At 72.7% G+C, this 57,671-nt stretch carries 42 protein-coding genes and 2 tRNA genes (1 of these 44 cut by a window edge); 17 read left to right on the top strand and 27 right to left on the bottom strand.

Translation table 11 applies throughout. The features are described from left to right. Positions 1-2,504, bottom strand: the 5' portion of a protein-coding gene (locus ACIQCJ_RS30700) for a S8 family peptidase (protein WP_402713159.1). The gene continues 1,243 nt to the left of window position 1, outside the view; 2,504 of the gene's 3,747 nt are visible here — the first part of the coding sequence; its start codon is at positions 2,502-2,504; its stop codon lies off the left edge, out of view. A gap of 127 nt (positions 2,505-2,631) precedes the next feature. On the opposite strand from ACIQCJ_RS30700, the gene ACIQCJ_RS30695 reads away from it, so the two are divergent. After that, a tRNA-Lys gene (locus ACIQCJ_RS30695) sits at positions 2,632-2,705 on the top strand. Between the two features lie 98 nt (positions 2,706-2,803). On the opposite strand, the gene ACIQCJ_RS30690 is transcribed toward ACIQCJ_RS30695, so the two are convergent. Next, positions 2,804-3,559 (bottom strand): IclR family transcriptional regulator C-terminal domain-containing protein, encoded by a 756-nt coding sequence (locus ACIQCJ_RS30690; RefSeq protein WP_355343212.1) that lies wholly within the window; start codon positions 3,557-3,559, stop codon positions 2,804-2,806. Between the two features lie 299 nt (positions 3,560-3,858). Between ACIQCJ_RS30690 and ACIQCJ_RS30685 the strand changes: the two genes are divergently transcribed. Next, positions 3,859-5,142, top strand: a complete 1,284-nt coding sequence (locus ACIQCJ_RS30685) for an LLM class flavin-dependent oxidoreductase (RefSeq protein WP_402713158.1) — start codon at positions 3,859-3,861, stop codon at positions 5,140-5,142. A 270-nt stretch (positions 5,143-5,412) separates the two neighbouring features. Then, positions 5,413-7,161 (top strand): glycosyl hydrolase family 18 protein, encoded by a 1,749-nt coding sequence (locus ACIQCJ_RS30680; protein WP_355343298.1) that lies wholly within the window; start codon positions 5,413-5,415, stop codon positions 7,159-7,161. Between the two features lie 124 nt (positions 7,162-7,285). On the opposite strand, the gene ACIQCJ_RS30675 is transcribed toward ACIQCJ_RS30680, so the two are convergent. After that, on the bottom strand, positions 7,286-9,109 hold the full coding sequence (locus tag ACIQCJ_RS30675) for an EAL domain-containing protein (RefSeq protein ID WP_355343218.1): 1,824 nt from the start codon (positions 9,107-9,109) through the stop codon (positions 7,286-7,288). Between the two features lie 252 nt (positions 9,110-9,361). Between ACIQCJ_RS30675 and ACIQCJ_RS30670 the strand changes: the two genes are divergently transcribed. Beyond that, positions 9,362-10,705, top strand: a complete 1,344-nt coding sequence (locus ACIQCJ_RS30670) for a M6 family metalloprotease domain-containing protein (protein ID WP_401724077.1) — start codon at positions 9,362-9,364, stop codon at positions 10,703-10,705. A gap of 4 nt (positions 10,706-10,709) precedes the next feature. Further along, positions 10,710-12,008, top strand: a complete 1,299-nt coding sequence (locus tag ACIQCJ_RS30665; RefSeq protein ID WP_402713157.1) for a M6 family metalloprotease domain-containing protein — start codon at positions 10,710-10,712, stop codon at positions 12,006-12,008. Between the two features lie 20 nt (positions 12,009-12,028). On the opposite strand, the gene ACIQCJ_RS30660 is transcribed toward ACIQCJ_RS30665, so the two are convergent. From ACIQCJ_RS30660 to ACIQCJ_RS30610, 11 genes are all read right to left on the bottom strand, one after another. After that, the gene (locus ACIQCJ_RS30660; RefSeq protein ID WP_355343227.1) at positions 12,029-12,457 is read right to left on the bottom strand and encodes an OsmC family protein; all 429 of its coding nucleotides are present in this window, start codon (positions 12,455-12,457) and stop codon (positions 12,029-12,031) included. 70 nt (positions 12,458-12,527) lie between these two features. Then, positions 12,528-13,580: a polysaccharide deacetylase family protein gene (locus ACIQCJ_RS30655; RefSeq protein WP_402713156.1), complete on the bottom strand. Its 1,053-nt coding sequence runs from the start codon at positions 13,578-13,580 to the stop codon at positions 12,528-12,530. Between the two features lie 129 nt (positions 13,581-13,709). Further along, positions 13,710-17,003, bottom strand: coding sequence for a bifunctional lysylphosphatidylglycerol synthetase/lysine--tRNA ligase LysX (gene lysX, locus ACIQCJ_RS30650; RefSeq protein WP_402713155.1), 3,294 nt, complete (start codon positions 17,001-17,003; stop codon positions 13,710-13,712). A gap of 86 nt (positions 17,004-17,089) precedes the next feature. Further along, a complete protein-coding gene (locus ACIQCJ_RS30645) occupies positions 17,090-19,633 on the bottom strand; it encodes a phosphatidylglycerol lysyltransferase domain-containing protein (protein ID WP_402713154.1) in 2,544 nt (847 codons plus the stop codon). 113 nt (positions 19,634-19,746) lie between these two features. Beyond that, positions 19,747-19,820 (bottom strand) — tRNA-Lys (locus ACIQCJ_RS30640). Positions 19,821-19,875: 55 nt separating this feature from the next. Beyond that, a complete protein-coding gene (locus tag ACIQCJ_RS30635; protein ID WP_391047021.1) occupies positions 19,876-20,484 on the bottom strand; it encodes a bifunctional DNA primase/polymerase in 609 nt (202 codons plus the stop codon). A gap of 246 nt (positions 20,485-20,730) precedes the next feature. Next, positions 20,731-21,108 (bottom strand): hypothetical protein, encoded by a 378-nt coding sequence (locus ACIQCJ_RS30630; protein WP_355343241.1) that lies wholly within the window; start codon positions 21,106-21,108, stop codon positions 20,731-20,733. Between the two features lie 81 nt (positions 21,109-21,189). Continuing rightward, positions 21,190-22,470: an AAA domain-containing protein gene (locus tag ACIQCJ_RS30625; protein ID WP_402713197.1), complete on the bottom strand. Its 1,281-nt coding sequence runs from the start codon at positions 22,468-22,470 to the stop codon at positions 21,190-21,192. Positions 22,471-22,580: 110 nt separating this feature from the next. Then, entirely contained in the window at positions 22,581-24,239 is a 1,659-nt protein-coding gene (locus ACIQCJ_RS30620; RefSeq protein ID WP_402713153.1) for a hypothetical protein, read from the bottom strand. Further along, on the bottom strand, positions 24,230-25,432 hold the full coding sequence (locus ACIQCJ_RS30615) for a hypothetical protein (RefSeq protein WP_401304852.1): 1,203 nt from the start codon (positions 25,430-25,432) through the stop codon (positions 24,230-24,232). Before ACIQCJ_RS30615 ends, ACIQCJ_RS30620 begins: the two co-directional genes overlap by 10 nt. 21 nt (positions 25,433-25,453) lie before the next feature. Continuing rightward, positions 25,454-26,536: a phosphatase PAP2 family protein gene (locus ACIQCJ_RS30610; RefSeq protein WP_402713152.1), complete on the bottom strand. Its 1,083-nt coding sequence runs from the start codon at positions 26,534-26,536 to the stop codon at positions 25,454-25,456. Between the two features lie 325 nt (positions 26,537-26,861). Between ACIQCJ_RS30610 and ACIQCJ_RS30605 the strand changes: the two genes are divergently transcribed. Both ACIQCJ_RS30605 and ACIQCJ_RS30600 read left to right on the top strand, forming a co-directional pair. Continuing rightward, positions 26,862-27,551 carry a TetR/AcrR family transcriptional regulator gene (locus ACIQCJ_RS30605; protein WP_355343253.1) on the top strand — a complete coding sequence of 230 codons (690 nt, stop codon included), beginning with the start codon at positions 26,862-26,864 and terminating at the stop codon, positions 27,549-27,551. Positions 27,552-27,614: 63 nt separating this feature from the next. Next, positions 27,615-28,208, top strand: a complete 594-nt coding sequence (locus ACIQCJ_RS30600) for a histidine phosphatase family protein (protein WP_391047011.1) — start codon at positions 27,615-27,617, stop codon at positions 28,206-28,208. Between the two features lie 64 nt (positions 28,209-28,272). On the opposite strand, the gene ACIQCJ_RS30595 is transcribed toward ACIQCJ_RS30600, so the two are convergent. From ACIQCJ_RS30595 to ACIQCJ_RS30580, 4 genes are all read right to left on the bottom strand, one after another. Then, positions 28,273-29,556, bottom strand: coding sequence for an alpha/beta fold hydrolase (locus ACIQCJ_RS30595; protein ID WP_391163922.1), 1,284 nt, complete (start codon positions 29,554-29,556; stop codon positions 28,273-28,275). Positions 29,557-29,781: 225 nt separating this feature from the next. Further along, positions 29,782-30,426 (bottom strand): response regulator, encoded by a 645-nt coding sequence (locus ACIQCJ_RS30590; protein WP_391163921.1) that lies wholly within the window; start codon positions 30,424-30,426, stop codon positions 29,782-29,784. Next, a complete protein-coding gene (locus ACIQCJ_RS30585; RefSeq protein ID WP_402713151.1) occupies positions 30,423-32,408 on the bottom strand; it encodes a histidine kinase in 1,986 nt (661 codons plus the stop codon). Before ACIQCJ_RS30585 ends, ACIQCJ_RS30590 begins: the two co-directional genes overlap by 4 nt. A gap of 935 nt (positions 32,409-33,343) precedes the next feature. Continuing rightward, the gene (locus ACIQCJ_RS30580) at positions 33,344-34,708 is read right to left on the bottom strand and encodes a tetratricopeptide repeat protein (RefSeq protein ID WP_402713150.1); all 1,365 of its coding nucleotides are present in this window, start codon (positions 34,706-34,708) and stop codon (positions 33,344-33,346) included. Between the two features lie 219 nt (positions 34,709-34,927). On the opposite strand from ACIQCJ_RS30580, the gene ACIQCJ_RS30575 reads away from it, so the two are divergent. Continuing rightward, a complete protein-coding gene (locus tag ACIQCJ_RS30575) occupies positions 34,928-35,395 on the top strand; it encodes a hypothetical protein (RefSeq protein WP_391117175.1) in 468 nt (155 codons plus the stop codon). A gap of 94 nt (positions 35,396-35,489) precedes the next feature. Next, on the top strand, positions 35,490-36,359 hold the full coding sequence (locus tag ACIQCJ_RS30570) for a fused MFS/spermidine synthase (RefSeq protein WP_391117173.1): 870 nt from the start codon (positions 35,490-35,492) through the stop codon (positions 36,357-36,359). A 34-nt stretch (positions 36,360-36,393) separates the two neighbouring features. Here ACIQCJ_RS30570 and ACIQCJ_RS30565 read toward each other — a convergent pair whose 3' ends face one another. Next, positions 36,394-36,936 (bottom strand): hypothetical protein, encoded by a 543-nt coding sequence (locus ACIQCJ_RS30565; protein WP_355336930.1) that lies wholly within the window; start codon positions 36,934-36,936, stop codon positions 36,394-36,396. Positions 36,937-37,197: 261 nt separating this feature from the next. On the opposite strand from ACIQCJ_RS30565, the gene ACIQCJ_RS30560 reads away from it, so the two are divergent. The 3 genes from ACIQCJ_RS30560 to ACIQCJ_RS30550 all read left to right on the top strand — a co-directional run bounded on the left by ACIQCJ_RS30560 (position 37,198) and on the right by ACIQCJ_RS30550 (position 41,032). Continuing rightward, the gene (locus ACIQCJ_RS30560) at positions 37,198-37,935 is read left to right on the top strand and encodes a response regulator transcription factor (RefSeq protein WP_402713149.1); all 738 of its coding nucleotides are present in this window, start codon (positions 37,198-37,200) and stop codon (positions 37,933-37,935) included. Next, the gene (locus tag ACIQCJ_RS30555) at positions 37,932-39,299 is read left to right on the top strand and encodes a sensor histidine kinase (protein WP_402713148.1); all 1,368 of its coding nucleotides are present in this window, start codon (positions 37,932-37,934) and stop codon (positions 39,297-39,299) included. The genes ACIQCJ_RS30560 and ACIQCJ_RS30555 overlap by 4 nt, the downstream gene beginning before the upstream one ends. A gap of 257 nt (positions 39,300-39,556) precedes the next feature. Next, complete coding sequence (locus ACIQCJ_RS30550) at positions 39,557-41,032, top strand: cellulose binding domain-containing protein (protein ID WP_402713147.1); 1,476 nt, start codon at positions 39,557-39,559, stop codon at positions 41,030-41,032. A 117-nt stretch (positions 41,033-41,149) separates the two neighbouring features. On the opposite strand, the gene ACIQCJ_RS30545 is transcribed toward ACIQCJ_RS30550, so the two are convergent. The 4 genes from ACIQCJ_RS30545 to ACIQCJ_RS30530 all read right to left on the bottom strand — a co-directional run bounded on the left by ACIQCJ_RS30545 (position 41,150) and on the right by ACIQCJ_RS30530 (position 46,194). Continuing rightward, positions 41,150-42,631, bottom strand: coding sequence for a beta-glucosidase (locus tag ACIQCJ_RS30545; RefSeq protein WP_355336938.1), 1,482 nt, complete (start codon positions 42,629-42,631; stop codon positions 41,150-41,152). A 101-nt stretch (positions 42,632-42,732) separates the two neighbouring features. Further along, positions 42,733-43,668 (bottom strand): carbohydrate ABC transporter permease, encoded by a 936-nt coding sequence (locus tag ACIQCJ_RS30540; protein WP_188280271.1) that lies wholly within the window; start codon positions 43,666-43,668, stop codon positions 42,733-42,735. Positions 43,669-43,672: 4 nt separating this feature from the next. Then, on the bottom strand, positions 43,673-44,677 hold the full coding sequence (locus tag ACIQCJ_RS30535; protein WP_355336942.1) for a sugar ABC transporter permease: 1,005 nt from the start codon (positions 44,675-44,677) through the stop codon (positions 43,673-43,675). A gap of 170 nt (positions 44,678-44,847) precedes the next feature. Beyond that, complete coding sequence (locus ACIQCJ_RS30530) at positions 44,848-46,194, bottom strand: ABC transporter substrate-binding protein (protein ID WP_402713146.1); 1,347 nt, start codon at positions 46,192-46,194, stop codon at positions 44,848-44,850. Positions 46,195-46,491: 297 nt separating this feature from the next. On the opposite strand from ACIQCJ_RS30530, the gene ACIQCJ_RS30525 reads away from it, so the two are divergent. Together ACIQCJ_RS30525 and ACIQCJ_RS30520 are read left to right on the top strand one after the other, a co-directional pair. Beyond that, positions 46,492-47,538, top strand: coding sequence for a LacI family DNA-binding transcriptional regulator (locus tag ACIQCJ_RS30525; RefSeq protein WP_401715871.1), 1,047 nt, complete (start codon positions 46,492-46,494; stop codon positions 47,536-47,538). An 819-nt stretch (positions 47,539-48,357) separates the two neighbouring features. Next, entirely contained in the window at positions 48,358-49,197 is an 840-nt protein-coding gene (locus ACIQCJ_RS30520; RefSeq protein WP_402713145.1) for a protein kinase family protein, read from the top strand. On the opposite strand, the gene ACIQCJ_RS30515 is transcribed toward ACIQCJ_RS30520, so the two are convergent. The 3 genes from ACIQCJ_RS30515 to ACIQCJ_RS30505 form a co-directional block, all read right to left on the bottom strand. Further along, entirely contained in the window at positions 49,167-49,601 is a 435-nt protein-coding gene (locus tag ACIQCJ_RS30515) for a hypothetical protein (RefSeq protein ID WP_402713144.1), read from the bottom strand. The two genes, ACIQCJ_RS30520 and ACIQCJ_RS30515, sit on opposite strands and share 31 nt — an antisense overlap. Positions 49,602-49,693: 92 nt before the next feature. Further along, complete coding sequence (locus tag ACIQCJ_RS30510) at positions 49,694-49,957, bottom strand: hypothetical protein (RefSeq protein ID WP_402713143.1); 264 nt, start codon at positions 49,955-49,957, stop codon at positions 49,694-49,696. Positions 49,958-50,108: 151 nt separating this feature from the next. Continuing rightward, the gene (locus ACIQCJ_RS30505; protein WP_402713142.1) at positions 50,109-51,365 is read right to left on the bottom strand and encodes a class I SAM-dependent methyltransferase; all 1,257 of its coding nucleotides are present in this window, start codon (positions 51,363-51,365) and stop codon (positions 50,109-50,111) included. A 237-nt stretch (positions 51,366-51,602) separates the two neighbouring features. On the opposite strand from ACIQCJ_RS30505, the gene ACIQCJ_RS30500 reads away from it, so the two are divergent. Continuing rightward, on the top strand, positions 51,603-52,307 hold the full coding sequence (locus tag ACIQCJ_RS30500) for an alpha/beta hydrolase (RefSeq protein ID WP_355336952.1): 705 nt from the start codon (positions 51,603-51,605) through the stop codon (positions 52,305-52,307). A gap of 66 nt (positions 52,308-52,373) precedes the next feature. Here ACIQCJ_RS30500 and ACIQCJ_RS30495 read toward each other — a convergent pair whose 3' ends face one another. After that, on the bottom strand, positions 52,374-53,246 hold the full coding sequence (locus ACIQCJ_RS30495) for a TetR/AcrR family transcriptional regulator (protein ID WP_402713141.1): 873 nt from the start codon (positions 53,244-53,246) through the stop codon (positions 52,374-52,376). Positions 53,247-53,466: 220 nt separating this feature from the next. Here ACIQCJ_RS30495 and ACIQCJ_RS30490 point away from each other — a divergent pair, with 220 nt between their 5' ends. Both ACIQCJ_RS30490 and ACIQCJ_RS30485 read left to right on the top strand, forming a co-directional pair. Further along, positions 53,467-55,791 (top strand): MMPL family transporter, encoded by a 2,325-nt coding sequence (locus ACIQCJ_RS30490; RefSeq protein WP_402713140.1) that lies wholly within the window; start codon positions 53,467-53,469, stop codon positions 55,789-55,791. Positions 55,792-56,144: 353 nt separating this feature from the next. After that, a complete protein-coding gene (locus ACIQCJ_RS30485) occupies positions 56,145-57,545 on the top strand; it encodes a glycoside hydrolase family 16 protein (RefSeq protein WP_402713139.1) in 1,401 nt (466 codons plus the stop codon). Positions 57,546-57,671 lie beyond the last annotated feature (126 nt).

Below are 57,671 nucleotides of genomic sequence, written 5' to 3'. Positions count from 1 at the left end.
GCCGCCGCGGCACGCTGGACCGGCGTGACGGCGTCGGAGCGCTCGACCACCACGACCTTGCCCCTGGCGTCCAGACCCCGGTAGTCGGCCGCGCCGCCCTGCCCGGCGTAGACCGCGCGGAGCGTGCCCTTGCCGTCGGTGACGGTGGCGCCGGGCTGCGGGGTGGTGTCCAGGTCCTGCCCGCGCCCGGTGACGGCGACCTGCCGCTCGCCGAGCCGCCAGCGGGTCAGGAAGTCGAAGGTGCCGTTGCCTACCTTGGCCGTCGGCGACGCGTACAGCGTGTCGTACGTCAGCGGCAGGACCGCCGCGTCACGGACGACCTCGCCGTCGGCGAAGGTGCGGGCGATGTCCACGTGGAGCTGCCGCGTCTGGGTCCGCTGACCCGGCACGGCCGCGCTGACCTTGCGCGCCTTGCTCGCGTCGAGCGTGACGGTGGTGTCCTTGCTGAGCACCGTCTCCGGGTTGATCAGCACGGCCAGGCCCAGCGAGTCCGGCGCGTCGCCTGCCACGTCGATCTCCGCGTACGCCATGTACGTGCCGGGCGCCAGCCGCAGCGTGCGCTCGCCGTCGACCGCGACCGGCGACGGGTTGGGGTTGCCCTCCTGCGCCAGCACGACGGTGCCCGCGGCGGGCTTTCCGTCCCGGCCGCGCAGCTTGACCGTGTAGTCGTACAGCTCCTGTTCCTTCTCCAGCGCGAAGCCGGTGTGCGCGACGACGTGTCCGGTCGCCGCGTCGGTCGCCAGCACCTGGCCGGAGAAGGTGGTCGCCGACGGCACCCCGGCCGGGTCGAGCGTCAGCGTGACGTCCGCGCTGCCGCCCGCGGCCACGGTGACGGACGGCGCCGACAGCGTGTACGCCGGGTCCTTGGTGTCCGTCGCCAGATCCAGCGTGACCGGGGCCTTGCCGCTGTTGCGGTACGTGATCACGCGGGTGGCCGGGGCCGCGCCGTCGTGCGGCCAGGAGTAGACGGCCGTGTCGACCGAACCGGTGGCCTGGACCGGTGAGTCGACCGCGGCCAGTACGTCGACCCGGCCGGTGCCCTGCTCGAACGGCGTGTAGTCGGCGAGCACCTTGGACGTGCTCATCAGCGCGTCCTTGAGCCGCGCCGCGGTCCAGTCGGGGTGCCGCTGCTTGAGGATCGCGGCGGCGCCCGCCACGTGCGGGGTGGCCATCGACGTACCGGACATCGTCTGGTAGCCGCCGCCGGGCATCGCCGCGGTGATGTCGACGCCGGGCGCCGACAGGTCCGGCTTGAGACCGTAACCGCCGCTCAGCGGGCCCATGCTGGAGAAGTCGGCGCGCTGGTCGGACTTGTCGACGGCCGCCACGGTCAGCGCGTCGCGCGCCGAGCCGGGGGCGCCGATGGTGCCCGCGCCGTAGGAGTTGCCCGCGGCGATCACGTACAGCGGACCGCCGTTCGCCGACAGGGAGTTGACGGCCTGGGCCATCGGGTCGGTGCCGTCGTCGGGTATCGGGGAGCCGAGGCTCATGCTCACCACGTCGGCGCCCTGGGCCTTGGCCCACTCCATGCCCGCGATGATCCAGGAGTCCTGGCCCTCGCCCTCGTTCGAGAGCACCTTGCCGACCAGCAGCTTCGCGCCCGGCGCGACGCCCTTGTAACTGCCGTCGGAGGCCGCGCCACTGCCCGCGATGGTGGAGGCGACGTGCGTGCCGTGGCCGTTGCCGTCGGTGACGGCCTGGCCGGGCACGAAACTCTGCTCGGTGGCGATCCGGTCCTTCAGGTCGGGGTGGGTGTCGTCCACGCCGGTGTCCAGGACGGCGACCTTCTCGCCCGCGCCGTCGTAGCCCTCGGCCCACGCCTGCGGCGCGTTGATCTGCGGCACCGAGTCCTTGAGGTCGGCCGTCACCCGGCCGTCGAGCCACAGCTTGTCGATGCCGGTGGCGCCGTTGAGCGAACGGGCGTTGCCCGCCGGGCCCGCCAGGCCGGTCCAGAAGGCGCGGGACCGCTTCTTGTCGGCCTTCAGGGCCGCGCCGCCGATGCTCGGCAGCGTCCGTACGGTGCTCGCGCCGGCCGGAGCCGCGGGCTGCGACCGTGCCGTGCGGGCGGCGTCGGTCCAGGTGGCGATCAGCGGCAGTCCGGCGCTGTGCGCGTCGTCGTAGCCCATCGCGGCCAGGGCGGACACGTCGAACAGCCGCCGGTCCAGCTTCCCCGCGGCCAGCAGCGGCTCCGCCTCGTCGGGAATGACGTACGTGTCACCGCCGTACTGCTGGATCCGTACGATCCCCCGCGCTCCGGGCGCGCGGTCGACGGTGACGGTGTCCTGCTTGCCGGGGCCGTCGGCGATGTGCACGACATCGCCGGTGAGCAGGGTGACGGTGGTCGAGGTGGCGGAGGGGGTGGAGTTGGCTGACGAGGGCGCGGACCGCGGGGCCGCCGCGGGGGTCGCCGCGGCGGCGGGGCCCGTGGGCAGCAGGAGTGCGGTACCGAGGGCGAGCACGGTGGTGCCCGCCGGTACGGTGATCCGGCGTCGAGTCGAAGTCATGCACATGATCTACCGGCCGTACGCCCGCCACCGCACGGATCGGCGGTGGCGCGATTCCGCCTGGCGGCAATCCGCCGCCGCTTTGAGCCCGGCCCCGACCATCGGGTACGATCTCCCACGTCAGCAGGCGCCGCTAGCTCAGTTGGTTAGAGCAGCTGACTCTTAATCAGCGGGTCCGGGGTTCGAGTCCCTGGCGGCGCACTTGCCCACGAAGGCCCTCCGTACACACGGGGGGCCTTTGTCGTACCGAACGTTCGCCGTGCCGGGTCTTCGCCGTGCCGAGCCTGTGCCGTGGCGGATCAGATGCTGAAGGAGAGCAGGACCGGGGCCGCGCGGGTGTGGAGGGTGTCCACGGCGGGCTTGAGGCGGTGGGCCTGGGCGTACGGCATCGACAGCGCGAGGCAGGCGACCGTCTTGCCGATGGTGACCGGGATCGCGGCGCAGACGGTGCCGACCGCGTATTCCTGGAGGTCGAGCGTGGGCACCGAGGTCGGTTGCCGTTCGAGCTTGGTCAGCAGGACGCGGTCGTCCACGACGGTGCGCGAGGTCAGCCGGGCCGGGCGGTGCCGCGAGAGGTGTTCCATCCGGCCGTCGTGGTCGAGCTGCGAGAGCAGGCACTTGCCGACCGCGCTGGCGTGGGCGGAGGAGCGGAAGTCCACCCACTCGTTGACCTTCGGCGCGTTGGGGCCGTCGGCGAAGTCGATGACGTGCACCTCGCCGTCGTCGTACCGGCTGAAGTAGACGGCCGCGCCCACTTCGTCGCGCAGTTCGGCCAGGACCGTCTGGAGCTTCTCCGCGAGGGCGTGGTCGCGGTTGGCGGCGCCGAGGAGCACCATGGACTCGCCGATGACATATCCGCCGCCGGGCAGAAATCCGAGATAACGCTCGCGGCGCAGCATTGCCAGCAGATGGGAGAGATAGTCCAGCGGCACACCGATTTCGCGGGCCAACTGTTCGGCGGTGACGCCGTGCCGATGGGTGTCGACGGATTCGAGCACGCGCAGCGCGTACTGGACCGCGTACACCGGCTCGATCTGTCGGTGTTCAAGCGCCACGGTAGCCCCCTGCAGGTATGACCGTTTGCGTCCTGGCTGTCGCCGCCGGTCACGGACGGGTATCCGAGACGACCGGACCCGGCGGCTGGGCCGGTCTCCACGATAGCCCCAATCCCGTTTCAGGTAGAGGCGGTTGGCCGGTTATCCGGGGCTCTTCAAGCGTATATGCAGGAAGGGGCCACCCTGGCATATGCCGACGTCATTACCCGAAAAGGAAACGGCGGGGGAACCGTACAATCCGCGCCCGGGAATAACCGGACGCGGGCTCCGGTTGTCGGTCGAGCAGGGGTGGGGCAGACATGGGCACGGAGACGATCGAGGAGGCGCCCGCCGTGGGTGACGAACGACAGGGCGAACAGCAGGGCGAACGAACGGACGGGCGGTCCGCTACGGACGGCCGGTCCCGTACGGACGGCCGGGACGGCGACACCGGTACGCTCCGCGGCCGGGGCATCCGCGGCCCGGTCCGCGGCACCGCCCCCGTACCGCTGTCCGTACTGGATCTGGCCACCGTCGGCAGCGGCTTCACCGCCACCGACGCGCTGCGCACCAGCGTCGAGATCGCCAGGACCGCGGAGACCCGCGGCTACCACCGGATGTGGGTGGCCGAGCACCACTCGATGCCGGGCGTCGCCAGCTCCTCGCCCGCGGTGATCCTCGCCCACCTCGCCGCCCACACCCGCACGCTGCGGCTCGGCTCCGGCGGGGTGATGCTGCCCAACCACGCGCCGCTGGTGATCGCCGAGCAGTTCGGCACCCTGGAGGCGCTGGCCCCCGGCCGGATCGACCTCGGTCTCGGCCGCGCGCCCGGCACCGACGGCGCGACGGCCGCCGCGCTGCGCCGCACCGACCGGCTGCACGAGGGCGCGGACGAATTCCCGCAGCAGCTCGCGGAGTTGACCCGGTTCCTGGACGACGACTTCCCCGACGGGCACCGCTACGCGCGCATTCACGCCATTCCCGGCCCGGTGCAGGGCACGGCGCCCGGCGGCGTCCAGTCGGCGGGCCGCCCGAGCGTGTGGCTGCTGGGCTCTTCCGGCTTCAGCGCGCGACTGGCGGGCACGCTCGGCCTGCCGTTCTCCTTCGCGCACCACTTCTCGGCCGCCAACACCGTTCCCGCGCTGGCCCTTTACCGCGAGTCCTTCCGGCCCTCGGAGATCCTGGACCGCCCCTACGCCTCGATCGGCGTCGCCGCGCTGGCCGCCGACGACCCGGCCGAGGCGCGCCGCCAGGTGCTCTCCGGCGCGCTGAGCATGCTGCGGCTGCGCACCGGACGCCCCGGCCTGGTGCCGACGCCCGAGGAGGCCGAGGCGTACGAATTCAGCCCGGCGGAACGGGACTTCGTGGACTCGTGGCTGGTGAACATCATCCACGGCGACCCGGACACGGTGCGTACCGGACTCGACCAGGTCGTGGACCGCACCGGCGCCGACGAGTTGGTGATCACCGCCAACGCGCACACGCCGTCGGTCCGGCTGCGTTCCTACGACCTCATCGCGGACGCGTACGGCTTCCCGAAGGACATCGCGACGGCCTCCGCCGAGGCCCCGTCGGGTGTCTCCTCCGAGGTCGCCGCCGGTTAAAGACTCATTTCCGGCCGGTGCGTGGTCCAACGTCGCGCGACGGCCCCTGACCAGCCTTAAGTCAGCGTTAAAGCCGCTTGTCACCCGGTTGACGAGCGGCTTTGCCGTTGTCGCGGAACGCTACCGGCCGGTCGCCTTCCGCAGGATTGGTCTAGTCCAAGTCTGGTTCAGACCATTGACGTGCACTTGACGAGGGGTTATCCATTCACCAGCCCCCTGTTGTTCCTCCCTCTCCCCCCGGAGGTACTCGTGCAGTCCAGGAAGAGAGCGATCGTGGCAGCCGTCACGACCGCCGCCCTCACCGCCGGAGCGCTCACCGCGCTCGTCGCCGGAGTGGGCACAGCCCAGGCGGACACCACCGCCGCCGCCAAGCCCGCGGCCGCCGCCGCGAGCAGCGGCGGCGTGAAGATCGCCTATTACGACCAGTGGAGCGTGTACGGCAACGCCTACTACCCGAAGAACCTCGACACGTCGGGGGTGGCGGGCAAACTCGACATCCTCAACTACTCGTTCGAGAACATCGACCCCTCGAACCTGACCTGTTTCGAGGCCACCAAGGCGTCGGACTCCACGAACGAGTCCAACCCCAACGCCGGTGACGGCGCGGGCGACTCCTTCGCCGACTACCAGAAGTCGTTCGGCGCGGACATCAGCGTGGACGGTGTCGCCGACACCTGGAACCAGCCGATCGTCGGCAACTTCAACCAGCTCAAGAAGCTGAAGGCGAAGCACCCCAACCTGAAGATCGTCGCTTCGATCGGCGGCTGGACCTACTCCAAGTACTTCTCCGACGTGGCGGCCACGGACGCCAGCCGGAAGAAGTTCGTCAGCTCCTGCATCGACATGTTCATCAAGGGCAATCTGCCCGTGCAGGGCGGCTACGGCGGCCCCGGCAGCGGTGCCGGGATCTTCGACGGCTTCGACATCGACTGGGAGTACCCCGGCTCGCCCAACGGCCACGTGGGCAACCACTACAGCCCCAACGACAAGGCCAACTTCACCGCGCTGCTCGCGGAGTTCCGCACCGAGCTGAACGCGTACGGCACGGCCAACGGCAACAAGAAGATGCTGCTGACCGCCGCGCTCCCGGCCGGCCAGGACAAGATCGCGCAGATCGAGACCAACAAGGTCGGGCAGTACCTCGACTACGCGAACATCATGACGTACGACATGCACGGAGCCTGGGACGCGACCGGTCCGACCAACCTCCAGGACCCGCTGTACCAGTCGCCGACCGACCCGTCCACGGCGATCCCGCCGGGCACCGAGAAGTACAGCACCGATCACGCCATCAACGCGTGGATCAACGGCAATTCGGCCTACGGCATCGCGGGCGGCTTCCCGTCCACGAAGATCACCATGGGCTACCCGCTGTACTACCGCGGCTGGACCGGCGTACCCGCGGGCAGCAACCACGGCCTGTACCAGTCCGCTTCGGGCCCCGCCCCGGCGCGCGGCATCAGCCAGGTCGCGGGCACCGCGTACTACAAGGAGCTCACCGGGCTCGTGGACAACGCCTCCACGACGTTCTACGACCCGAGCACCCAGGCCAACTGGTTCTACAACGGGACCGAGTTCTGGACCGGCCTCGGCGCCCAGGCGATCCAGGCCAAGGCGGACTACGCGCACTGCCACAACCTGGCCGGCTCGATGATGTACTCGCTGCTCGACCTCGATCCCGCCGCCACCCTCTTCAACAAGATCGTGACGGCGACCAACGGGTCCGCGTCCGGCTGCGGCACGACCACCACGCCGCCGACCACCCCGCCGACCACGCCTCCCACCACCCCGCCGACGACGCCCCCCACGACGCCGCCGACGACCCCGCCCACCACGCCTCCGACCACCCCGCCGGGCGGCACCTGCACCCTGCCGTCCTGGTCCGCCTCCGCGGTCTACGTCGGTGGCAACCAGGTCTCCTGGAAGGGCCACAAGTGGAACGCCAAGTGGTGGACCACCAATGAGGAGCCCGGTACGACCGGGGAATGGGGCGTGTGGCAGGACCTCGGGGCCTGCTGACGCGGCTCACCTCCTGACCGCATGACCCGGGGCCCGCGTCCTTTCTCCCCCCAAGGACGCGGGCCCCTTCCGCGTGCCGCCGTCGCGCGGCGCGTACCGCCCCGGTCCCGCGGCGCGTGCCGCCTCAGTCCAGCAGCGCGGAGATCGCCGCCGCCGCCACGGGGCGCGAGTAGTGCCAGCCCTGGCCCGTGTCGCAGCCGATCCGCCGCAGGCGCTCCGCCTGCTCCGCGTTCTCTACGCACTCCGCCGTCACCGTAAGACCGAGCCGGTGGGCCAGTTCGACCAGCGCCTCGACGATCGTCTCGTCGGCCGGGTTGGGGTGTTCCGCGGAGCGGAAGCCCTGCACGAAGGAGCCGTCCAGCTTCAGGGCCGAGACCGGGAGGCGGCTCATGTAGGCGAGGTTGGAGTAACCGGTGCCGAAGTCGTCGATGGCGATCCGTACGCCCATCTCGTCCAGGGCGTGCAGCGCCTGGAGGGGACGGCCGGCGGAGCCCATCACGGCGGACTCGGTGAGTTCCAACTGGAGCAGCCGCGGCGGCAGACCGGTGTCGGCCAGGATCGCGGCGACGTCGGCGACCAGGTCGGAGTCCCAGACCTGGCGTACGGCCACGTTGACACTGACCACCAACGGCGCCTCGGGGTGGGCCAGTTGCCAGGCGCGGGCCTGGCGGCAGGACTCGGCGAGCACCCAGCGGCCGAGCTGGACGATGGAGCCGTCCTCCTCGGCGAGACCGATGAAGCGGTTGGGCGCCAGCCGCCCGAAGTGCGGGTGCTCCCAGCGCACCAGCGCCTCGACACCGCGCAGTTCGCCCGAGTCGAGGGCGACCAACGGCTGGTAGTCCAGGACGAATTCGCCGCGCTCGACGGCCTGCCGCAGCGTACGGGACAGGGCCTGACGGGTCATCCGGTGCTCGTTGCGCTCCGGGTCGAAGAGCGTCCAGCGCGCCTTGCCGTCGGCCTTGGCCCAGTACAGCGTGGTGTCGGCGGCCTGCATCAGACCGGTGGCCGACGTGCCCGCCGCCTCCCGTTCGACCACGCCGATGCTGGCGGAGACCGCGAGCCGGTGGCCGCCCACGTCGAACGGCGGCTGGAGCGCGGCCAGTACGGCCTCGGCCAGATCCGTCGCCTGCCCCGTACCGGTGGAGTCCCGTACCAGCAGGGCGAATTCGTCGCCGCCGAGCCGCGCCACCAGGTGCCCGCCGGGCTCGGCGCAGGCCAGCAGGCGGCGGCCCACGGCGGCCAGCAGTTCGTCGCCGACGCGGTGGCCGAGCGTGTCGTTGACCGCCTTGAAGCCGTCCAGGTCCAGATAGCACAGGCCGATCCGGCCGGTCCGGCTGCCGTGGTCGCCGACGGCGGCCGACAGCCGCTCGAAGAACAGCGCGCGGTTGGGCAGTCTGCTGACCGGGTCGTGCATGCGCAGGTGCCGCAGCTCCTCGCGCAGGGTGTCCCGTTCGCCGACGTCCTCGACGGACAGCAGCAGCGGGCGCGCGCCGGTGCGTGAGAGCGTGATCTCGGCGTGCACGGTGCTGCCGTCCGGGCGGGTGATGCCGCGCGTGCAGCGCAGCCGTTCGCGGCGGCCGGTGAGCACGTCGTGGAAGGCGGCGCGGGCGTGCCGGTCGCCGCTCAGGCCGAGGAGCGCGGCGGCGCCCGTGGCGCTCATCCGCTCGGGCGAGGCGCCCAGCAGCGCGCCGAGCGCGCCGTTGGCCTCCAGGACCGTGCCGTCGGGGGCGAGCAGCGCCATCGCGGTCTGGGCGATGGCGAAGGCGGCCCGGTAGTCGCGCAGGTCGGCGTCGCCCGGCCGCGCGGCCGTACTTCCCTGCCCCGCCGTCCGTCCGGCCGGCTGCGGTTCCGCGCCGCCGCCGGAGTGTGGGGCAGAGGTGTGACTGTGCGTGATGACTTGTGCTGTGCTTTCGGGCTCGACACCTGGGCCGCCCGAGGGTCCGCCCATGGCCCGCTCCCCGCTTCGCGCTCGTCTCGATCGCGATCATATGGGCTGGCGGAGTTGGTGTTCCAGCGCCCTGGTGGTGATTCTCCGCACGTGTGCTGACGGATCGACCGAACGTGTCCGAACGGATCGCTCATGTGATCGCATCCCCGGGGACATTACGCACCGTAGTGACCGCTGTGCGACGCCCGTACGCCTCCCGCACACCGCCCGGCTGGAGCAGTCGGACAGGACATATCGTCACATTCCATAGCAATGTGGGGGAGGTGTCCCGAACGGGTTCACGAATCCTCCCCGGAGGTCCATGTGCGGCGGTCAGCCAGCTCGTCAGGCTCCTCAGGCGTCTCGATAGGCGTACCGCCCCGCGCGCGGCGGCGTGTCCTGCGCTCCGCCGCGGCGGCGCTCAGCGTCTTCAGCGCCGTGGTCGCCTGGACGCTGACGACCGGCCCCGCCGCGTCCGCCGCCGTCGGCAGCGCCTGCCTCCTGCCGCGCACCGGCGCCCACCACTCCGAGGGCGTCGACACCTGGGAGAGCGGCTACGCCCGGCCGACCGGCCACATGAAGGCCCTCATGGTCTTCCTCGACTTCCCCGGCACCGCGCCCGACCTCACCACCCAGCAGGTCGCCGCCGACCACTTCCCGGCCACCACCCGCTTCTTCGACCGCGCCTCGTACGGCCGCTTCGACCTCGGCGTCCACCCCGTCACCCGCTGGCTGCGCATGCCGCGCCCGGCCACCGACTACGCGATCAGCCGCGACTGGAACGCCGCCGACCGCACCGCCTACCTGCGCGACGCCATCGCCGCCGCCGACCCGGTGGTCGACTTCCACGGCTACGACGTCGTCTACCTCGTCGCCGACCCCGACGCGCCCGGCGTCGACTCCGACGCCACCAAGGTCGTCAACCTCTCCACCCCGATCACCGTCGACGGCACCCCGCTGCGCCGGCTCGTCACCGTCTTCGAACGGCACCCGCCGGACCGCAACGTGCTCGCCCACGAGACCGGCCACGTCTTCGACCTGCCCGACCTGTACTACCGGCCGCCCGCGGGCAGCAACGCCGACTGGGACACCCACGTCGGCGACTGGGACCTGATGGGCAGCCAGTTCGGCCTCGCGCCCGACCCCTTCGCCTGGCACAAGTGGAAGCTCGGCTGGATCACCTCCGACCAGGTCGGCTGCGTCACCCGCGCGGGCACCACCTACCAGGACCTCAGCCCCGACGAGACCCCCGGCGGCACCAAGCTGATCGTCGTACGCACCGGGCCCGACACCGCCCTCGCCATCGAGGCGCGCACCGCCACCGGCAACGACCACGCCGCCTGCCGCCAGGGCGTCCTGCTCTACAAGGTGCGCTCCGACATCGAGTCGGGCGACGGACCCATCGCGGTGATCGACGGCCACCCGCACACCTCCGCGTGCCGGGCCACCTCCGTCTACCCGCCGCTGGCCGACGCGCCGCTGGGCGTGGGGGAGTCCTACGCCGTACCCGACGGCTCCACCCGCGTGACGGTCTCCGCCCACAATTCGGACGGCACCTGGACGGTCAAGATCGTCGAGGGGTCGCCCGTCGGCGACGACACCGGCCACAGGAGCTAACGCCATGGCCTCCACCAAGGGGTCTGGACCGCGCCGCCCGGCCACGACGGGGTCGGGGCCGCGCCGGCTGACCCGGACCGGACTGCGCTGCACCGCGCTCTTCGCGCTCGGGCTGCTCGCCGTCGGCAGCACCGTCTCCGCGGGCCCGCGCACCCCCGCGCTCAACGCCTCGCCGCCGCCCGCCGCCCGGCCCTGCGCCCTGCGGGCCGTCCCCGGCGTCGCCATGTCCGAGGGCTTCCCCGACAGCTCCAGCCGCGGCCCCAACGCCGAATTCGCCCCCTCCACCGGCACCCTGCACGCCCTGACCCTGCTGATCGACTTCCCCGACGCGCCCGCCCAGTACAGCGCCGCCGACCGGTACGGCGAGTTCTTCCCCGCCGTCAAGAAGTGGTACGCCGTCAGCTCGTACGGCCGCCTCGACTACGAGTCCACGCCGGTGCTGCGCTACATACGGATGCCGCGGCCCTTCAGCGCGTACGGGATCGGCCGCGGCTACGGCTGGGACGCCCACACCGAGATGATGCGCGACCTGCTCAAGGTCGCCGACCACTCCATCGACTTCCGCGGCTACGACCTGGTCAACATCCTCGTCACCCCCAACGCGGGCCCGCCCGCCGACGAGGCGGTGCTCTCGGTCACCTGGACCGGCGCGTCCGCCGCGACCACCGACGACGGCGCCCACCTCGACAAGGTCTCCCTCATCTACGGCCACGACCAGTCGGGCCCGCGCGTCCTCAGCCACGAGAACGGCCACGCGCTCGGCCTGCCCGACCTCTACGCCGCCGACGACTTCCCGCGCACCGACACGCTCGCCGGGCAGTGGGACAGCATGTCCCTCGACTGGGGACTGCAGGGCGACCTGTTCGCCTGGCACAAGTGGAAGCTCGGCTGGCTCGACGACAGCCAGATCGCCTGCGTCACCGGCCGCACCGACACGACCTACGAACTCGGCGCCGTCGAGATCCCCGGCGGACGCAAAGCCGTCGTGATCCCGTACAGCCGCACCGGGGTCTTCGTCCTGGAGGCCAGGCAGCAGCTCGGCAACGACAAGGACGCGTGCCGCGCGGGCGTGCTCGCCTACCGGGTCCGCACCGACGTCGACTCGGGCAAGGGCCCGGTGACCGTCGTGGACACCCATCCCCGCACCTCCGCCTGCGACTTCAGCAGCGGCGCCTTCAACTCCCTGAACGACGCGCCCTTCAGCGTCGGCGAGGGCTCCACCGACAAGGCGTCCGGGCTGACCTTCAAGGTGCTGGGAAGGACAGCGGCGGGCGCGTGGAAGATCCACATCACCCGCCGCTGATCAGGCGTCAGAGACCGTACTCAGTCCAGCAGTTCGGCGTTGAGCGTGATCGTCGTGCCCGCGAGCGCCTTGCTGACCGGGCAGTTCTCCTTGGCGCCCTGCGCCGCCGCCTCGAAGTCACCGGCGGAGATGCCGGGGACACGCGCCTTCACCGTCAAGACGATGCCGGTGATGCCCTCACCCGGCTGGAAGGTCACGTCGGCCTGCGTCTGCACCGACTCGGGCGGGGTGCCCGCGCCCGCCAGACCGTGCGAGAGCGCCATCGAGAAACAGGAGGAGTGGGCCGCGGCGATCAGCTCCTCGGGGCTGGTCTTGCCGTTCGCCTCCTCCGCGCGGGAGGCCCACGTCACGTCGTACGAGCCGACGCCCGAGGTGTCGAGCGAGACGGTCCCGGCGCCGCCCATCAGCGGGCCCTTCCACTGGGTCGTCGCGGTGCGGGTGGTTGCCATGGTGAAGCCTCCAAGAGGTACCGACGGATGGCGGGAACGCCTCCTGAACGCTACCTCGCGCGCGCCACGATCAGCGCGCGGGGAAGCTGTATGTCCAGCCCTGCGCGTCGAGCCTGTCCAGCAGCCGCGACAGCGCCCGCACCGTCTGGGCGCGGTCGCCGCCGCCGTCGTGCATCAGCACGATGGAGCCGGGGCGCAGTTGACGGTCGATGTTCGCCAGCACCTTGGCGGTGCCGGGCCGCTCCCAGTCGCGGGAGTCCACCGTCCAGCCCAGCGGGCGCAGCCCGTGGCCGGCGGCGATGTGACGGATCATCGGGGTGAAGTCGCCGCCGGGCGCCCGGTAGTACCAGAGCTTCGCGCCGGCGCCCGCGGCCTTGGTTATCTCGCGCTGCGCGTCGACTATCTCGTGCGTGTTGTACGCCGCGGACCTGCTGCTCTGCCGCTCGTTGTGGTGCACGGAGTGGTCGCACAGCCGGTGGCCCGCCGTGGTGATCTGCCGGACCAGGTCGGGGTGGGCGGCGGCGTTGGGGCCGATCTCGCAGAAGGTCGCCTTCGCGTGGTGCGCGGCCAGCAGCGCCAGGACCTGCGGGGTCCAGCGCGGGTCGGGGCCGTCGTCGAAGGTCAGCGCGACGGACCTGCCGCCGTCCTCGGTGGAGTGCTGGATCGACTCGCCGGCCGGGGCGCCGGTGGCGGGGCTCCCTGAGGGGTCGGCGGGACCGGCCGAGGGGTCCAGGGGCCCGGTCGGCTGCCCGGGGACCGTCTGCGACGGGACGGTCCCGGACGGATCGGTGGGCACGGGACCCGTCCGCGACGGACCGGTCGGTGCGGGACCGTTCTGCGCGGGATCCGGTCCGGACGGCTGCGAGCCGGACGGATCGCCCGGCGGAGAGGTCCGCTGGGACGGGATGCCCGCGGCCGGGCCGGACGCCTCACCCGACGCGGTCGACGACGGCGCGCGCGACGAGGCCCGCGCGTCGTCCGCCCCGCCGGCCGCTGCCCCGCCGTGCTGTGTGCCGCACGCCGCGAGCGCGGTCCCGGCGAGCGCCGCGGTGGCCACCGCGGCGGCGGTCCGCCGTACGGCCGTGCGGCTCAACATCCCAGATCGTCCGGTTTTGTACGTCATGCGGACCACCGTAAACATGCTCCGAACGGGTGATGCAAGGCCCCCCGCCCCGCGCCCGGCCCCGGGGAACCCGCCCCGCGCCCCCGCGAATCCGGCCGCGCACCCCCCGCGACCCGCCGCGCGGCACGGTCAGCGGCGACGTACCAACGGGAAAGGCAGCGTCTCACGGATCGTCCGCCCCGTGAGGAACATCACCAGCCGGTCCACCCCGATCCCCAGCCCGCCGGTCGGCGGCATCGCGTACTCCAGCGCCGTCAGGAAGTCCTCGTCCAGCTCCATCGCCTCCGGGTCGCCGCCCGCCGCCAGCAGCGACTGCCGGGTCAGCCGGGCCCGCTGCTCCACCGGATCGGTCAGCTCGGTGTACGCCGTGCCCAGCTCCGTGCCGTACGCCACCAGGTCCCAGCGCTCGGCCAGCCGCGGATCGGTGCGGTGCTGCCTGGTCAGCGGCGAGACCTCGGCCGGGAAGTCCTTGTAGAAGCACGGCGTGGTGGTGCGCTCCTCCACCAGCCGCTCGTACATCTCCAGCGCCACGTCGGCCGGCCCGTCCTCCGGGCCGTACGGCACCCCCGCCCGGTCGCACAGCGCGCGCAGCCGCGCCAGCGGCGTCCCCGCGTCGACCTCCTCGCCCAGCGCCAGCGAGATCGCCCCGAACACCGTCCGCACCGGCCACCGCCCCGACAGGTCGACCTCCGCGCCGTCCGGCCGCCGGGCCGTCTGCCCGCCGTTCGCCGCGACGGCCGCCGCCTGGATCAGCTCCCGCGCCAGATCGAGCATCACGTCGTAGTCCGCGAACGCCTGATACGCCTCCAGCATCGTGAACTCGGGGTTGTGCTTGTACGACACACCCTCGTTGCGGAAGGTCCTGCCCAGCTCGAAGACCCGCTCCACCCCGCCGACGCACAGCCGCTTCAGATACAGCTCGGGCGCGATCCGCAGATACAGGTCGAGGTCGTAGGCGTTGATGTGCGTGGTGAACGGGCGGGCGTTCGCGCCGCCGTGCACCGGCTGGAGCATCGGCGTCTCGACCTCCAGGAAGCCGCGGTCGGCCAGCGTCGTACGGACCGCGCCGACGGCCGCGCTGCGGGCGGTGAGCAGGGACCGCGCCTCGGGGGAGACCACCAGCGCCAGATAGCGCTGCCGCACCCGCGCCTCCGGGTCGGTCAGGCCGCGCCGCTTGTCCGGCAGCGGGTGCAGGCACTTGCCGGTCAGCGTCCAGGAGTACGCCTCCGCGGTCGGCTCACCGCTGCGGCTGACCGTCATCGCCCCCTCGACCCGGAGCAGGTCGCCGAGGTCCACGCCCGACTCGAACTCCCGCAGACCGTCCCGTCCGAGACGATCCCTGGTCAGCATGATCTGGAGGTCGCCCGACCAGTCCCGCAGCGTCACGAAGACGACCCCGCCGTGGTCGCGCACCCGCAGCACCCGGCCCGCGACCGCCACCGCGCTGCCCGCCCCCGCCGTACGCGCCACCGCCAGCGTGTGCGTCGGCCCCGCGCTCACCGGATACGGGTCGACGCCGTCGCGCCGCATTCCCTCGACCTTGGCCAGGCGCACACGGACCTGCTCGGCGGGGCCGTGCGGGTCCGCGGGGGCGTGACGGCCGCGCTCGGCCGCGGCGGCCGTCACGCTCGCCGTCGTCATCCCCGCCGCCGTACCGCCCACCACGCCCGCCGTCGCACCGGCCACCGCCGTACCGCCCACCGCGCCCGCTCCCGTACCGCCCGCCGCGGACCGGCGGCGGCGCCGGAAGCGCAGGCTCGGGAGTTCCACGAAACCCTCGGCGATGCCCGAGGCCAGGCCGATCCTGGCCATGTCCTTGCCGTCGGCGTAACACAGGTACCGCGGGTACCAGTGCGGCTGGTACTTCACGTTCGAGCGGTACATCGCCTCCAGCTGCCACCAGCGGGAGAAGAACAGCAACAGCCGCCGCCACATCCGCAGGACGGGCCCCGCGCCGATCCGGGCGCCCTCCTCGAAAGCGGACCTGAACACCGCGAAGTTCAGCGAGACCCGCCGGACACCCAGCGCGCCCGCGCCCGCGGCCAGCTCGGTGACCATGAACTCCATGATCCCGTTGGGCGCCGTACGGTCCCGCCGCATCACGTCGAGCGACACCCCGTCGTGCCCCCACGGCACGAACGACAGCAGAGCGGTCACCCGCCCCTTGTCGTCCAGCGCCTCCACCAGCAGGCACTCGCCGTCCGCCGGGTCGCCGAGCCGCCCCAGCGCCATCGAGAAGCCGCGCTCGGTGTCGGTGTCCCGCCAGGCGTCCGCCAGCCGTTCGACCTCCCGCAACTCCTCGGGCGACAGGTCGTGGTGCCGCCGGATACGGGTGGTCGCCCCGGTCCGCCGCACCCGGTGCACCGCCTGCCGGATACCGCGCATCTCGCGGCCCGCCAGGTCGAAGTCCGTCACGTCGAGAATCGCCTCGTCGCCCAGCTCCAGCGCGCCGAGCCCCGCCCGCGCGTACGCCTTCGCGCCCTCCTCGCCCGCGCCCATCACCGCCGGCACCCAGCCGTACGCCCCCGCGTGCGCCAGCCACGCGTCGATCGCCGGACCCCACGCCTCCGGGTCGCCCAGCGGATCACCGCTGGCCAGACAGACCCCCACCTCCACCCGGAACGTCACCGCGGACTTGCCGCTCGGCGAGAACACCACCGACTTGTCGCGCCGCGTCGCGAAGTAGCCCAACGAGTCCTTGTCCCCGTACCGCGCCAGCAGCGCCCGGATGCGGTCCTCGTCGTCCCCCCGCAGCGCCGCCTCCATCCGCTGCGACCTGAACAGCGCCGCCGCCGCGCACAGCAGGGCCGCCGCGCCGAACAGGCCGAGCCAGAAATTCGTCCAGTACGGCGGCCTGCCGATGTCCGGCAGGTCGTTCACCCCGCCGACCACCTTGTTGACCGCCCACCGCAGCCGGTTCCCGCCCTCCAGCGTCCCCGGGAACAGCGTCAGCAGCCCCCACCCCAGCAGCACCCCGATCGCCAGCCCGCACACCAGCACCAGCAGCGCCCGCCAGAACGCCCCCTTGCGCACCCGCGCCGAGAACTCGCCCCGCGCGGCGATCACCGCGCCCAGCACCGTGCCCGTGATCAGCAGCGCCGGGATCGCGCTCCAGTCGCGCACCGCGATCAGCACCAGATTCGCCACCACGGTCAGACCGAGGAAGACCGCCACGATCCAGTACGCCACCCGTTTGCGGGCCGCCATCGCGCCGCCCAGCAGCACCAGGAACGCCGCGTACGCCAGATTCGGCGACGCCGGCACCGTCAGGATCTCCACCCACCGGCGCACCGGGTCCAGCAGGGGCCGCAACGGGGAGACGACGGCCAGGGTGGCGCAGAACAGGGCCAGAATCCCGAAGAATTCTCCGAACCAGCCCGGAATCCTGGGCGCCACCCGCCCCCACGCCACCTTCCCGGGCATCGGCTCCGCCTCTCCTCCCACGCACCTGGCGCCTTCAGCTTTCCCCAACCCGGCGTGACGCGCCTCCCCAGGCGTACGGCTCCGGGCTAGGGAGCACCGTCCTCAGGGGTGAGGAGGGTGCCGCGGTGGCGGAGACGGGGTCCGGTGAGGAACCCCTCGGCGATGGCATTGGCGGCAGCCACCCGCGGAAGGTCGGCTCTCCGCTCGAAGAGCACATAGCGGGCCTGCCAGCGCGGCGCGAACGCCGCGTAGCCCCGCTCGCGGGCGGCGACCTGCCCGAGGCGGGCGAGAAGCCGCAGCGGGGCGCGGCGCAGCCGTGAGGACAGGGCGCCGCGGAAGGCGGTGAAGTTGAGGGACACGCGGGTGACCGCGCCCAGCGGAGCCCTACCGGCGGCGGCGCGCAGCAGCACCTCGGTGAGGAGGAAATCCACCGGGGCCCGCCCGGACTCCCGGTCGCGCCGGATGAGGTCGAGGGTGAGCCCGTCGGGCCCCCACGGCACGAACGTGACCATCGCGCAGGTCCGCCCGTGCGGATCGAGGCACTCCGCCAGGAGACAGTCCCCGTCGGCCGCGTCCCCGAGCCGCCCGAGCGCCACGGAGAAGCCGCGCTCGGCGGGGTGCCGCCGCCACCTGTCGGCCAGATGCGCCAGCCGCCGCAGTTCGTCCGGGGCGATCTCCCGGTGCCTGCGCAGCACCACCGAGTAGCCCGCGCCGCCGAGCACCCCGTGCGCCTGCCGCAGCGCGCTCAACTCGGCGGAGCCCGTATCGGCGAAGACGGCGGCGAAGGAGGCCGCCTCCACCACCGCCTCGTCACCGGACGGCAGCGCGCGGAAACCGGCCGCCTCGTACACCACGGCCGCCGCGGGCCCCGCGCTGGTGACGGCCGGGACCCAGGCGTGCCGCCGCGCCGTGTCCAGCCAGTGGTCGACGGCCCGCGGCCAGGCCGCCCGGTCGCCGACGAGGTCACCGGAGGCGAGCGCGACCCCGTTCACCACGCGGTAGAGGACGGCCGCGTCCCGCTCCGGGGTCCAGGACACCGCCTTGTCGCGGCGCAGCGCGAAGTAGCCGAGCGAGTCGCGCCGCCCGTACACCCGCAGCAGCGCCCGCAGCCGCCGCTCGTCCGCGGGCAGCAGCCGGTCCCGGCCGCGCGGCGAGCGGAAGAAGGCGAGCAGGATGAGCAGCATCAGAGCGACGCTCAGGACGTTGATCGCCAGGTCCGTCCAGCCGGGCACCCGGATCTCCGGCAGGTCGAAGAGACCGGACACCGTCAGCACCCGCACCAGCGTGTACCGCGTACTGGCCCCCCACTGGCGCGGCGGCAGCTCGTCCGTCGCGTGCACCAGCAGCGTGCCGAGGCCGATCGCCACCGCGCCGCCGACGACGAAGGTCGTCAGCCCCAGCGCCACATTGCCCCGCTCGCCGCGCACGTTGAACACCGTCCTGGACACCAGCAGCGCGAACAGCACCAGCCCGGTCACCCCCAGCGACACCCAGTTGAACGGATGCCCGCGCGTCACCGGCAGCGCCGCCACACCGGCCAGGCACAGCAGTGTGTATCCGCCGGTCAGCACGGTCGTGACGATCCAGGCGGCCCGCTTGCGGCGGCGCAGGCTCACCGACAGCACCAGCGCGAGCACCGCGCCGGTGAAACCGGGGCTGACCAGGAAGGCGGTGAAGAACTCGCCGTTCGAGGCGGCCCGCACCCGGTCGCGGAACGGCGCGATCACCCCGGTCACCGCGTTGACCGCGCACACCACCCGCAGGTACCAGACGGTGAAGGCCGCACCCGGCTGCCGCAACGGCCGCAGCACGCGGGCCAGCAGCGTCTCGATCCTGGACGGCGGCAGCTCCACGATCGTCGGCCGCCGCGCGGGCTTGCGCGCGGGCGTCGACGACGGCAGCGGCGCGCCCGCCACCGCGTCCATCATGGCCGTCTTCATCGCGACCATCCGCCGGTGGATCCGGTCCTCGCGCCGCTCGGCCCTGGCCATCCGGCGCGGCCGGGAGGTGTACCGCCAGCGCGCCCACGGACTGGCCGGGCGGGCCAGCCGCAGCGCGCCGACGATCGCCAGCACCGGCACCATCACCCCGAGCAGCCCCGTCCAGACCTTGCCCTTGGACAGGCACACCACCACGAAGCCGATCAGCACCCCGGCGCTCAGATACTGCTGGTACGACTCCCCGACGGCGAATCCGCCCAGCGGGGCCTGGCCGATCAGCAGCAGCCCGATCACCGACACCGCGAGGATCACCGCGTCGACCGACTGGCGGCCCTGCTCGCTCCAGTAGACGTCCTTCAGGTGCAGCACCAGCGCGAACTCGTCCAGCACCAGGCCGCAGCCGATCCCGAAGACCAGCGCGAGCACGTCGTGCACCGCCGGGCCGCCGCGTACGGCGAACGACCCGATGCCGCCGATCAGCATCATCGCCTGGCCGAACACCACATGGTGGATGTGCAGGCCGCCGGGCTGCACATTGCCCGGCCACCACTTCACCCCGCGCCGGATCATCCGCACGCTGAACCGGATGAACAGGAAGGAGCCGATCAGTCCGACCAACAGCAGGAAGAGCGGCTCACGGCCGGTGTCCGCGATCCGCGTCCGGTACGCGTCGGCCAGCCAGTCCACCATGGCTCCAGGGTCGTCGTGGTGCGGGCCGTCGGCCACCCGGACAGCGCGTCCGCATGCCTGGACGTTCATACGAAGAAGGCCCCCCGCTTCCGCGAGGGGCCTTCGACCGTCTGTGCGCCGCCAGGGACTCGAACCCCGGACCCGCTGATTAAGAGTCAGCTGCTCTAACCAACTGAGCTAGCGGCGCCTGCTGACGTCGTAGACCTTAGCATCCGGCCACGGGGAGCGGAAATCGATATGACTCAGGCCGTTCCAGGGGTGCTGACCAGGGCGGGAACGGTCTTCGCGGGCGCCGACCTGGCCGCCCGCACGCACGCCCAGAGGACCACGTCCGCGCCCGGCAGCCAGGGGTGCCGGGTATCGGGCGCCACCAGCCAGCGGGACAGCCCTGCCCCCGGATCGCAACCGGAGTCCTGGCCGGCCTCGGCGCCGTCCTGCGGCGCGTACAGCGGCGGTACGGTCACCGCGTCGCCGCTGCCGTGACAGAGCATCGGCGGCACCGCCTGGCCCCACTCCTCCCAGTCCAGCAGGTACGGGAGCCGCTGCGCCGTACCCGGCGCGACGAGCAGCAGCAGCCGCCCGCGGTGCACGGCCACCGGGCCGCTGCCGGGGCCCGACGCCCATAACTGCTCCAGGAGTCTGCGGCCGAACAGCGCCGACAGGTTCACCACGTCGAACGCCGTACCGCACGGCAGCACGCTCGGCGCCGTCGGACGGGCCGACCACAGCGCCCGCACGCTGCGCGGGAAGGCGCTGGCCGAGGCCAGCCACTCGGCGCCCTCCGGGGTGACGTACGACGTGTGCCGACGCCGCTGGGCTTCGGTGACGACCTCGGTGACGGCATGCGTCACGGCCGCGATGCTTCCGGTCCCTTGCCATTCGTCCATGGCATCTACAGGTACCGGCCGCTTCCGGCGCGGTCGGCGCAATCGGACGAATTCGGGACAGGAGGGTGGGAGAGGGGGTACCTTGCCGCGACGCATATGCGGGGCACGGTTGCGGCGGCCCCCGGCGGCGTGACGGTCACGGCAGCCGCCAGGGGAGCCGGAAGCGCCCGCGGACACGTCCTAGGGTGCGCCGCCGCCCGCGATCAGGCGCTAGGGGGCGCCGCCGCCCGCGATCAGGCCCTCGCCGTACTCGACCATCCGCTTCGCGTAGTCCTCGGTCCACCCCGCGCGCTCGGCCAGGCCCGCGTACGTCAGCCGGTCGAAGCGGCGCGGATCGGTGAGCTGCGCGGCGGCTATCGCCTGGAAGTCCGTGGCCCGGTCGGCGGCCGTACGGAAAGCCGTCGCCAGCTCCGTGGCCCGCGCCAGCATCCGCCCCGGATCGTCCATCGACTCCAGGTCGAAGAAGTGCTCCGGATCCTCCACCGTCGCGGCAGGCTCGAAGCTCAGCGACGCGGGCCGCCTGGGCCGCGGCGCCGCCTCCCGCGACCCACCGCCCTGCGCGTTCTGAGCCGACTGCGGCTCTGACATACGGCTACCTCCGGAATCGATCACGCACACCATTGTCCCGCGCCCACGCAAGACCCCCTCCATTCGGGTGAGCGACCGCGCTCACGGCCGCCAGCTCACCCGGTGTTCCGCGAGGTGCGCCAGGACCGCGTGGTTGGCCTCCCAGCCGTCGGGGAACTTGACCGTGACACCGAGCTGGACCGGCTCGGAGGACGGGTGCTCGTCGAGGAGTTCGGCCACGCCCGCGCGGCACACCACGATGCACGCGTGCCGGTGCCGGGAGGCCAGCACGCACAGCCGCCCGGTCTCCAGGTGGAACGCCGTGGCGTCGGGGCGGCCGGACAGCGGGTGCAGCACCACGGTCACGTCGAACTCGCGGCCCTGGAGACGGTTCGCGGTGTCCACCGTGACCCCGGCGACGCCGACGTCGGCCAGGGCGGCGCGCACCGCCGCCGCCTGGTCCCGGTGCGCGGTGCCGACCGCGATCCGGTCCGCGGTCAGCGCCGCCGGATCGGGATCGGGCGCGGAGTACGTCAGACCCCCGCGGTCCAGCAGCCGCCGCACCACCGCGGCCACCGCGCGTACCGCCTCAGGGTCGGTGCGCGGGGTGTGCCGGGCGGGCAGCTCCAGCAGCCCCCAGCCGCTGGCCGCCGCCTCGTCCAGGACGCGGTCGGGCCCGCCGCCGTCGCCCGGCACCCCGAACACCAGCCGCCGGTCGCCGTGGTCCGTACCGCTCCTGAACGGGGTGTACGGGTAGAAGGCGCGCGACACCAGGGGCGCCGCCGACGCGGGCAGCCGCCAGGACACCGGCAGCCGGTGCTGCGGCAGCCCCGGATTGTGTGCGAGCAGCGTCACCACCGCGCTCGCCGACGGGTCGTAGCTCAGCCCCGCCCACTGCTCCGCGCCGACCACGCTGAACGGGTCCAACTGCCCGGGGTCGCCCACGAACAGCGCCCGCTCGAAGAGCCCCGCCACTTGCAGCAGCGCGTCCGACCGCATCTGGTACGCCTCGTCCACGATGGCGTGCCGCCACGGCTCGGTGTCCTTCACGTACGCCCACTTCGCCGCGGTCGCGATCACCACCTCGCAGGCCCGCAGATCCGCCACAGAACTGGACTTCATCAGCGCCGGGTGCCGGTCGAGCGCCTTGTCGGGCGGCGACTCGGCGCCGTGCAACCGGCCCACCGGCAGGTCGGGCTCGGCGGTGGCGAGCCGGTCCGCGAGGTCGTCGACCTGCGCGTTGGTCTGCGCGACGATCATCAACGACTCGCCCGCCGCCGCCAGTTCGCGTGCCGCGCGCACCACGAGCGTCGACTTGCCCGCGCCGGGCGGCGAGTCGACCACGACCCCGCGGGCGGTGCCGTGCAGCGTGCTCTCCAGGATCGCGGCCGTCGCCTCGGCGGCGGCCCTGCCCGCGTCGAACCCGTCCTTTCTGTCCCACCTCTCCGGTACGTGTCCGTCCGTGTCCGGGCCGTCGGCTCGCACGGGCTGCGTCACAGGTAGTCCTCCGCGGTCACGGGGTCGGGCGGGTCGGCGGTCGGCGGTGTGCCGGGCGGCGTCCCGGCGTCGGGCGGGCCGCCGTGCGTCCACGGTGTCTGCTCCGGCTCCGGCAGCCCGGGGCCGCCGCGCGGATCGTGCTCGAAGAAGGTGAAGTCCACCCGGTCACCGGCCCCCGGCACCGACCCCTCCTTCGGCGTCCGCCCGCTCCCCATCCCCCCGGTGAGCCGCACCACCACCACGAACCGGCCTTCCGGCCCGGCCGTAGGACCGCCGTCCGGCGCGGTGGCGCCGCTGCCGTCCGGGGCCACCGAGACCACTTCGGCGCTCTGCGCGGACTTGGCGCCCGGCACGGAGCGGTACGCCTTGGTGCCGGGCTCGGCCTGGGGGAGGTCGTGGGTGCGGATGGTCAGGAGGGGGCGGGGCATGGGCCGCTTGCCCTCGGAGTACGTCATCTCGACGCCGATCACCTCGCCCGCGAACGCCTCGCCCGCCAGCCGCCTGGCCGCCATCGTCAGGGGGTCGTCCAGCGCCTCCTGCGCGGAGACCCGCGCCTGGGCCGTCTCGCGGCCCGCGAGCTTCTGCGCGGCGGCGATGGCGCCGTCCCGCTTGGGCTGCGGCGGCTCACCCGCGCGCAGCCGGTCGCGGTGCCCGGTGAACGACCAGCGGTCGCGCTTCCACCGGTCGGCCACATGCGCGCCCTCGGGCAGCGCCCGCAGCAGGTCGAGGCCGCGCCACACGTCGTCCCAGGTCGGCCGGAGCTGGGAGCCGACTAGCCGCCGTACCTCCGCCTCGGCCGCGGCCAGCTCAGCGGCGGCCCCGGCCGGGTCCGCCTCCGCCGCCGTACGCGCCGCGTCGTAGCGGGCCATCGCGGGGGCCAGCACACGGTTGTCGAAGACCGGGTCGGTCGCGGGACCCGCGGGCGGGCTCAGCAGCAGCCCGTCGGCGGCGCGGTCGGTCTGCGCGCGCTCGGCGGCGACCGCCCCGTCCAGCCCGTCCGGCGGGTCGATCCAGCCGAGCAGGCCGCCCAGGTGCTGGTCCTCCATCGAGCTCTGCCCGGTCGCCCAGTGCCGGGTCAGCAGCTCCGTCATGGCCACCAGCAGCGCGCTGCCCGGCGTACGCGCCCGCTCCCCGTAATGCGTCAGCCAGCGGCCGAGCAGCGGCACCGGCACCGGGACGGGGTGCGGCGCGTCCGGGTCCTCGGCCGTCCGCAGGAAGCGCGTGGACCGGCCGAGCAGGCGGACGTACTCCAGCGCCGCGCTGTTCGGCACCACGATCTGCGGCGCGTCCGCGCAGACCTCCGACTCTCCCCCAGCCCGGCGGCTGGGAGGTGCCCCCACGCGGTTGCGGGTCGCGGGCTCCACCTCGACGTCGTCCGCGTACGCGTCCATCAACGGCAGTACGGCGCCCGCGAGTCCGGCGAAGAAGCCGAAGCGCAGCTCCCGGTCCAGCGGCTGCGGCACCACCAGCAGCTCGGGTGCCGCCCGGTCCGTGCCCACCATCGCGCCCAGCGGCGCGCCCGCCTCACCGGCCGTCGTCAACGGCACCAGCACCAGCGGCCGTTCGGCCAGGTGCCGGTGGCGTACGGTCGCCGCGGGCACGGCCCGGCCCGTCGCGACGGCCTCGGCCCGCGCGAGCGTGTTCATCAACGACATGCGGCACCGTCCCGTACGGCGGCGTCGTCCGGTGCCTGGTCCCGTACGGCCGCCTGGGCGGGCAGCGCGGGTGCCTCTTCCCGGGCGGACAGCGCCTCGGCCCGCAGGGCCGCCGCCCTGCGCAGCGCCGCCACCGCCGGGTCGGCCGGGTCACCGGCCTCACCGTGCGCGGCCGACAGCACCGCCTCCACCGTCGTCAGGGTGCCCAGCTCGCCGCGCAGACTGCGGCCGAGCGACTCCACGCAGCCGTCCGCCCGCGACCGGTCACGGCAGTGGTACGCCAGCTCGCAGGTCGACAGGCACTCAGGCGCGTACGCGGCGGGCACCGCGTCCACGGCGGCGGTCAGGTCGATCCGCGGCCGGGTCGGCGTACTGCCGTCCGCGCCGTACCGCAGGTCGAAGGTGGTGCCCTCGGGGAGGGCCGCCGCGATCTCCTCGATCCGGGTCAGCCGGGCCAACTGCCGCCGGGTGACCGAGAGCTGCTTGCGGACGTCGACCCACTCGGCGGTCGGCAGATTCGAGAAGTCCTTCGGGCAGACCAGCAGGACGTCGGGCCGGGTCCGGCCGGCCGCCACCTCGTCGAGCGCGAGCACGTACACCGCGGACTGCCGGGCCGCCGCGCCGACCTTCAGCGCGTCCGCGCCGCCGTCCAGGATCGGGAAGGACTTGATCTCCACCACCGTCCAGGACCCGTCGGGCCGCACCGCCACCGCGTCCGGCTCCAGATACGCCAGCGACCCCGCGACCTCGAGGGCCAGCAGCGGATGGTCGAGCAGCGTCCAGGAACCGGCCGGTGCCTCGGCGAGCGCCAGCCGCGTACGGGCCGCCCGGCCCTCGGGCCCCGCCGCCGACAGATCGGGGACCTCGGCGGACTCCGGAATCCCCGCCGCCGTCTCCGCCGCGCCCAGCAGCCGCAGCAACTCGGCGCAGCCGTCCCGTTTGACGCGGGCCTCGAAGGCGTGGCCGCGCGAGAAGGCGAAACGGGACTGGCCGAACCGGGCGGGCGCGCCCAGCACTTCGGCGACCGCGCCCTTGTCGACCCCGGCGGCGTCCAGCAGCGCGCGGCGGCGGCAGCCGGGGTTGGCGGCCAGCGCGGCCAGCGCCCGTGCGTCGAGCGGCCGTGGCGCGGTGTCGGGGCCGCGCAGCGCGGCCAGCCGTTCCCGCAGCGAGTGGTGGTGGTGCGTAGTGCTCACCCGCGAAAGTGTGGCACTCGGCTACGACATCCGGCTCTGTCCGGCGTGTTCGCCCGCCGCACGCGGGTCGTCGGCGTCGTCCGGCCCGTCCGCGCCGGGCGGTACGGACACGGTCCGCGGCTTCGGTACGGAGGCGCCGCCGCCGGGCGCCGGAATGCTCGCGGCGACACCGCTGACGCCCGTGGCATGCGCGCCGTTGGACACGTGCGTGCCGTTGGAGACCTGCGCGGTATTGGAGACCTGCGCCGTATTGGCGACGTGCGCGGTGACCACCGCGGACGACGCACCGGACACCGGCTCCGTCTCCTCGGCCGTCGGCCTGCCCAGGGCTTCCTTCACGCGCGCCAGCAGCCGGTCGGCGACCCGCAGCGCGGGCTTCGCCAGCAGATAGCCCAGGCCCATCACGGCGACACCGGCCACCGCGTCCAGCAGATAGTGGTTGGCGGTGCCCATCACGACACACGCCGTCGTCACCGGGTAGAGCACGCCCAGGGTGCGCACCACCCTGTTCCGCCCGTAGCGCCACAGGATGATCCCGCACCACAGCGACCAGCCCACGTGGAGGCTGGGCATCGCCGCGTACTGGTTGGTGAGATGTCCCATACCGCGCGGCGCGCTCGCGTCGGTGCCCCACCAGCCGTAGGAGCCGTACTGCGCCATCGTGTCGATGAAGCCGTGCCCGCCGCCGATCAGCCGCGGCGGCGCGGTGGGCGCCACGGTGAAGCCGACCAGACCGATCAGCGTCGAGATCATCAGCCACGTGCGCGCCACCCGGTAGTGCGTCGGGCGGCGGCGCCACAGCCAGATCAGGATGCTCGGCGTCACCACATAGTGCAGCGACGCGTACGCGAAGTCCGCGGGCACGCCCAGGAAGGCGTGCTGCGTGAAGAGCTTGTTGAACCAGCGCTCCGGATCGATGTGCAGGAGCTGCTCGAAGTGCAGGATGTCCGCGCCGTGTTCGACGGCGTCGTCCACATCCCCCCTGACCAGCAGGCGGGCGCCGGAGTAGAGCGCGTAAATCACCGCGATGAGCGGCAGCTCGGTCCACCAGCGCAGCTTCCCCCGGTAGGCGGCGGCGCGCGGCGCGGTGGCGGTGATCGTCATGCGGGCGTCTCTCCAGGTTCTCCGAAGGCCGCGGGCGGGCGGTCATGGTCTTGGCGCGTACCCTCTACCGTACGACGTACGCTAAACGCCACGTACACCGGCCCAGAACTACGGAAGAAACTCCGACATCGTACGGTGTTCAACGTTCCGTAGCAGGGGTATGTGCAGTCGAGGACGCCCGGTCCGCTCTCCGGGTTGCCTTCCTCGGCGTATTCCTCGACGTGTTGGCGACGTTCCGGCCTCGGCGTACCCCGTCGCACGAGGCACCCCAGCGTGACTGTTGTACGACTGAAGTACGACTGAGTACGAGAAACAAGAGAATCGGATGTCCGTCACCCAGCCGGTCCGCTCCCCACGGCGCCGCGCTCCCCGCAACTCGCTCAACCCCGACCGTATCCTCGACGCCGCGATCACCCTCCTCGACCGCGAGGGCGCCGAGGCGTTCACCATGCGCGCGCTCGCCCAGGAACTCGGCGTCGGCACCATGGCGGTCTACTCCCACTTCCGGGGCAAGGACGAGATCAGCGACGCCGTGGCACAGCGTCTGATGGACACGATAGAGCTTCCGCCCACCGGCACGGGCGACCCGCGAGGTGAGCTGCGGGAGGTCTGCCGCGGCGTCTACGGGCTCTTCACCGAGCACCCCTCCGCGCTCCAGCTCCTCACCATCAGGCCGCTGCGCGGCGACGACGCCATAGCCGTCATCGACCGCATGCTCGACCTGCTCAGGCGCGCCGGGCTCGGCCGCGCCGACGCGGCCCACGCGCACGTGGCCCTCATGCAGTACACCGTCGGCTCCGCCCTGTGGAACACCCGGCGGGCCCGCGCCCTGTGCGAGGACGGGGTACGCGACCGGGTCCGCGCCAAGATCGACGCCCTGCCGCCCGACGTCTACCCCGCCCTCGTCAGCCTCGCGCCCGAACTCCTCTGCGCCCAGGACCAGGGGTCCGCGCAGTACGAATTCGGCCTCGAAGGGCTGCTGGAGGGTCTGCTCGGCGGCGGCCAGGGGCTCTGAGGGCGGGCACAGCGGGGCCGTGAGCGATGATGGGGGCCCGTTTCCTAGGAAAGGCACCGCCGCATGGCTCCGCGCATTCTTCTGGTCAGACACGGCCAGACGGAATGGTCCCTGTCCGGGCGGCACACCGGCCGTACCGACATCCCCCTCACCGAGGAGGGGCGGCGCACCGCCCGGATCCTCGGGGAGCGGCTCGCGCGCGGGCCCTGGAACGGACTTCCCGACGTCGAGGTCCGCACGAGTCCGCTGCTGCGGGCCGCCGAGACCTGTGACCTCACCGGTTTCGGCGGCGCCGCCAAGGAGTGGGACGCGCTGGTCGAATGGGACTACGGCGACTACGAGGGCCTGACGCCCGCCCAGCTCCAGGACCTGCGGCCCGGCTTCACCATCTGGCGCGACGGCGTGCCGGGCGGCGAGGCGCTGGCCGAGGTCGCCGCGCGCGCCGACCAGGTCGTCTCCTGGGCGCGGTCCGCCGAGCGCGACGTCCTCGTCTTCGCCCACGGGCACTTCCTGCGCGTCCTCGGGGCCCGCTGGCTCGACCTCGCCCCGTCCTTCGCCGGCGCCCTCCGCCTCGACCCCGCCTCCCTGTCCATCCTCGGCTGGGCCTACGGCGCCCCGGCGATCGAACGCTGGAACGACACCGGTCACTTGGCGTGAGGCCCTGACCGCGCCCCGCACCGTCCCCGCGCCGTCCCCGCGCCGTCCCCTCCGCGTCCTCGGCTCAGGAGGCGGGCGTCGGCAGGGGGCGGTCCAGGAGGAAGGACCGCAGGAGGGCGGTGTAGAGGGCGGGCTGGTCGTGGGAGATGGCGTGGCCCGCGTCCTTGACGCGCACGAGGCGGGAGTCCGGGAGGGTCTGCCGGTACTCCTCGGTCACGGCGGGCTTGATGAAGTCGCAGCTTCCCCGCATGACCAGGGACGGAACGTGGATCGCGCGCAGCCTCGGGCGCGGGTCGGGGAGCTGCTCGAAGTCCTTGACGGTCATCTGGTTGCTGTAGAAGCCCTGGGGGTTGGCGTGCGCCTCCGAGGCCGCGGCGTCCGCGCAGGAGGTGGTGTCCTTGCCGAGCAGGGCCACCTCGTGCATCCAGTGGTCGAGTTCGCCGTCGCCCACCAGGGCGTGGGCGGCGCGCGCGTTGATCTGGAGCAGCAGGCTGGCGGCGATCAGCCGCGGCTTGCTGTCCAGCCGGTCACGGGCCGCCCGCTGGGCCGGTGTCAGGTGGTCCCAGGGGTCCCCCGCCGCGGAGCCGGGGAATTCGTGGCCCCACAGCGCGCCGGGCGAGGTGAACACGGCCTTGGCGACGTGCGTGCCGTGCGCCAGCAGGTACTGGGCGGCCAGCGAACCGCCCCACGACTGGCCGACGACGATGATCCGGTCCGCCCCGATCGTGCGGCGGATCGCGTCGAGGTCCGCGACCTGGCGCGCCACCGTGTACCCGGTGACGTCGGAGAGCCGGGTGGAGCGTCCGGCGCCCACCTGGTCGTACGCGTAGACGTCGAAGCCGTCCGCGGCCAACTCCCGGCCGCCGGTGGGGATGCCCTCAGACGGGGTGCCGGGGCCGCCGTGCAGGAAGACGACCGGGGTCGGCCTCGGAGTGCCGACGGCGGGTGCGTGCACATAGGCGATCCGTGAGCCGGTCGGCAGATTCCAGAATCTGACGTCCGCCGGGACCGGGGCCGAGGCGGAGGTCGGCATCGGGCGGAAGACCGTACCGGCGGCGAGCGCGCAGACGCCGAGGAGCAGGACGCCGGTGAGGACGCAGGTCGCCCGCAGGCCGCCCTTGCCGAGCAGGGCGAACGCCCCTCGGCCGAGCGCCGCGGCCGTCCCCGCGGCGACCACCAGGCCGCACAGGGCGAGCAACGGGACGTTCGCGGTCGCGAACGCCGCCGCGAAGAAACCGGCCGTCGCGGTGACGGGCGTCAGCGCCACCGTGACGACGAGGAGGACGCCGCCGAATATGCGGCGGGCGAGCGGGGGAAGCGCGGGAAGCGGGGGAAGTCTCAGTGCCATGCCGCCGAGGCTAGGTACGCGCGGGTCACCCGGTCGTCGTGCGCCCGGACGACCGGCGTTCGGCGAAATCCGCTGGTCGGCGGGGTCCCGACCCCCGCCGCGCGGCGGGGGGCCCGGCCGGCCGCGGCGGCTCAGATCTGTCTCGTACGGGGGCGGGGGGCGGCGGATTCAGCCGGCTCCGGGGCGGGTCAGATCTGTCTTGTACGGGGGCTGCGGGCGGCGGATTCAGCTGGCTCCGGGGCGGACCAGACCCGTCTCGTACGCGGCGATCGTCGCCTGGACCCGGTCGCGTACGCCCAGCTTGCCGAGGACCACGGCGACGTGGTCCTTGACGGTGGCCGGGCTGATGCCCAGGACGGCGGCGATCTCGGCGTTGGCCAGGCCGCGCGCCACGTGCCGCAGGACCTCGGTCTCGCGCGGGGTGAGGCGCGCCAGCCGCGCCGGGTCGGCGGGGACGGGCCCGGCGGCGTACCGCTCGATCAGCCGTCCGGTCACCGCGGGGTCGAGCAGGGCGGCCCCGCCGGCCACCACCCGTACGGCGTCCACGACCCGTTCCGGCTCGGCGTCCTTGAGCAGGAAGCCGACGGCCCCGGCGCGCAGCGCGGCGAACACGTACTCGTCGAGGTCGAAGCTGGTGAGCACGATGACACGGGTGGCGGGGGCGCCCGCGACGATCCGGGCCGTGGCGGCCAGACCGCCGGTGCCGGGCATCCTGATGTCCATCAGCGCGACGTCCGGGCGCAGTTCGAGAGCGAGCGCCACCGCCGACTCCCCGTCGTCGGCCTGGCCGACGACCGACAGGCCGGGCTCCGCGTCGACGATCGCCGCGATGCCCGCGCGTACGACCGCCTGGTCGTCGGCGACCGTCACCCTGATCGTGATGGGAACACCTCCGGCAGCCACACGCGCACCGCGTCGTCGTCGGTCCTGGTGAGCGTACCGCCCACCGCGTCGGCCACCGCCCGTACCCGGCGCAGGGCGCCGGGGCCGCCGGGCGGCGGCGCGGTGAGTTCGACACCCGCGTCCAGGCGCAGCACGGTGAGGGTGACGCCCTCGGCGAGCAGCAGCGCCGCGACCCGGTACGCGGCCACCCCCACGACGACGGTCACCGCCCGGTGCGGCCCCCGGTAGCGGACGGTCGCGCCGTACCGGCCCGCCAGCGCGGCGATCCCCGCCACCGTGGGCGGCGGAGTGCTCACGCCGTCCCGGCCGCGCAGGTCACGCAGGAGTTCGCGGAGCGCGCCCAGGGCCGCGCGCGCCTCGTCGAGAACGGTGTCGAGCCGTCCCGCGTCGGCCGCGTCCGCCACATTCGCCGCGTATTGCCGGGCGGTACGCAGCAGGCCCGCCGCGATCAGGCGGCGCTGGTCGCGTACGGCGGCGTCTGCGTCCCGTTCGAGCCGTTCCCGCCCCCGCGCCGCCACCGCCCCGCGCCGCTCCCGCCGCCGGGCGGTGGCCAGACCCAGCCACCACAGCGCGAACGACGGCACCGCCAGCAGCCCGGTCAGCGCCGCCCAGGCCGCCGTCCTGCTGCCGGTGATGCCGTCCGCGCTGGCCAGCGCGAGACCGCCGGTCACGGCCACCGCCACCGGCGCCATCAGCCCGCGCCGCACCGCCAGATACGCGCCCGCGCTGAAGACGAACGTCAGCTCGACCCACCAATAGACCAGGAAAATGTCACTGACCGGCGGCCGGGTCCACCCGGCCCTGTCGCACCCCCACCACAGCACCAGCGCCGACAGCACCGCCACCAGCCCCGCCCCCGGCGCCCGCGACCGCCACCCCAACGGCACCGCGTGCAGCCCGGACAGCACCACCACCGGCACGCTCGGCAGCAGCCCGCGAAACGAGTCGGGCACGTCGTCCGAGAGCAGGCTCGCGCCGAGCGACAGCGCGACGGCCAGGACGACCAGCGCCCAGTCGAGCGCGGTGGGTCCCCGCCACAGGGGGCGGCGGCGGTCGGGTGTCCCGCCGGGCGTCCGGCCGGACACGGCTTGTGCGACCGGGAGTTCGGCCCGCACCGTCCAGCCGGGGCTGTCCGGACCGTAACGGAGCGTGCCCCCGGCGGCGGCCACGGTCGTCCGCAGACCGGCCAGGCCGTGGCCCGTGCCGAGGCGGGGTTCGAGCGCCGTGCCGCCGCTGTCGCCGACCGTGACCGTGACCACGCCGAGGGCGGCCTCGACGGCGATACGGATCGCCGAACCGCGGGCGTAGCGCGCCGCGTTGGTCAGGGCCTCGCGCACGACGCGGTACGCGAGGGCGGCGGTCGGCGCGGGGACCGCCGCGGCGGTGCACTCGTAGTGGGCGCCGGCCTCGGCGGCGAGGGCCGCGACGGCGTCGAGGTCCGCCGCTCTTTCGTCCTCGTGGTCGGTGAGGACGTCGAGTTCCGCGATCGCCTGGCGGGCGGCGGTGCCCGCGTGGCGCAGCGCCGCCGCCGTGCGCTCGGGGTCGGCGAGGCGCTGCGCCGCCGCGGCGGAGACCACGATCGCCGTCAGGCGCTGGGCGGCGACGTCGTGCAACTCGACCGCGAGCCGGTCGCGTTCCGCGAGGGCCGCGAAGCGGGGGATCTGGGGTGCGCCGGTACGGTACGCGGCCAGGGCCGAGCGCTCGGCGCGCCTGCGTTTCCGCGAGCGGCCCAGGGCCCACGCGACGGCCGCGGCGCCCGCCGCCACGAGGGCGGTGCCCGCGACGTTCCACGGCCTCAGGCCGGCCGCGGCGGCGGTGGCGGTGGCCATCGCGACGGCGCCGGCCGCGGCGGCGGCGGCGAGGCCGGCGGTGCGGTGGCTGGCGAGCAGGTGCAGCGTCAGCAGCGCCGCGGTGGACGCGGCGACTCCTGCGACGGTTCCACCGTCCACCGCCCCTCACCCCCTCCCCGCACCCTAACGAACCCGCCTCCGCCCTTCGTGTCTTGCTTCCTTTTCCCGCCCGCCCACCCGTGCGGGTGTTTTGTCGTCTGCGGGTGCCGCTTGTGCCTGGTCGGTGCCGGTCCGGGGCACCTCCTCGAAATCCGTATCACCTGGCCTTCGCGAATCCGGCACCCGGCCGTCAACGTATTTCTGCGGGGGCACCCCGGCCCGTCCCCTCCCGGTCCGTCGGCGTCCGACGGTCCGGTGGGGGTGGCGGAGGGGGGTGGGTGGGTTCGGGTGCGTCGGCATCCGCCTGCCGGTGGGCGTTGCGGAGGGGGTGGGTGGGGCCGGGTACGTCGGCGGCTGACGGTCCGCTGAGGTGGTGGTGGAGGGGGTGGGTGGGAGCCCGGCCCCTGCGCTCCCCGGCCTTCCGGCGGGGTGGGCGAAGGGGGGTGGGTGGGAGCCCGGTTCCTGCGCGCCCGACTGTCCGGCCGGGTGGGCGAGGGGGGGCGGGGCCTGGGGGAGGCGACGGTCTGGCGGGGTGGGCAGGGGTGGTGTTGGGTGCTTGGGGGAGGGCCGAGGTCTTGCGGCTTGCTGGGAGGGGGCACCGGCGCAGGGCGGCCCGCCGAAAGAATCCCCCTCCCCGGAAACCCCCACCGGACAGGCGGACGCCGACGTACCGGGAGGGGACGGGCCGGGGTGCCCCCGCAGAAATGCGGTGACAAGAACGGCACCGGATACACAGGTACCAGGTAGCCGCATTTCGAGGAGGTGCCCCGGACCGGCACCGACCAGGCACAAGCGGCACCCGCAGACGACAAAACACCCGCACGGGTGGGCGGGCGGGCAAGACAAAGGGCAAGAGGGCCAGCGGCCAGCCAGGCGGCAGGCGAGCACGGGACGCTGTCCCTCGTCTACGACCGGGTCCGCTGAGGTGCCGCGTGCTACGCCACCAGCATCGCGCGGATGCGGGAGGAGCGGACCTGTCCGAGGAGGCGCAGCGCGCGCGAGCGCGCCGCCTGGGCCTCCTCGGGCTGGCCGGACGCGGCCAGATTGAGGGCGAGTTCGGCCTCGTACAGGGCGATGTTCCGGGTGAAGTGCGGGTCCTGGAGGCGGACGGCCTCGCGGGCGGCGGCAGCGGCGCGGGAGTGGGCGCCGAGGGCGGACCATGCCTGGGCGGCGAGGCCGGAGAGTTCGGCTTCGCCGAAGAACGTCATCCAGGCGGGGTCGGCGTCGCGCGGGCCGGAGGCGAAGAGGGAGTGGGCGCGGGAGAGGGCGAGTTCGCAGCCGCGCCGGTCGCCGAGCCCGGCGCGTCCCCCGGCCTCGCGCAGGGCCAGCAGGGAGAGCAGCCGGGGGGAGCCGAAGAAGCGGGCGAGGAGCTGGGCGGCCTGGGCGGCGCGGACGGCCTCGCGGGGGCGCCCGGCGTCGCGGGCGAGGAAGGCGGTGTTGCAGAAGGCGTGGGCCTCCAGGGCGGAGTCCCCGGCCATCCGGGCGGTGGCCAGCGCCTCGGCGTAGTACGAGCGGGCCTCGGTGAGCCGCCCGGAGTCGTGGGCCAACCAGCCGACGGAGATGGCCAGTTCACCGGCGCCGGAGGCGAGCCCGGCGGCGACGGCGGGCCCGTGGCTGCTCTCGTCCAGGAGCCGGTAGGCCGTGCGCAGGGCGTCCCCGGCGTCGTCGTAGAGGCCGTCGGCGCCGTGCCGGTCGTCGTGCAGCCGGATCTGCCGGACGGACTCGTGGACGGCGCGTACCTCGGAGGAACCGGCGCGGCCGGTCGTACGGCCTCGGTCCCGGCCGCCCTGCGCGGGCACCAGCGTGCTGGCGAGGGCGGCGGAGCCGCCGGTCATGAATGCGCGACGCAGCACGTCGCTCTCCTCGTACGTCGGATCGGGAAGGCCGGCGGAAGCCGTGGGGCCGGTGGGGCCGGTGGGGGAGGGCAGGACGGAGAGGGCGGGCGGACCGGCGGCGGCGCCGGACTCGGGGGAGCGGCGGGCGCGGCCCCGTACCGCCCGGCGGGGTGCGAAGCCCATGTCCGCCGAGGTCAGGTCGGGGAACAGATGGCGGAAGACCCGCTGGTAGGCGTAGTTGGGGCAGCGGATCTCCCCGCTCTCCAGCCGCCCGATGTACCGCGCGTCGCAGCTCACGTGCTCGCCGATCTCGCGGGCGGCGCGCCGTACCGCCGCCGCGAATTCGCCCGGCGACCGGTCGCCGCGCAACTGACGGAAGGCGGTGTTGGGCGTGTACGGGGAAGCGGACGCGGCGGCGGACGACCCGGTGGCGCGGGGGAGAGGGGGCAGGGGGAACGACGTCATGACGGACTCCCGGACGGACGGTGCCGCTCGGCGGCGGGGACGACCGTACCGGGGAATCGGGCCCGCGAAATACTCAATTTGCCTACAAAACGGATATCTCACGCGCTATCCGCCATGAAACGCCACCCCTTACGGCGTCATTCACGCGTAGCCGTTGACGCCGGGGCGCGTTGATACGGGTGTGGTGCCGATCCCATCGTGAGCGTGAGGAGAGTTGCCTTGTTGGACACCAGCGGGTCACACACGTCGGGTCCGAGCACGGAGAGCAGCCAACTGCCGCCGCCGTGCGACCTGGTCACCGTGCCGACCAGGCAGGGTCTGGAAGCGGTCGACATCCTGCGGCTGAGCAGCGGAGTCGGTCCCGTACTGCACGACAACTCCGGGCACAGCCTCGGCTTCCTCGTCCCGCCCGGCACCGCGGACTGCTGGGACGTCCCCGGCAGCTCGTGTACCAGCACCGACGGCCGCGGTCTGGTCATCGGTGACGAGCCGCCCGTCGAGGACACCGGCTGGCTGGTGCCGCCGCACACCGACACCGTCGTCACCGACCCGGCCGTACTGCGTGCGGCCCTCGGCATGGCGGCCCGCACCATCGAGCTGGCCGACGGCTTCTGCCCGTCCGCGGACCACCACCGCCCGGCCGAGTCGGCCCTGCGGACCGCGGACGCGACCCCGGGGTACCGCTAGGGCCTGTCCGGCGGATCACGCACGGCCTCTCCGGCCTCTCCGGCCTCCCCGCCCCTGACCCGCCCGGCCGTCGGCCGTCCCCGATAATCGGGGGATGGCAGGCAAGCGGCAGAGCGGCGGCAGGGCGCGTACCCCGGACACGGTCGAGGCGCAGGTGGGAGGCGGACTCGCCGCGCTCGTGCCCGACCGGGCGCGCCCCGGCGGCTGGACGCTGCTGATCGACGGCGCCCCGCAGTCGCATGTGGACCTCGCGGACCCCGCGCACCTGGACTTCTCCTACCAGCGCAGGCTCGGCCACCTGATCGACCTGGCCGCGCCGCCCGGCCGCCCGTTGCAGGTCCTGCACCTGGGCGGGGGTGCCCTGACGCTGGCCCGCTACACCGCGCACACCCGGCCGCGCTCCACCCAGCAGGTCGTGGAACTGGACACCGCGCTGGTCGAGTTGGTCCGCGCCGAACTGCCCTGGGACCGCGGCTGGCGGATCAAGGTACGCGGCGGCGACGCCCGCGCGGGCCTGGCCAAACTGCCCGACGGCTGGGCCGACCTGGTCATCGCCGACGTCTTCGGCGGCGCCCGCACCCCCGCCCACCTCACCAGCGCCGAATTCCTCACCGAGGTCCGCCGGGTGCTGCGCCCCGACGGGCACTACGCCGCCAACCTCGCCGACGGCGGGCGGCTGGACTTCCTGCGCGCGCAGATCGCCACCGTACGGGCCGCCTTCGCCGAGGTCTGCCTGGCCGCGGACCCCGCAGTGCTGCGCGGCAAGAGATTCGGCAATCTCATCCTCTACGCCGCCGACCACCCGCTGCCGGTCGCCGAACTGACCCGCAGGGTCGCCACCGACCCGCACCCCGGCCGGGTCGAACACGGCCGCGAGCTGGCGGACTTCGCGGGCGGCGCGCCCGTCGTCACGGACGCCACGGCCGCCGACTCCCCGGCGCCACCGCCCGGCGTCTTCACGTAAGCCCGCGGCCTGCCCCGTAGCGGCGGGCCGGGCGTCAGTCCTCGAAGGCCTGGACCGTCGGCGCGTGGCCGTTCCAGGTGCAGAAGACGGAGGACGAGCCGCTGCCGGAGGTCTCGGTGAAGGTCACCCGCAGCCAGCCGTCCTGCGTCCAGACCTGCATCTGCCAGCCCGGATTGGGCGTCGCGGAGACCAGCGACGCCGAGTCGGGGCCCAGGTCGAGGGCGACCCGGCCGCCCTCCACGGTGTAGCTGTGCACATGGCCGGTGTCGCCGCTCGCCGTGGCGGTCGCCTTCGGCGTGCCCGGCGGCGTCTTCGGCGGCACCTTGGCCTTGCCGGTGACCGGGGGCGGGGCCGTCGCCCTGGTGTGCGTGGCGGTCGGCGTCGCGGGCGGCGTCGGCTTCGGGCGGTGCGTGGAGGACACGACCGGCGGGTCCCCGTCCGAGATCGGCAGGGCGCGCGGCGGGTCGTACGCCGTACGCAGCACCGAGTGCACGCCGAACCACGACAAGGTCACGGCCGCCGCGGTCGCCAGCGCCCAGGCGCCGACATGGAACAGTCCTCTGTGCACGCGCGCCATACTGCCGCACCCGCCCGCCGCCCGGAACACGTACCGGAACGCCCGGCTCAACGCCCGGCTCAGCGTCCGGCTCAACACCGGGTTCGGCACCGGATTCGGCACCGTGCCCAGCGGCTGGCCGAAGCACCCCCGTCCGCGAGACCGCCCGCCCCGCCGCGCGTCCGATGCGCCCCTTTACGCACCCCCGTCCGCACCCCGTACGCACCTCGGATCGCCGGGCGGGCCGGTGCCCGGTCCCCCGGATGGGCTAGGTTGCGGCGCATGGCAAGTGTGCTCGTGGTCGAGGACGACCAGTTCGTGCGGTCCGCCCTCATTCGGCACCTCACCGAGGCGTCCCACACGGTACGCAGCGTGGGGACGGCTCTTGAGGCGTTGCGGGAGGTCGCGCAGGTCGGCTTCGACGTGGTCATCCTCGACCTCGGCCTGCCCGACCTCGACGGGTCCGAGGCGCTGAAGATGCTGCGCGGCCTCAGCGACGTACCGGTGATCATCGCGACCGCGCGGGACGACGAGGCCGAGGTCGTACGGCTGCTCAACGCCGGGGCCGACGACTACCTGATCAAGCCGTTCTCCGTCGAGCACCTGTCGGCGCGGCTCTCCGCCGTCCTGCGGCGCGCCCGCAGCCGGTCCGCCGCGCCCACCGCGGACGCCCTGATCCACGTCGGCGGCCTGCACATCGACGTACGCCGCCGCCAAGCGGTCCTGGACGGCGCCGTCCTCGACCTGACCCGCCGCGAATTCGACCTGCTGGCCTTCCTCGCCGCCCGGCCCGGCGTCGTCGTCGCCCGCCGCGAACTGCTCGCCGAGGTCTGGCAGCAGTCGTACGGCGACGACCAGACCATCGACGTCCACCTGTCGTGGCTGCGCCGCAAGCTCGGCGAGACCGCGGCCAGCCCGCGCTATCTGCACACCCTGCGCGGCGTCGGCGTCAAACTCGAACCGCCCGCCGCCCTGCCGCCCACCGCGATACCCCCCGCCCCCGCGGCGCCGCCGTCATGAGATGGGCGCTGATCAAGGTGAGCCTGGCGGTGACGGCGATGGTCGTCATCGCCTTCGCCGTACCGCTCGGCCTGGTCGTCAAGGAACTGGCCCGCGACCGCGCGCTCACCAACGCCGAACGCCAGGCCGCCGCGATCGGCCCCGCCCTGGCCATCACCACCGACCGGGGTGAGCTGGAACGCGCCATCGCCAGCACCCAGGCGGGCGCCGAGTCCCGGATCGCGCTGCGCATCCCGGCCACCGCGCAGTCCCCGGCCGTCGGCATCGGCACCCCGCACGCCACCGACGCCGCGCTGCACACCGCCTCGGCGTACGGCGAGGCCGCGACCGTACGCGTCCCCGGCGGATACGCGCTGCTCCAGCCGACCGCCGTCAGCTCGGGGACGGTCGCGGTCGTCGAGGTGTTCGTGCCCGACGACGACATCAACCGCGGTGTCCCCACCGCCTGGCTGGTGCTGGCCGCCGTCGGAATCGGCCTGATCGTCGGCTCGGTCGCCATCGCCGACCGGCTCGGCACCCGCATGGTCCGCCCCGCCGTCCGGCTCGCGGGCGCCGCGCAGCGCCTCGGCGAAGGCGACCTGGCGGTACGGGTTCCCGAGGCCGGTCCCAGCGAACTGCGATCCGCCGCCGCCGCGTTCAACGCCATGGCCGACCAGGTGGTCGAACTCCTCGCCAGCGAAAGGGAGTTGGCGGCCGATCTCTCGCACCGGCTGCGCACCCCGCTCACCGTGCTGCGGCTCAACACCGCGTCCCTCGGCGAAGGTCCGGCCGCCGACCAGACCCGCGCGGCCGTCGCCCAGCTCGAACGCGAGGTCGACCAGATCATCCGCGCCGCCCGCGAACAGCGCGGCGCCCACACCGCGACCGGCGCCGCCAGGTGCGACGCCGCCGAGGTCATCCGCGAACGGATGGCCTTCTGGTCCGCGCTCGCCGAGGACGAGGGCCGCGAGGTCCGCTCCGCGGGGGCCGACCGGCCGGTACGGGTCCCCGTCGCCCGCGCCGAACTGGCCGCCGCCCTCGACGCCATGCTCGGCAACGTCTTCCGCCACACCCCGGAGGGCACCGCCTTCGCCGTCGACGTCCACCGCGGCGACGACGCCGTCATCGTCCTCGTCTCCGACGCCGGACCCGGCGTCGCCGACCCGGCCGCCGCCCTGCGCCGCGGCCACGGCGCGGGCGGCCAGGGCTCCACCGGCCTCGGCCTCGACATCGTCCGCCGCGTCGCCGAATCCACCGGCGGCGACCTCGCCGTCGGCCGCAGCGTCCTCGGCGGCGCCGAGATCCGCCTCTGGCTCGCCCTCTCCCCCCACACCACCACCCCCCACCCCACCCACCGCCGCACCCCCCTCAACCGCCACCGCTGAGCCCGCAGCGCGCCCGGCGCGTGTGCCGGAAGCCAGGATTCAGCCCGTCCGGCGTCTGTGGGGGGCACCTCCCAGCAGTAGTTGGGGGCGACGAGCCCCGCCGGCGATGAGGCCCCACCTTTAACGGCTCCCTTGCGCCGCCTTAAGTGCGCCATAAGAACCCCGTCCGCAGCCCGGACCAGCCAATTTGTCCCCTCTCCGCGCGCTAGCGTGCCAACGCGTCCCCCTCCCCCCACCCCCAAGAGGCAGGCTCGAACATGGCAACAACGCACCGCCGTCGCCCCAGCCGGAAGGTCCAACTGATAGGCGGCCTCACCGCCGTCGCCGCCGTAGCCGGAGGCGCCTTCGCACTGGCGGGATCGGCGAGTGCCGCGTCGGTCGGGGCGGTGTACTCCAAGACCAGCGGGTGGGACGGCGGTTACACCGGCCAGTACGAGATCACGAACTCCGCGAGCAGCGCCCTCACCGGCTGGACGCTGAAGTTCGACCTGCCTGCGGGAACGAAGATCAGCTCGCTGTGGAACGGCAGTTACCAGGTGTCGGGCCAGACGGTCACCGTCACCGCGGAGAGCTGGAACGGCACGATCGCCCCCGGCGGCAAAGTCGACGTCGGCTTCGTGACGAGCGCGTCCGGCGCGGCGGGCGACCCCGTCAACTGCCTGATCAACAACGCGAAGTGCTCGGTCTCCGACGGCCCCACGCAGACCCCGACGGGCCACCCGACGCAGACCGCGACCCCCACGGCGACCCCGACCCAGAAGCCCACGCAGACCCCCACCCAGAGCCCGACGCCCACCGCCACCCCGACCCCGACCTCGGGCGGCGGCGGCACCACCGCGTCCAGCGGCTTCGCCCCCTACGTCGACACCTCCCTCTACCCGGCGTACGACCTCGTCGCCGCGTCGAAGGCCAACGGCGTCAAGGAGTTCAACCTCGCCTTCCTCGTGTCCGGCGGCGGCTGCGTCCCCAAGTGGGGCGGCGTCACCGACCTGGGCGGTGACGCGGTGGCCGCGCAGATCGGCGCGCTGCGGGCGGCCGGCGGCGACGTACGCGTATCGTTCGGCGGCGCCAACGGTACGGAGCTGGCCTCGGCGTGCTCCTCGGCGTCGGACCTGGCGGCGGCGTACGGCAAGGCCATCGACCAGTTCAAGCTCACGAAGGTCGACTTCGACGTGGAGGGCGGCGCGCTGCCGGACACCGCGGCCAACACCCGCCGCGCGCAGGCCATCGCCCAACTCCAGAAGAGCCACAGCGGACTTGAGGTCTCGTACACGCTGCCCGCGATGCCGACCGGGCTCACGCAGGACGGCATCAATCTGCTGAGCAACGCCAAGAGCAACGGGGTGGACATCCACGCCGTCAACATCATGGCGATGGACTACGGTTCCTCGTTCAGCGGCGACATGGGCCAGTACGCGATCGACGGCGCGACCGCCACGCAGGCGCAGGTCAAGAGCGTGCTCGGGATCTCCGACGCCGCCGCGTGGAAGAAGATCGCGGTGACGCCGATGATCGGCGTCAACGACGTCGCCACCGAGATCTTCACCGTCGAGGACGCCACGCAGTTGGTGACCTTCGCCAAGTCCAAGGGCCTGGCGTGGCTGTCGATGTGGTCCGCGACCCGCGACAAGCAGTGCGCGGGCGGCGCGCAGAGCTGGGCCGACGCCTCGTGCAGCTCGATCGTGCAGAGCGCGGGCGCCTTCTCCAAGGCGTTCGCCGCGTACACCGGCTGACGGCACGTCACCTGTGAACGCCCCCTGAACCGTGCCTCTCCCACCCCCACGGGAGAGGAGCGCGGAGCGGTACGGACAGCACCCTCGAGCTGTCCGTACCGCTCCTTTTCCGTTCCCTCAGGAAGCCCCGTCCTCCTCCGCGACTCCCTGAAGGACGTTCTCGCGGGCGACGGCCGCGTACCAGTGGGCGCTCTGCTTGGGGATGCGGCGCTGTGTGCCGAAGTCGACGTAGACCGCGCCGAACCGCTTGCTGTAGCCGTACGCCCACTCGAAGTTGTCCATCAGCGACCACAGGAAGTAGCCGCGTACGTCCACGCCGTCGGCGATCGTGCGGTGGATCGCCGCCAGGTGGCTGCGCAGATACGCGATCCGCTCCGGGTCGTTGACCGTGCCCTCGGGCGAGATGTAGTCGTCGTAGGCGGCGCCGTTCTCGGTGACCATCATCGGCAGCCCCGGGTGCTCGCGCGCCACCCGGTGGATCAGGTCGTACAGACCGGTGGCGTCCACCGCCCAGCGCATCGCGGTGGTCTCGCCGGGCGGCAGGTGGAAGGCGACGTGCTCGGAGCCGGGCCACGGCGAGTGGTCGCTGGCGCCGTGCCCGTCGTTGCGGGGCACGTCGGGTCCGTCGGCGCGCTGCTTGCCGTCCGAAACCAGCGTCGGCGTGTAGTAGTTGATGCCCAGCAGGTCGATCGGCCGGGAGATCTCCGCGAGGTCGCCCTCCCGTACCAGCGACTCCCAGTCCACCAAGTGGGCGGTGTCCGCGAGGAGATCGGCCGGGTAGTCGCCGCCGAGGATCGGGCCGAGGAAGACCCGGTTGCCGACCGCGTCGATCCGGCGGGCCGCGTCGAGGTCGCCCGGCGAGGTGGTCAGCGGGCGGATCTGGTGCAGATTGAGGGTGATCGAGGTCTGCGCGGCGGCGGGCAGCGCGGAGCGCAGGGCCCCGATCGCCTTGCCGTGCGCGAGGTTGAGGTGGTGGACGGCCCGCAGCGCCGACTCCGGCTCGGTGCGGCCCGGCGCGTGCACGCCGGAGCCGTAGCCGAGGAAGGCCGAGCACCAGGGCTCGTTGAGGGTCGTCCAGTACGGCACCCGGTCGCCGATCGCGCCGGCCACCAGCGCCGCGTAGTCGGCGAACCGCTCGGCGGTGTCGCGTACCGTCCAGCCGCCGACGTCCTCCAGATCCTGCGGGAGGTCCCAGTGGTAGAGGGTGGCCACCGGCGTGATGCCGCGGTCGAGCAGCTCGTCGGTGAGCGAGCGGTAGAAGTCGAGGCCGCGCTGGACGGCCGGGCCGCGCCCGGTCGGCTGCACGCGCGACCAGGAGACGGAGAACCGGTACGCGCCCAGGCCCAGGTCGGACATGAGCGCGACGTCGTCGCGGAAGCGGTGGTAGTGGTCGGCCGCGATGTCACCCGTGTCCCCGTTGTGGACGCGGCCGGGCGTGTGGCTGAAGGTGTCCCAGATCGAAGGGGTGCGGCCGTCCTCGGCCGCGGCGCCCTCGATCTGGTAGGCGGCGGTGGCCGCCCCCCAGACGAAGCCGGGGGGAAAGCGGAGCGAGGCCGAGACATTGGCGCTCTCGGCGCTCTCGGAGCGGACAGCGGTCATAACGGGGGACTCCAGGGGAATCAGGGGTAAGCGGGGGAGGGGGCCAACAGGACGCTGCTCAGGGGGAGTTCAGGGGAGGCATGGGGGAGTTCACGAAGGGTTCAGCTCTTGACGGCACCTGCCGTGATGCCGCCGACGATGTGCTTGCCGAGGACCGCGAAGACCAGCAGCAGCGGCAGCGTGGCGACCAGCGCGCCCGTCACCACGATCGAGTGGTCGATGGTGTGGTCACCGGAACCCAGACCGGCCAGCGCGACCTGAACCGTCGGGTTCTGCTGGTTGAGCGCGATGAACGGCCAGAAGAAGTCGTTCCACGACTGCACGAACACCAGCATTCCCAGCACGGCCATCGCGGGCCGCGCCACCGGGAACACCACGTGCCAGATGATCCGCAGACTGTGCGCGCCGTCCACCCGCGCCGCCTCGACCAGTTCGATCGGCAGCGCCTCGGACAGGAACTGCCGCATGAAGAACACGCCGAAGGCGGCCACCAGCGACGGCAGGATGACGGACTGGATGTGCCCGACCCAGCCCAGGTTGGTGATGATCTGGTAGAGCGGGATCACGCTGAGCTGCGGCGGGATCGTCATCGTCGCGACCACCAGCATCAGCAGCGCGTTACGGCCGCGGAACTGGAGCTTGGCGAAGGCGAATCCGGCGAGCGTCGCGAACATCACCGTGCTGAACGACACGAAGCCCGCCACGATCGTGGAGTTGATCAGGGCCTTGCCCATGTCGACCTGGTCCCACACGATGTGCAGGTTGTCGATCAGATGGCTGCCGGGCAGCAGCGGCATCGGCGGCGTGACGATCTCGGCGTCCGTGCGCGACGCCGCCACCACCGTCCAGTACAGCGGGAACAGCGAGATCAGCGCCGCGACGACGAGAATCACGTACGCGACCGGGCCCGCGTGCTCCTGCTTGCCCGCCCCGCTCCTGCGCAGGAACCGGCGACGCGGGGGCTTGGGCGGCGGTACGGCGGTGGACCGCCGCGACGGCGCGGCCCCGAACGCTTGCGTTTCGGTTGTCTGTGCCATGAGGTCAGCCCCCGAGCTTCCGGCGGTTGGCCCGCACGATCAACAGTTGGACGGCGCCGATGAGCAGCAGGATCAGCAGCATCACCCAGGCCACGGCGGAGGCCTGGCCCAGCGCACCGGTCGCCCAGCCCTTCTCGTACATGTAGAGGCTCAGCGTCTGGTACTGATGCGCGGAGCCGCCGCTGACGCCGACTCCGCCGCCGTAGATCAGCGGCTCACCGAAGAGCTGTGTGGCGCCGATCGTCGAGACCACGATGGTGAAGAGAATCGTCGGCCGGATCGAGGGGATCGTGACGCTGATGAACTGCCGCCAGCGCGAGGCCCCGTCGAGCGCCGCCGCCTCGTACAGGTCGGATGGCACGGCCTGCATCGCGGCCAGGTAGATCAGCGCGTTGTAGCCGGTCCAGCGCCAGGTCACGATCGCCGAAATGGCGATCTGCGCGGGCCACTTGGACGACTGCCAGTCGAGGTTGTGCACCCCGAAGTGGGCGAGGATCTGGTTGACCATCCCGTAGTCGGGATTGAAGAGCTGGACGAAGACCAGCGACGCCGCCGCGATCGAGGTGGCGTACGGCGCGAGCACCGCGACCCGGAAGAAGCCGCGCGCCCTGAGCTTGAAGTTCAGCAGGTGCGCGAGGCCGAGCGCCATCAGGAGCTGCGGCACGGTCGAGATCACCGCGAGCGAGAAGGTGTTGCGCAGCGCGTTCCAGAAGAACTCGCTGTCCCACAGGCGGGTGTAGTTCCGGAAACCGACCCAACTGGCGTCGCCGCCGAGCTGCACCTGGTTGAAGGAGAGGTAGCCGGTGTAGATCAGCGGAAAGAGGCCGAAGGCCGCGAAGCAGATGAAGAACGGGGCGATGTACGCGTACGGCGACGCCTTGGTGTCCAGCCGGTACAGCCTGGAACGCCAGCCCGGGGGGCGGTGGGCGCCCTTGCCGGGCGAGCGGGGGGCGGCGGGCCGGGACGACGGAGGACTGCCGTCGGACGTCGCCCTGACGGAGGTGGCCACGAGTGGCGTCCTTCCCGTAGGGGTTCGGGCGAGGGTTGTGCGGTGACTGGAGGAGTGCCGCGGTCGTCCGGGGTGGTCCGGCCGCGGATGCGGGGGCGGTACGAGGTGCGGGGAGACGAGGTGCGGGCCGCCCGGCAGGTGGGAGACACTGCCGGGCGGCCCCGTCCGCGCTACTGGTCGATCTTGTCCTTGACCAGCGCCTTCACGTTCGACCACGCCTTTTCGGCCGAGGTGCCGTGCTGCTCCATGTCGAGGATTCCGTTGTCGGTGATGAAGGTCTTCACCTGACCGTCGTACTGGCCGATGGGCGCGGGCTGGATGCTCTCCGCGGTGGCCGAGTAGATCTTGCCGACGGGGGTGTCACCGAAGTACGGGTTCGTCGCGTTCTGCACGGCCGGGTCGGCGAGACCCGCCTTGGTCGACGGGATGTTGCCGTTCTTCGCGAAGACCTTCGCCTGCTGGGCGGGCGCGGTCAGCCAGGCGGCCAGCGCGGTCGCCTCCGCTATGTGCTTGCCGGCCTTGGGCACCGACAGGAAGGAACCGCCCCAGTTGCCGGCCTGCGGCGGCGCGGCGATGTCCCACTTGCCCTGGTTGGCGGGGCCGGCCGAGTCCTTGATGATGCCGATCATCCAGCTCGGGCAGGCCACGGTCGCGAACTTGGAGTTCTTGAACGCCGCGTTCCAGGTGTTGGCGTCGAACTGCCGCAGCTTGTCGGTCAGTCCGTCCTTGACGGCCTCGGTCGCCAGGTCCCACGCCGTCTTCACACCGGGGCTGGTGTCGTAGATCAGCTTGCCGGACGCGTCGGAGTACTGCGTGGTCTGGCTGGAGACCACCGCGTTGAACAGGCCGCTGCCGGAGTCGGTGAAGGCCACACCCGAGGGCGCATTCGCCTTGAACTCCTTGCCGACGGCCAGGAACTTCGACCAGTCACCGGCCCACTTGGCCGCGACCGCGTCGCGGTTGTCGGGCAGACCCGCGGCCTTGAAGAGGTCCTTGCGGTAGCAGACCGCCATCGGGCCGATGTCGGTGCCCAGGCCGATCACCGAACCGTCAGTGGTGGTGGCCTGCTTCTCCTTGTAGTCCAGCCAGTCGCCGACGTTGACGCCCTTGGCCTTGCCCAGGTCCACGAACTTCGACGCCAGCGTCGGGCCGGTGGCCTCGGCGATGTAGCCGATCTCGATGGCCTGGATGTCGGAGAGGCCGCTGCCCTGGGAGAGGTGGAGCTTCAGGGCGTCCCAGTACTGCTGCCCGTCGGCGACGTTGTCCTCGACGATCGTGATGTTGGGGTGCAGCTTGTGGTACTCGGAGAAGAGGGCCGCGCCCGTCTTGTCGTCGTAGCCGAACGATCCGAAGTCACCGACGTGCAGCGTGATCTTCTCGGTCGAGGAGGCGGTGCTCCCGTTGCCCGAGTCCTTGCTCTTGCTGTCGCTGCTGCATCCGGTGATCAGGGTCGCGCAGGTCGCGAGACCCGCGACCGCGATGACTGCGGCCTTGCGGGTTCTGCCGGAAGTGCGCATTCCACTCTCCTTGTCAGGGTGGGTCTGGCGTGCGGTGGTGCGAGTGAGGGTGTGGGAGCGCTCCCACTAAGCTTGCCGGAACAATCCGGCCTCGGAGGGGTCAGTGTCAAGATGTGAAGTCGATTTCGTTGCCGGAACGTGTCCGGACCGGACCGATGGTCACTTCTTGAACGGATCGGACGCCGCGGGGCGGGTACGGTGAACACAGCGTGGGAGCGCTCTCAAGAGATCCTGCTGTCCAGAGCGGGCCGGGCGCTAAGGTGGCGCGACAGTGGAGCACAGGAGGCGGAAGTGGCCATGAACGGGCGGCACAGCGGACGGCCCACCCTGGAAGAGGTGGCTGTACGCGCCGGGGTGGGACGCGGCACGGTCTCGCGCGTCATCAACGGGTCGCCGCGGGTCAGCGACCGCGCGAAGGCCGCGGTCGAGGCCGCCATCGCCGAACTGGGGTACGTGCCCAACCGCGCGGCCCGCGCGCTGGCCGGAAATCGCACCGACGCGATCGCTCTGGTCATCCCCGAGCCGGAGACGCGGCTCTTCGCCGAGCCGTACTTCTCCGACATCATCCGGGGGATCGGGGCGGAGCTGGCCGACACCGACATGCAGCTCCTGCTCACGCTGATCCGTACGCCCAAGGAGCGGGCCCGTTTCGGCCAGTACCTGGCCGCGCACCGCGTGGACGGCGTCCTGCTGGTCTCCGTCCACGAGGACGATCCGCTGCCCGACCTTCTCGAACAGCTCGACATGCCCGCCGTTCTGAACGGGCGGCGCAGTGACCTGGAATCCGTCTCGTACGTGGACGCCGACAACGTCGGCGGCGCGCGTGCCGCCGTCGCCCACCTCTTCGCCCGCGGGCGGCGGGCCGTCGCGACGATCACCGGGCCGCCGGACATGTACGTGGCCCGCTGTCGCCTCGACGGGTATCGGCAGGCCGTGGAGGCGGCGGGGATTTCCGCCGGGGGTTCCTCGGGGGGCTCCTCGGACTCGGAGCTCGTCGCCCGGGGCGACTTCACCGAGGAGGGCGGGCGGCGGGCCATGCGCGAGCTGCTCGCGCGGCGGCCGGACATCGACGCCGTTTTCGCCGCCTCCGACCTCATGGCGGCCGGCGCGCGGCAGGTGCTGCGCGAGTCGGGGCGGATTGTGCCGACCGATGTCGCGCTCGTCGGTTTCGAGGACTCGGCCATCGCGCGCCACATGGATCCGGCGCTCACCAGTGTTCGGCAGCCGACGGAGGAGATGGGGCGCACGATGGCGCGGGTGCTTCTGGAGGAGATCGCTGAGCGGGATTCGGTGCGACGCCATGTCGTTCTGGCCACTGAGCTCATTCAACGCGACTCTGTTTAGGGCTCGTTGTCTTGTCTTTCCCGCCCGCCCACCCGTGCGGGTGTTTTCTTCGTCTGCGGGTGCCGCTTGTGCCTGGGTCGGTGCCGGTCCGGGGCACCTCCTCGAAATGCGGCTACCTGGTCGTGGGTATCCGGTGCCCTTCTTGTCACCGCATTTCTGCGGGGGCACCCCGGCCCGTCCCCTCCCGGTACGTCGGCGTCCGCCTGTCCGGTGGGGGTTGCCGGGGAGGGTAGGGGGTTCTTTCGGCGGGCCGCCCTGCGCCGGTGCCCCCTCCCGATGAGTCGGAATGCTCGGGCCCTTCCTCCAAGAGCCCAACGAAGCCCTTGCCACCCCCACTCCCCAGCACCCGCACCCCCCGCCCACCCGGCTGGACGTCGGGTGGCTCGGGTCCAGGGCTCCCACCCACCCCGGCTGGACGTCAGGTGGCGCAGGGCCCGGCCCCCCCCCCACCCCCTCCCCCCCCAGCCACAGCGGACAGGCGGGCGCCGGCGGACCGGAGGGGACGGTGCGGGGTGCCCCCGCAGGGGGACGAACAGGCAAGGGGCTGGACGTTTTCGAAGTGGGTGCACGTTCGTCGCCCGAGGAGGTGCCCCGGGCCGGGACCGACCAGGCACAAGCGGCACCCGCAGACGAAGAAAGCACCCGCACGGGTGGGCGGGCGGGAAAGACAGGACGGAGGAAGGACAGGACGTGAAGAAGCGGACGGCGGTTTACGGGGAAGTGGCGACAGAGCTGGCGCTGAGAAGTGACGCGGAACTGCGCGAGCTCGTGGAAAGGGGTGAACCCCTCGGAGAAGGAATCGGCGGACACACCTCAAAGGTGCTCCTCGCGGGAACCCCCGTCTTCGTGAAGGAGATCCGCCTCACCGACCTCGAAAGGCGCCCGGAGAACACCCACTCGACGGCGAACGTATTCGACCTCCCGGCGTTCTGCCACTACGGCATCGCCACCCCCGGCTTCGGCGCCTGGCGCGAACTGGCCGTCCATGCCATGACGACGAACTGGGTCCTGGCGGGAGAGCACGACGGTTTCCCCGTGACGTATCACTGGCGGGTGCTGCCGAGCACGAGAAGGCCCCTGCCGAAGGAGCTGGCCGACGTGGAGGCGGCGGTGGCGTACTGGGGCGGCAGCCCCGGAATGAGGCGCCGCATCGAGGGTGTGCGGGACGCGACGGCGAGCGCGGTGGTCTTCATGGAGTACATCCCGCAGAATTTGCAGAATTGGCTGCGGAACCGTCTCGCGGAGGCGGACGAGGCGACGACGGAACGCGTCTGCGAGTGGATCGAGCGCGAGCTGCTGGACGGCGCGGAATTCATGAACGACCGCGAACTGCTGCATTTCGACGCGCACTTCGAGAATATCCTGACCGACGGCCACCGCCTGTACTTCGCGGATTACGGCCTGGCGGTGTCGACCAGGTTCGAACTGTCGTCGGCGGAGGCCGAGTTCTACGAGCGGCACCGGACGTACGACCGCGATTACATCCGTACGCACTTGGTGCGCTGGCTGGAGCGCAATACGGGGAAGGTCCCGGCTCCGGTGCTGGCCCGGCACGGGCAGTTGGCCGAGGAGATGGGGGAGTGGCACAGGGCGTTGCAGACGGAGAGCCGGGAGACGCCGTATCCGGTTCAGTCGGCGGGCCGCCATCTGACGCGGTAGTCGACGCCGTCGGGGCGGTAGCGGGGGCCGGGGGTGGAGCGCCACTGGGCGGTCAGGACGCGCGGCTCGGCGGGGGTGTCGCGGTGGGGGAGGAGCAGTGCGGTGAGTTCGTCGTAGCGGGCGTCGACGCCGCCCGTGCCGGGGTGGGTGTCGGGCTCGGCCGTGCCGGCCTCGTAGCGGGCGTGCCAGGCCGCGAAGAGGGCCCACCGCTCGCGCTCCAGGACGAGTTGGGCGGCGCCGACGGGCCACACGGCGTAGGTGTCCTCGTACACGAGCCGGAAGTAGTGCGGCTCCCCTTCGACCTCGGCGAGGCCGAAAATCGGGGCGTCGTATCGGTCCAATTCGGCAAAGACCCGCTCGAATCCCTCGCCGATCAGCTCCTGTTCATCCCAGATCTCGGCCATGAACGGAGGCTACGACCTCGGGCCGCCGAGGCGCGTACGTTTCTTGAACGCGGGCCCTCGTACGCGCTCTCAGAACGCGCTGCCGACGCCGTTCACCGCCGCCACAGGCGGCGCCACACCGGCACTCCCGGCGCGGCGCGGGAGGGCGACGACAGCACCACGCGGTCCGGTGTCGGCGGGGCGGGGACGGCTGCGTCCGGGACGTCGGGCAGCTCCAACTCCGGTACGGCGAGGTGGTGGTGAGGGTGTTCCTGGCGGTGGCCGGAGGACGCAGCGGGGCGGTGGCACCGGGCGATGAGGAGTTCTCCGTGGACGTCGGCGACCTCCCGCACCCGGTCGCGTACGTACGCGTACAACTCGCCGAGCGTGATCAGCCCGTCGCGGTCGCCGTCCGCCTCGCCCGTCCGCAGGCCGTGCGCCAGTGCATGGGTGAGGCCCGCCGTGCACCGAATACGTTCAGGAACACGCTCCCGGAGACGTTTCGGGACCGCGTTCGCCGGGATCGGTTCAGGCCGCGTCCTCGGGCGCGGTCGGGCGGCAGGCGAGGATCTGGTCGACGCCCATGCGGTTCTCCCCGAAGGACAGGGCGCTGCCGATGAGGTAGAGCCGCCACACGCGGGCGGTCTCCTCGCCGACGAGGGCGACGAATTCGGCCCAGCGGTCCTCCAGCGTGCGGTGCCAGGCCAGGATGGTGCGGACGTAGTGCTCGCGCATCGCGGTGACGGACCGCACTTCGAGACCGGCCTGTTCGAGCAGGCCGACGGTCTCGCCTAGCGGGCGCATGTGCATGTCGGCGGCGATGTAGGTCTCGATGAAGGCGCCGCCGCCCGGCGCGTTCCGGCCGCGTGACATCTGCTGGACCATCACCCGGCCGCCCGGCCTGAGCCGGTCGTGCAGGGCCGCGGCGAAGGCCGGGTACTCGGCGTCGCCGACGTGCTCGCCCATCTCGATGGTGGCCACGGCGTCGTAGCCGCCGCCCCGGATGTCGCGGTAGTCGCGGCACTCCACGTCGACCAGGTCGCTGAGCCCGCGCGCCTTCACCTCCTGTCGTACGTACGCCGCTTGCTCGGCCGCGAGGGTGACGGCGGTGACGCGGGCGCCGTACCGCTCGGCGGCGTGCAGGGTCAACGAGCCCCAGCCGCAGCCGATGTCGAGCAGCCGGGCCTCGGGCCCGAGCCCCAACCGCGTGCAGATCAGGTCGAGTTTGTCGCGCTGCGCGTCGGCGGACGTGTAGTCGGGGGCGTCGCTGGTCCACCAACCGCAGGAGTACGCCATCGTCTCGTCGAGCAGCAGCGCGTAGAAGTCGTTCGACAGGTCGTAGTGGTGGTGGATCGCGGCCCGGTCGCGGTCCTTGCTGTGCAGGCGTCCGCTCAGCCGCGCCGGCGCCCCCGGCGGCGCGGGGCGCGGCCCGATCGCGCCGATCCGTACCGCCGCCGCCAGCGCGCGTGCCCGGTCGGCCGCCGACAGCCGGGCGGGCCGCAGCTTCTGCTGCCGGATGGCCGCCCACACCGTGCGCAGGGCCTCCCCGACATCGCCCTCGACGTCGATCTCCCCGGCCACGTACGCCTCCGCGAGGCCCAGCTCGCCGGGCTGCCAGACCAGCCGCCGCAGCGCCCGCCGCCGCCGTACGACCACCAGCGGTCCGTCGCCCGAGCCCAGCTCGCTCCCGTCCCACAGCCGCACCCGCAGCGGCGGTTCCCCGCCGAGCGCCTGGTCCAGGTGGGGGCGCAGCCGGTCGGCCGCGGTGGGTGTCACGGAGGGCATGGACGCGCTCGCTTTCCGCGGTGCCGCCCGGTGAGGCGGCGGCTCCGCTGTGCTGTTCCGGGCTGTGCCGGGCTGTTCCGGTCGGGGCTCTCACCCTGTATTCGGCGCGGTACGGCGTACGGATTGGCGCGGGTGCCGCCCGTCTGCCGGGGGCTGTCGCACGGCTGTCGCACGGATGTCGCGCGGCGGCGTGCGGGCCTCGGCGGGATTGTCGTTCCCCTCGGATACGTTGCCGCCATGGCTGAATTCGTACTGGTCGCGGGGGCGTGGCTCGGCGCGTGGGCGTGGGACGAGGTGGTGCCCGAGCTGCGGGCGGCCGGGCACGGCGTCCATCCGCTGACGCTGTCGGGGCTCGCCGAGAAGCGAGGCGCCGCGCCGGACGCCGGGCAGCGGACGCATGTCGAGGACATCGTGGCCGAGGTGGAGCGGCTCGATTCGCGGGACGTGGTCCTGGTCGGACACAGCTACTCGGGGATTCCGGTCGGCCAGGCCGCCGGGCGGATCGGCGACCGGCTGGCCCGTATGGTCCTGGTCGACTCCGAAGTGCCGGTCGAGGGCGGGTCGTTCGCGTCCGGCTGGTGGGAGGGGCAGGCCAGATTCGAGGCGATCCTGGCCGAGGGGGACGGCTTCTGGCCGCCGCCCGCCGCCGGGGAGTTCGAGGGCCAGGGCCTGACCGACGAGCAGATCGCCCGGCTCGTCGCGGGCGCGACCCCGCATCCGGCTGCCTCGCTCACCGAGCCCGCCGCGCTGTCCCGCCCGCTCGCCGACCTCCCGACGACGTACATCAAGTGCCTTCTGGACGGCCCGGAGCCGAACAGCGACGTGGCCGCGCTCCTGGACGGCAAGCGGTGGCGGCTGGTGGAGATGAACACCGGGCACTGGCCGATGTTCTCCGAGCCACGCCAGCTCGCCGCGATCCTGGGGGCCGAGACCGCCCCCTGATCCCTGCCGGGCGCGCGTGGGCCTCGGGCCCGCGCGGGTGTCGGGCCCACTCGCTCCGGGGCCGTCCTACGCCTGCGGCACCATCACGTCCGCCGGGATACGGCGGCGGACGTCCGCGAGCAGATTCCGCATCGCCATGCGGAAGACCTCGGCCTGGTGCTCGCCGAGGAACGAGGTGTGCCCGAAGACCTCCAGGACCACCTGCCCGTGCAGGCGGCCCCACGCCTCCATGAGGAGAGCGACCGCCGGCGGGGGCAGCTCTCCCGGGCCCTCCGGCGGCAGCCGGTCCAGGTGCGCCAGGAGCCGGGGCGAGAGCGCGGGGACGTCGGCCGCCGCGAGCTGCGCGGTGCTGAAGCCGTCGAACAGTTCGCGCTGGAAGAGCACGCTCATCCGGCGGTTGGCCTGGGTGGTGATGCCGTCGTGCGGGGCCGCGTACCCCCGCAGCGGTGTCCCGTAGAGGAGTTGGTACCGCTCGGGGTGGGCGATGGCCCAGTGGCGGTAGCCCTCGGCCGCGACCACCAGGCGCGGCAGATCCGGCCAGTCCGCCGCCGCTCGGTCGAGCGCGGCACGTACGGCGGCGGTCAGGTCGTCGTACGCCTTGGTGACGAGCACGGTGACGAGGGCGTCCCGGCTCGGGAAGTAGTGGTAGAGCGCCTGCACGGTCATGCCCAGGCCGCGGGCTATCGCGCGCATCGACAGGCCCTCGGGGCCGTTCTCCCCGATCAGGTGTTCGGCGGCGTCCAGGATCTCCTGCGTCGCCGCCGCGCGCCGCCGTTCACGCAGAGAGGGCGCGGCGGGCGCGGAGGGCGGGGACGACGGTGGCGGCGGCGTTGCTGGTGTCGGCGGTATTCGCGGTGCCGGCGGTGCCGTCCGTGGTGTCGGCGGTGTTGTCGGCTTGGAGACGTCCGGTGGCGCTGGCGGGTGTTCCTCAGCGGGCATGCGCCCACCCTACGACGGCTTCCTTGGCGTGTATCCGGAATTTGAACACTGTCAGGTAAATCTCGCACTGCCAAAGTCTGTTGTGTGCTGTCTACGTTCGTCACGGCGACGTCACTCCCGTCGCATCCGCCGCACGGCGCGACTCCGCGGGCCCCGCACACCCGCGACTGCGCCGGTACGCGCGTCCAGAAGGCCCGCAAGTCCGCAGAGGAGATCTCGCGTGTTCGAACGCATAGCCGAACTGGCGATCCGCCGGTCCCGGCTGGTACTCATCGTCGCCATCGTGGCGACGGCCGTCATGGGTGCCGTGGGTGCTGGCGCCTTCACCAAGCTACTGGGCGGCGGCTTCGACGATCCAGCTTCCCAGTCCACCCGGGCACGCGACCTCATCGACAAGAGATTCGGCGGCGAGACGAATCTGGTGCTGCTCGTCCGCACCGCGGACGGCCGTATCGCCGACGGCCGCGTGGACGCCCCGGCGGCCGAGCGGAACGGGCGGGCCCTGGTCGCCGAGCTGAAGAGCGAGAAGACGCTGGCGAACGTCGTCTCGTACTGGGACACGCGGAGCACCGAACTGCGGTCCAAGGACGGCCGCGAGGCCATGGTGCTCGCCCACGTCAAGGGCGACCCGACGCAGCAGCAGAAGAACGCCGAGAAGCTTCTCGACCACTTCGGCGGTACGTACAAGGACGCGCTCACGGTCCGGGCCGGCGGTGTGGCCGCCGTCGGCAACGACATGGCGACGCAGGTCGTCAAGGACCTCGAACTGGCCGAGCTGATCGCGATCCCGCTGACCCTCGTCCTGCTGCTGTTCGTCTTCGGCAGCGCGGTGGCCGCCCTGCTGCCGCTGGCCATCGCGGTCATCGCCATCCTCGGCTCGTTCGCCGAGCTGTCCCTGCTCGCGGACGTCACCAGCGTCTCGAACACGGCGACCAATCTCACCACGGCCCTCGGCCTCGGACTGGGCATCGACTACGGCCTGTTGATGATCAGCCGGTTCAGGGAGCAGCTCGCGACGGGCGCGAGCGTGGACGACGCAGTCCGCCGGACCGTCCACACCGCGGGCCGCACCGTCGCGTTCTCCGCGGCGACCGTGGCCGCCGCGCTCGCCGCGCTCCTGGTCTTCCCGCAGTACTTCCTGCGCTCGTTCGGCTTCGCGGGCGTCGGGGTCGTCGCCATCGCGGCCGTCAGCGCACTGTTCGTCATGCCGCCGCTGCTCGTCGTCCTGGGCCACCGGGTCAACAGCGGGCGGATGCCCTGGATGAAGGCCGCGAGCGCCGCGAGCGCCGCGAAGGCTGTGAGTTCCGCGAGCGCCGCGAAGGCCGTGAATTCCGCCAGCTCCACGGATTCCACGGATTCCGCCGACTCCACCGCCCGCGTCTCCGTGTGGGCGCGGCTGGCCCGTACCTCCATGCGGCGGCCCGCGCTCACCGCGCTGCCCGTGCTCGTGGTCCTACTGGCGGCGGCGAGCCCCCTGCTGGGCATCGTCTTCGGCACCCCGGACGAGCGCGTGCTGCCCAAGGACGCCGAGAGCCGCCAGGTCTCCGCGACGCTCAGGAGCGACTTCACCGGCAGCGACGACTCCGCCCTCCAGATCGTCTTCGGCCAGGCCGTGGACAAGGGCCCCCTGGGGTCGTACGCGCAGCGGCTGTCGCAGCTCAAGGGTGTCGTACGGGTCGAGACCAGCACCGGAACCTACGCCGACGGGCAGGCTTCCGCCGCCGGGCCGGGCAGCGCCAACCTCGGCCGCCCCGACGGGCAGCGGATCAGCGTGACCAGCTCCCTGACGCCGAGGTCGGACGCGGCCCAGGACCTGGTCGGCGCGGTACGGGACCTCGCGCCGCCCGCCGGAACGCACCCGCTGGTCGGCGGCACCGACGCCGAACTGGTCGATACCCGGCACTCCATCGGCGGCCAACTCCCGCTCGCCATCGGCCTGGTCGTCCTCACCACCTTCATCCTGCTCTTCCTGTTCACCGGCAGCGTCGTGCAGCCGCTGCGCGCCCTGCTGCTCAACGCGATCACCCTGGTGGCGACCCTCGGCGTCATGACGTGGATCTTCCAGGACGGCCATCTCTCCTCCCTGCTCGGCTTCACCGCGCAGCCGATGGAGATGTCGATGACCGTGCTGATGTTCTGCATCGTCTTCGGACTCTCGATGGACTACGAGGTCTTCGTCACCAGCCGGATCAAGGAACTCCACGACCAGGGCGAGGACACCGAGTCGGCCGTCGTCAACGGCCTCGGGCACACCGGGCGCATCGTCACCGCGGCGGCCTGCCTGCTGGCCGTGAGCTTCTTCGCCTTCGGCACGGCCAAGCTCAGCTTCATGCAGATGTTCGGCCTCGGCAGCGGACTGGCCATCCTCATCGACGCCGTCGCCATCCGCGGTGTCCTCGTCCCCGCCGCGATGCGCCTGCTCGGCGGATCGGCCTGGTACGCGCCGGGCTTCCTGCGCAGATTCCACGACCGGTTCGGGCTCAGCGAGGGCGAGCCGGCCTCCGGTCCCGACCTGGACCGCGAGCCGGTCGCCTCGCAGAGGTGATCGAGCGGGCCCCGCGGCCCCGGTGCCTGTGACGGCCTCCGCCCTTTCCCGGGCGGGGGCCGTGACGCGTGCCCGGACCCGTCCGCCGCCGCCCCCCACCCGGCGGATCTGTGTGCGATGCCTTGACGCCCCCGCCGTTCCGCCCGACACTCCATTCGCACGCAGCTCTGAGAGCGCTCTCAGGATTCCCGACATGTCATGCCCGCATCACGCATATCGAGTACGGCACCACGGGCGGCGGGTCGCGCACGAGCAGGACGGACCACGTACCACGGACCACGCGCCACAGCTCACGCTCAGCGTCCCGCCCCCACGGCAGCTGTCCCCCCACGACCGAAAGGCAGCACCTGCCCATGACGACACCCCCTCCATCGGCCGCCCGCCGCTTCGTCAGCGGACGTCCCACGGCCGTGCTCAGCGCCCTGCTCCTCCTCGTGACCGGCATCACCGGCCTTGTGCTGTCCGGCGGTTCGGCGTCGGCGGCCGTTCCCGGACCCGCGGCGGGCTGGACGACCGTGTTCAGCGACGACTTCAACGGGGCGGCGGGCAGCGGCCTCAACCGGTCCAACTGGCTCTACGACATCGGCACGAGCTACCCCGGCGGCGCGGGCAACTGGGGCACCGGCGAGATCGAGACCTCCACCGACTCGACGCAGAACGTCTACCAGGACGGCTCCGGCCACATGGTGATCAAGCCGGTCAAGGACGCCTCGGGGCACTGGACTTCGGGCCGCGTCGAGACGCAGCGCACGGACTTCGCGGCCCCCGCGGGCGGTCAGCTCGAAATCAGCGCCTCGATCCAGCAGCCCAACCCCCAGAGCGGGCTCGGCTATTGGCCCGCATTCTGGGCGATGGGCGCCGCCGCCCGCCCGGTCAGCGCCACCAACTGGCCCAGCATCGGCGAGATCGACATCATGGAGGACGTCAACGCCCTCAGTAAGCACTCCACCACCTTCCACTGCGGGCAGTGGGCGGGCGAGTGCCACGACCCCGACGGCATCACCAGCGACCTCCAGCCGTGCGCCGGTTGCCAGACCGGCTTCCACAAGTACTCGGCCGTCATCGACCGCACCAACACCTCCGCCGAGCAGCTCCGCTTCTACCTCGACGGCAATCTGACCTACACCGTCAACGAGAACCAGGTCTCCGTCGCCACCTGGCAGGCCGCCGTCGACCACGGCTTCTTCGCCATCTTCGACGTCGCCATCGGCGGCTCGTACCCCAACAAGGTCTGCGGCTGCACCTCCCCGTCCGCCGACATCAGCTCCGGCGCGGGCATGAGCGTCGACTGGTTCGCCGTGTACCAGACGACCGGCGGCAGCAGCGGCACGGTCGGCGGCACGAACAACGGCGGTACGTCGTCCGGTACGAGCACGGGTACGAGCTCCGGTACGAGTTCCGGCACCAGCTCCGGGACGAGTTCCGGTACGAGTTCCGGCACCAGCTCCGGTTCGAGCGCGGGCAGTACGGGCGGCAGCACCACCACGCCCGACTACACCGCCGGTGTCACCTCCACCAGTTCCACGCAGGCCCGCATCTCCTTCACCCCGACCACCCCGGCCGCCTACGTCGATGTCCACTACCTCGTCAACGGCGCGGGTCAGCAGAATTTCCGCATGACCAACTCCTCCGGCACCTGGACCCAGACCGTCAACGGCCTCTCCACCGGCAGCGTTCTCACGTACTGGTTCACGTACGAGAAGAACGGCCCCCAGTACGACTCCCCGCACTACACGTTCACCCAGGGGTCCTGACCCTCGGCCCGCGTGCCTGCTTCGGCTGCGCCTGCTTCGGCTGCGCCTGCTTCGGCTGCGCCTGCTTCGGCTGCGCCTGCTTCGGCTGCGCCTGCTTCGGCTGCGCCTGCTTCGGCTGCGCCTGCT

The sequence above is a fragment of the Streptomyces sp. NPDC093221 genome (assembly GCF_044753885.1).
GTDB lineage: Bacteria > Actinomycetota > Actinomycetes > Streptomycetales > Streptomycetaceae > Actinacidiphila.
Note: the sequence above shows the minus strand (reverse complement) of the source record. Positions and strands in the feature narration are given on the sequence as shown.

Bases quoted from the DNA above. Each gene is read 5' to 3' on its own strand.
- ACIQCJ_RS30595 (WP_391163922.1), bottom strand. From the start codon at position 29,556: ATGGCACTGAGACTTCCCCCGCTTCCCGCGCTTCCCCCGCTCGCCCGC.
- ACIQCJ_RS30505 (WP_402713142.1), bottom strand. From the start codon at position 51,365: ATGCCCTCCGTGACACCCACCGCGGCCGACCGGCTGCGCCCCCACCTG.
- ACIQCJ_RS30675 (WP_355343218.1), bottom strand. From the start codon at position 9,109: ATGGGCGGACCCTCGGGCGGCCCAGGTGTCGAGCCCGAAAGCACAGCA.
- ACIQCJ_RS30685 (WP_402713158.1), top strand. From the start codon at position 3,859: ATGGGCACGGAGACGATCGAGGAGGCGCCCGCCGTGGGTGACGAACGA.
- ACIQCJ_RS30580 (WP_402713150.1), bottom strand. From the start codon at position 34,708: ATGACGTCGTTCCCCCTGCCCCCTCTCCCCCGCGCCACCGGGTCGTCC.
- ACIQCJ_RS30565 (WP_355336930.1), bottom strand. From the start codon at position 36,936: ATGGCGCGCGTGCACAGAGGACTGTTCCATGTCGGCGCCTGGGCGCTG.
- ACIQCJ_RS30515 (WP_402713144.1), bottom strand. From the start codon at position 49,601: ATGGCCGAGATCTGGGATGAACAGGAGCTGATCGGCGAGGGATTCGAG.
- ACIQCJ_RS30660 (WP_355343227.1), bottom strand. From the start codon at position 12,457: ATGGCAACCACCCGCACCGCGACGACCCAGTGGAAGGGCCCGCTGATG.
- ACIQCJ_RS30495 (WP_402713141.1), bottom strand. From the start codon at position 53,246: ATGCCCGCTGAGGAACACCCGCCAGCGCCACCGGACGTCTCCAAGCCG.
- ACIQCJ_RS30525 (WP_401715871.1), top strand. From the start codon at position 46,492: ATGAACGGGCGGCACAGCGGACGGCCCACCCTGGAAGAGGTGGCTGTA.
- lysX (WP_402713155.1), bottom strand. From the start codon at position 17,003: ATGCCCGGGAAGGTGGCGTGGGGGCGGGTGGCGCCCAGGATTCCGGGC.
- ACIQCJ_RS30550 (WP_402713147.1), top strand. From the start codon at position 39,557: ATGGCAACAACGCACCGCCGTCGCCCCAGCCGGAAGGTCCAACTGATA.
- ACIQCJ_RS30530 (WP_402713146.1), bottom strand. From the start codon at position 46,194: ATGCGCACTTCCGGCAGAACCCGCAAGGCCGCAGTCATCGCGGTCGCG.
- ACIQCJ_RS30560 (WP_402713149.1), top strand. From the start codon at position 37,198: ATGGCAAGTGTGCTCGTGGTCGAGGACGACCAGTTCGTGCGGTCCGCC.
- ACIQCJ_RS30610 (WP_402713152.1), bottom strand. From the start codon at position 26,536: ATGACGATCACCGCCACCGCGCCGCGCGCCGCCGCCTACCGGGGGAAG.
- ACIQCJ_RS30600 (WP_391047011.1), top strand. From the start codon at position 27,615: ATGGCTCCGCGCATTCTTCTGGTCAGACACGGCCAGACGGAATGGTCC.
- ACIQCJ_RS30555 (WP_402713148.1), top strand. From the start codon at position 37,932: ATGAGATGGGCGCTGATCAAGGTGAGCCTGGCGGTGACGGCGATGGTC.
- ACIQCJ_RS30655 (WP_402713156.1), bottom strand. From the start codon at position 13,580: ATGACGTACAAAACCGGACGATCTGGGATGTTGAGCCGCACGGCCGTA.
- ACIQCJ_RS30485 (WP_402713139.1), top strand. From the start codon at position 56,145: ATGACGACACCCCCTCCATCGGCCGCCCGCCGCTTCGTCAGCGGACGT.
- ACIQCJ_RS30605 (WP_355343253.1), top strand. From the start codon at position 26,862: ATGTCCGTCACCCAGCCGGTCCGCTCCCCACGGCGCCGCGCTCCCCGC.
- ACIQCJ_RS30670 (WP_401724077.1), top strand. From the start codon at position 9,362: ATGTGGGGGAGGTGTCCCGAACGGGTTCACGAATCCTCCCCGGAGGTC.
- ACIQCJ_RS30500 (WP_355336952.1), top strand. From the start codon at position 51,603: ATGGCTGAATTCGTACTGGTCGCGGGGGCGTGGCTCGGCGCGTGGGCG.
- ACIQCJ_RS30645 (WP_402713154.1), bottom strand. From the start codon at position 19,633: ATGGTGGACTGGCTGGCCGACGCGTACCGGACGCGGATCGCGGACACC.
- ACIQCJ_RS30630 (WP_355343241.1), bottom strand. From the start codon at position 21,108: ATGTCAGAGCCGCAGTCGGCTCAGAACGCGCAGGGCGGTGGGTCGCGG.
- ACIQCJ_RS30545 (WP_355336938.1), bottom strand. From the start codon at position 42,631: ATGACCGCTGTCCGCTCCGAGAGCGCCGAGAGCGCCAATGTCTCGGCC.
- ACIQCJ_RS30620 (WP_402713153.1), bottom strand. From the start codon at position 24,239: ATGTCGTTGATGAACACGCTCGCGCGGGCCGAGGCCGTCGCGACGGGC.
- ACIQCJ_RS30665 (WP_402713157.1), top strand. From the start codon at position 10,710: ATGGCCTCCACCAAGGGGTCTGGACCGCGCCGCCCGGCCACGACGGGG.
- ACIQCJ_RS30540 (WP_188280271.1), bottom strand. From the start codon at position 43,668: ATGGCACAGACAACCGAAACGCAAGCGTTCGGGGCCGCGCCGTCGCGG.
- ACIQCJ_RS30570 (WP_391117173.1), top strand. From the start codon at position 35,490: ATGGCAGGCAAGCGGCAGAGCGGCGGCAGGGCGCGTACCCCGGACACG.